Origin of the sequence: Shewanella sp. Isolate7, assembly GCF_022398425.1 — a bacterium.
In the GTDB taxonomy this organism is placed as follows: Bacteria; Pseudomonadota; Gammaproteobacteria; order Enterobacterales; family Shewanellaceae; genus Shewanella.
The window spans coordinates 1-41,907 of the sequence record NZ_JAKEVJ010000041.1; the positions used below are offsets into that span (position 1 = coordinate 1).

Below are 41,907 nucleotides of genomic sequence, written 5' to 3' on the forward strand. Positions count from 1 at the left end.
GAACATCGTTTCCAGTGGATAGGGACGACGACCATTGCCCGCTTTTGGATAAAAGGGCTCAATCACTTCCAGCAGTTGAGTCCATGGTAACAGGTTGTCCATCCGAGATAAGAAAATCTCTTTACGGGTCTGGCGGCGCTTGCTGGAAAACTCACTATCGGCAAAAGTTAACTGTTGGCTCATGGGCGGTAATGGCTGTGATTTACTATGTAGCTATGATCTCACATCTGGGACTTATTCGCATCTTCCTTAGGGGAATTATTTCCCTGCCAATTCAAAGGCTATTCTTCTAGTATTAATTCCTCAACAGAGGAATTTCTATGGCAGAAGCAAAGAGTCGTGTCGGCCGTCCCAGTGGCGACACTCAAAATCGCGATAAGCTGATCCTGGCGGCGAGAAATCTGTTTATCGAACGCCCCTATGCCCAGGTATCGATTCGGGAGATCGCCAGCATGGCGGGGACAGATCCGGGCCTGATCCGCTACTACTTCGGCTCCAAGGAGCGCCTGTTCTCTGCCATGATCCACGAGACGGCGATGCCCGTGATGGCCCAGCTCCACAAGGCGAGGAGAGAGGTGCGCCAGGAGAGTCCGGCGGACTTGCTGCAGACCTACTACAGCGTCATGAGCAAGCATCCGCACTTTCCCCGCCTGATGCTACGCCTCGCCGGGCTGGATCAGAGCCTGCCGGAAAATGCCGAGGTGACAAAGGCCTTATACGAGGTGGTTAACTTCGAGAATGTCGCCATATTTCAACGATTAAAAGAGAAGGGCATGTTGAAGGACGATGTGGATGCACAGTGCGCCCAGCTGAGTTTCTTCGCCATGATGGTGTTTCCCTTTATCGTGCCCGAAAACCTACTTCAAAGAGTCGGTATTGAGATCACGCCGACGTTTTTACAGCGGCTTGCCGAGCAAAATACCCGTCTGTTGCAGCGTGGCCTGATGGAAGTGAAGGATGAGAGTGATGAATAATAAGAAACGCTATCTATTGGTCGGTGTGGGCGTTGGTGTGCTGGCCATCTTGCTCGCGGTATTGCTGAAACCCTCACCCTCCTTAGTCGCGGGCTATGATAAGGCCAGGGCGGTTGAGGTGACGCCCTTAACCCAGCAGGCGATCGCCCCCAGGGTGACAGGCTTTGGCCGGGTCGAGCCCAAGCATGTGTGGCAGGCGGTGGCCGAGGTGGGTGGCAAGGTGTTATACCGTCATCCCCAGCTGGAAACCGGGCGCATGCTGCCAAAGGGTACGCTGGTGCTAGAGATCGATCCCCTGGAGTACCAACTCAAGGTCGCCCAGGCCCAGGCCAGCATGCACGCCACCCAGGCGCAGCTGACCCGCCTGGATCAACAGGAGAAAAACCTCAACACCAGCCTGAAGATAGAGCAGCAGAAGCTGGTGCTTGCCGAGCAGGAGTATCAGCGCAAGCTGACCCTGAAGAAGCGCAATCTGGTGTCGAGTTCCGAGCTGGAAAACCAGAAGCAGTCGCTGCTGGCCCAGACCAAGCTGGTGGAAGATCTGCAGAGTTCACTCAAGCTGCTCCCGGACGATCGCAAGGTGAGCGAGGCGCAGCTGAGTGTCGATATGGCGCAGCTACAAGACGCCGAACGCCGCCTGAATCAGACCAAGGTGGTGCTGCCTTTCGATGCGCGGGTGTCGGACATCAATATCGAGCAAGATCAGGTGGTGGCCGCCGGCGCCGTGATGCTGGTGGCCCACAGGCTGGGCACCGCCGAGATCAAGGCGGAGTTATCCTTGCAGGACATGCGCGCCCTGGTCAGCAGCCTGGTACAGGCATCACAGCCTAGAAGCATGCCCTCTATCGATGAGTTTGGCTTGCAGGCAGAGGTTAGTTTTCAGGCGGGTAATCATAGCTTTAGCTGGCCAGCCAAGGTGACCCGTGTCGCCGAGACCGTCAATCCTAATCAGGCCACCATAGGCGTCTATCTGGAGGTGGAGCAGGACTTTAATCAGATGGATCTCCTGCTGCGTCCGCCGCTGACCAAGGGGATGTTTGTCAGCGCGGTGATCAGCGGTAAGCCCAGAGAACATTTCGTGATCCCAGAGCGGGCACTGCGAGGCGATCAGATTTATTTGATGGACGCCGAGCACAAGCTAATGATCAAGCCGGTCGAGGTGCTATTCCGTCACGAGCAGCAGGTGGCCATCACCGGTGATCTGAAGGCGGGCGAGACGCTAGTGCTTAACGACCTGATCCCGGCTATCCCCGGCATGTCCCTTAAGCCCGTGGTCGCAGAGGGAGGGGCGCCGCTGTGATCGCTTATATCACCCGACATCCCACCTTGGCTAACCTGCTGATGTTGGCCTTTCTGCTGCTGGGTGTCGTCAACATGGGCAGCATCAAGCGTGAAACCTTCCCCGAGTTTGCCCCGCCCTATGTGATGGCCACTGTGGTCTATCCGGGCGCCTCGCCGGTCGAGGTGGAAGAGAGCATCTGCCTGCGGATGGAGGATGCGGTCGATGGCCTGGCCAATATCGAAGAGGTCAAGTGTGACGCCCAGGAGGGGATCGCCTCCATGCGTCTCAAGCTGGAACCTAAGGCCGATCTGGGACGCATGCTGGTGGATGTGCAGACTCAGATCAACGCGATTAACAACTTTCCTGCGCAGATCGAGCCGCCCATCGTCAAGGAGCTGGATTGGGCTGAGCCCGTGGTGGATATCGCCATCGTTGCCGATACCAGTTGGCCACATCTGAAAAGCTACGCCGAAGATCTAAAGCGCCGCCTCAAGATTGACGCAGGTGTGAGCCTGGTATCCATCGCCGGCTTCTCGGACCATCAGCTGCGTATCGAGCTTAATCAGGCGGATATGCGCAGGCTGGGGCTGACCGCCGCCGAGATCGCCGATAAGGTCGGCAGGCAGAATGTGAAGATGCCGGCGGGAAATATCGAGCTTAAGGATAAGAATATCCTGCTCAGGTTCGACGAGCGTAAGGTTACCCCGGCCTCGTTGGCAGAGATCATCGTCGCCTCCAATCCCGATGGCAGTGTAGTGCGTCTGGGCAATATCGCCACCATCAGCGACAGATTCGAGCTGGATGAGGAGCATATTCAGTTCAATGGCAGCAACGCGGCGCTGCTCAAGGTGCAGAAGAACAAGGCTGATGATGCGCTGCGGATCAAGGCCAGGGTAAGCGAGTTTATCGAGCGGGAACAGGCCCGTGCTCCGGATGGCGTGCGCTTGACCATGACCAATGATCTCTCCTCCGTGCTGCAAGACAGGCTGAAGATGATGATCACCAACGGCTGGCAGGGGATCATCCTGGTCTTTCTCAGCATGTGGCTGTTTTTCTCCCTGCGCTACTCCTTCTGGGTATCGGCCGGCCTGCCGGTCGCCTTCCTCGGTGGACTCTACCTGATGAGCCTGTTCGGCGTGTCCATTAACCTCATGAGCCTGGTGGGGCTGCTGATGGCGATCGGTATTATGATGGATGACGCCATAGTGATTGCCGAGTCGATCGCCTCCCATATCGATAGAGGCATGACGCCCCATGAGGCGGTGGTCAAGGGCGTACAGAAGGTCGCCCCCGGCGTGGTTTCCTCCTTCCTGACGACAGTGTTGATCTTCAGCGCGCTCTTGGGGCTGGATGGCCAGATGGGCGCCGTGTTGTCGGCCATCCCGACCGTGCTGATCATGGTGCTGACCATCAGCCTGTTCGAGGCGTTTTTGATTTTGCCCAATCACCTGAATCATTCGCTTACCCATGCTAAACCCGAAGGTAAGCCTAATCGCATCGGTGAGTTTAAGGCGAAGTTTCTAACCCGCTTCGAGGCATTTCGTAACGATCACCTCGTCAGGCTGGTGACCTTTATGGTGCGCTGGCGCTATGTGAGTGTCGGCGCCACCATAGGCCTGCTGCTGGTCTCTGTCTCCTTGGTGGTGGGCGGCGCGCTCAAGTTTGTGCCTTTCCCCGACCTGGATGGTGATATCGCTGAGGCGCGCATCATACTGCCGCCGGGCAGCTCCCTGAGTCAGACCCAGAAGGTGGTCGAGACCCTAATCGCCAGTGCCAAACGGGTCGGCGACAGATACAACCACGAGGTGGAGGATGAGCATGAGCTGATCCGGGATATCACGGCCCAATACAACTTTAACGCCGACGCCGGCGAGAGTGGCCCCCATGTGGCGACCGTCAGGCTGGATCTCTTGTCGGCGGAGACCCGCAACACCCTCATCGAGGCGTTTATTCGCGATTGGCGCCTGGAGACCGGGGAGCTGGCCATGCCGCTCTCTATGGTGTTCAAGCAGCCAACCATGGGGCCGGCCGGGCGGGATATCGAGATTCGCCTGCAAGGCGACGACCTGGACATGCTCAAGCAGGCCTCTGTCTCTTTGCAGAGCTATCTGGGGCAGTTTGACGGCATTAGCGGCATACTCGACGACATGCGCCCGGGCAAGGAGGAGATTAAGGTGAGTCTGCGTCCCGGCGCCGAGAGTTTCGGTATCGATGGCCAACTGGTGGCGGCTCAGCTGCGCAGCGCCTACTTTGGCCAGCTGGCCGATGAGGTGCAGGTGGGACCTGAGAATATCGAGATCGAGGTGCGGTTGAACAAGTTGCAGGCCGGGGATCTGCAGGCCTTGGCCAACTTCCCCGTCATGCTGGCTGATGGCAGTCAGCTGCCGCTTTCGTCCATCGCCCTTTTGCAAGATCAGCGCTCCTATGTACGCATTCAGCGAATCGATGGCCTGCGCAGCGTAACTGTGATGGCCGATGTGGACAATCAGCGCGCCAATGCCAACGAGACCATAGCCGCGATCAGCCGGGAGTGGCTACCCCAGATGCAGCAGCGCTACCCTGGGGTGAGGGTGGACTTCGAGGGCTCGGCCAAAGAGACGGCCAAGACCGGTAGCTCCATGGGGAAAGGCTTCCTTATCGGCCTGTTTGGCCTGTTTGCCATCCCGAGTTTTCAGTTCAGGAGTTATCTGGAACCCGCGGTGGTGATGCTGGCGATTCCGCTGGCGCTGATCGGCGTGCTCTGGGGTCATCTGCTGCTGGGCTATAACCTCTCCATGCCCTCCATCATGGGCTTTATCTCGCTGGCGGGCATAGTGGTGAACGACTCTATCCTGTTGATGCAGTACATACGCCACCATGTGGATGAGGGAGACAGTGTGCATCAGGCGGTGGTGAGTGCCAGTCGCGAGCGTTTCAGGGCGGTATTCCTCACCTCGCTGACCACGGCGGCAGGCCTATTGCCTCTGCTGCTGGAAACCAGCTTGCAGGCCCAGGTGGTGCAGCCCCTGGTGGTGTCTATTGTGTTTGGTATCTTCGCCTCGACCCTGCTGGTGCTGTTTATCATCCCCTGTGCCTACGCCATCCTGGCCGACTTTGACAGGGTAAGCCCCATACCCAGCTGTAGGCTTTACTGACACCAATAGAAAGGGTGCCCTCTGTGAATCATAAGGGCGCCCTTTTTTATGCGACTGGATATGTGCGCAGTTTTCCTTTTAGAGGGTGGCGGCCTCGCCCAGGTAACTCAGGCGAGCCATCTGGCCCTGATCTTTAAGCTCCAGCGCCTTGATGGCGTAGGGCGCACCCAGGCCAGAGGCCTTGAGCTGCTCGGCATCGAAGCTCAGGGTGACCTGACCATCGGCGTCTAGCCATTGGGCCGTCTCGGCGCGCAGGATATTGGTCTGCTTACCCTGAGCATCTGTGCCCACTAACACGGCAGAGATCTGGTAGCGTCCCGGGCTGGCAACCTGCAGGTCGAACACCGCCTGGGTAGGCTTGCTATCCTGCCAGTAGATGCTGGCCTCGTCCGCCAGCTTGGCGGCGGGAACATACTGCTTGAAGGCGGTCTTGACGGTGCGGATCAGCGGCAGGTTATTGACCCGGGTCTCTATGTTGACCTGGATCTCGCTCAGGCCTAAGTTGCTGCTGGGCATGGCCAGTTCGTCCGGCACCTGTGCCTGCCAGGTATCGCCCTGTTTGACCACGGCTAACCTGTGATAGCGGCCATCGCTCTGCTTGAGGGTCGCGGTGGGGCTGAGGTCGATGTCGCTGTTGCTCAGCTTAAGATCGAAGGCCAGCTGCGGTGCCTGACTGCTGAGACGCTTAGGGGCCGACAGCGCCAGCTGGTAGGGGCTGCCCTTCTCCTTGACGTTGATCAGATAGCTGTCGTTGGCACTGAGGGGCTGAACAACTTGCAGCTGATAGATGCCTGGCGTCGCCTGTTGTGACAGCTTCAGGGCGCTGGAGTCGTCGACGATACCCGCGGTCGCCATCGCCTGAGGATCACTCATGGATTGGATCAGCGAGGCCGACTTATCTACCGTCTGCTTGTTGACCTTGTAGAGGCGCAGCTGATCCGGTGAGATGGCCGGGCTGTGGCGCAGGGCGCCCGAGCTGGCATCGCCCCGGGGCGCCACGCGGATCACGCTGTCGCTCTGGCTCACGGCGAGGTTAATCCCCTTGTTGAGCTCGGCGCCCGAGACGGTGCGCCAATACTGGTCGCTGCTGCTCTGCTCCAGCTGGGAGGGTGCCACTAGTTGCGCCGCGCTGGTGATGGGGGCGCTGAAGCTGACGCCGCCGCGATTACCATTTACCGGTGGCAGCTCGGTGGCCGCCAGGGTGTCTATGGTGAGATCCCCCGAGGTGGGTGCCAGCAGAGTCACCTGGGTAACTGTCATGGCGCTGGCCTCTGGGGCATTGTCTGCTGTGGTTTCATCGTTTTGACAGGCACTCAGCAGGGCGGAAAGGGCGAACACACTCGCCATTTTGATTGATGGTTTCATCTTATGGCTCCTAGATATGGTCGCGGATCAGGGTGTCGAGATTAAAGCAGGCGCGGCGGCTCTGCTGATGGCTCAGGGGCTCCTTGCCGGCGGTGCGCTGGATATCTTTAAACCAGACGCTGCCCGCCGCCGATTGTGACTGGCACTCCAGGAAGCCGTCCGAGCAGTCGTCCAGCCAGTTCTGAGTGGTCTCCAGTGCGACCTGATACTGATAGCCGGCGCAGTAGCTGTCGCTGTCCCAGAAGGCTGAGTCGACATCTGAACCCACCACGACCTCGAAGGGTGAGGGCAGCGCCGGGCGACCCGAGGTGCCATAGAGCCAGCTGTTGTTATAGCTACTCATCCAGCTGACCTGCTGCTGTTTCACCGCATCGCTGCCGTAGCCCAGCAGCCAACCCAGTGAGGTCTCGAACACATTGCCCTGGGTGACGGCATCGGCCAGTGGCGTGCCGCCGCTGGAAGGTGCCAGGGCGATCACCCTGGAGGTGGCGTTGATGATCTTGGGATAGCGACTGTCCCAGGTGGGGTTGGAGAGGATCCAGCGCACCACGTTGCCACCGTTGGAGTGGGTCAGTAGGGTGAGGTCGTTAATGTTTTTACTGTCGATAAACTGGGTGAGTTGCCCGGCCAGACAGCCCGCGGCGGCGTCATCCCACATGTATTGGTCGAAGTCGCAGTTGATCACCAGATAGTTATCGGGCGAGGCTGCCCCCTGGCGCACCGAGTCGACAAATTCCCGCGTCCAATAGTCCGACAGCGCATCTGTCTGATGCCCGGTGCCATGGATAAACACGAGTCCGGAGGCGGCATAAGTCAATGGGCTGACAGCAAACAGACCCAGCATCATGAGCTTTTGGTAGATCTTCATTGGCTTATTTCTCTTATCTTGTTGATGTTGTTTTAGGTTTTACTACTCAGGTTTTTCTACTTAGCTTTTACTACTGAGTTTTAATTACTCAGCTGCAGAGGTCAGACGTCTGACGTCAGACCTCTTAAGGGAAGCTAACGGCTGCAAAGTGAGGCGGCAAGGCTTTTTAACGGTACTTTAGTACCAGTTAAACTAAGCTTAGGTGGTTGATTGTTTTAAACAAAATGGCGTGCTTACTCTGACAGTACATCTGGGGCAGAGACGGGCGTTTGAATCCTCGCTGAAAAAAATTGCACCTTTGTTGTGCAAGAGGGACCCGCCAGCACGATTGCCAGTGATTCTATCTGTCCGTGGCCCAGTTATCAGTGTTAGGGAAGGTGCGAATAAGTCCCGTGCTTGCTCTGCGTGTGCTTAAAGTGGATAGATGCAAGGCACAGTTTGCAGCGAATGGCCCTAGTCCTTCGCAAGAACTGTAACGCAGCAAATACCGCTGTAAGCCTCGCCCTGCGGGGCTTTGATAGCAACACCATTTCGGCATTATTCAACTTCCGCAGGCCTCGGCATGCCCTCAGTTGAATGCCTTGAACTGTCGCTGCTATCAAAGCCAGAGCTGTGCGCAACAGTGCCTGGGCCGCCGGTGTCAGGGGCAAGTCTTTACGCCAGATCAGCGCTAGGTCCCAGGTGAGATTGGGGCGAATAGGCTTGAAGACCAGCTCGCTGCCCTGCAACTTGTGGCAGATAGGCTCGGGCAGTATGGCGACCCCCATCTGGGCCTCCACCATGGTCGCCAGAAAGTCCCACTGGCCGCTGCGAAAGGCGATGTTGAGCTGCACGCCAGCCTTATGGCTCAGGCGGGTGATCAGCTTGGCCAGGGAGAAGTCCTCGTTGTAGAGGATGAAGGGGTAGGCCTCGAAGTCCTGCCAGGTCACGGCCTCTTGCTGAGCTAGGGCATGATCCTTGGGCAGGCAGGCCAGCAGCGGATAGCGGGTGAGGGCGCGGTTGGCCAGCTCGACATCGTGTGTGGTGGGCAGGGCGGTAAAGGCGATATCCAGGCTGTTGTTGAGCAGCGCCTGCTCACAGCCGAAGCCGCCATATTCGTACATCTGTAGCTCTATTCCCGGGTATTGTTGGCGAAAGGCGGTGAGCAGGTCGATGATCAGGCTGCTCATCATGGGGCAGACCCCAAGACGCAGGTGGCCAGACTTGAGGCCGCTCAGGTTGGTGAGGTCTTCCTGCAGCCTGTGCCACTGGCCCAGGATCTCCCGCGCGCTGTGCTCCAGCAGGATACCCGCCTGGGTCAGCTCTATCTTCTGGTTATTCCTGTGCAGCAGCTGCTGGCCCAGATTATCCTCCAGGCGCTGAATGATCTTGCTCAGGGTGGGCTGGGTGATTAAGGACTTTTCCGCTGCCCGGGTAAAGTTTCCCGTCTCAACCAGGGTGAGAAAATAATGTAAGGTTTTGATTGGTATGTTCATTCTAATATGGCATTCACGGGATACTATTTATTCATTTTACTAATAGTCGCTATAAGATTACTTTGATCCAGTTGGCAAAATGAAGCAAAGGTAAATGAAAGCGAATCAAAGTTTATGGGTAGGGGCTTTATGGCAGGCGGCTATGCCTCGCGAAGTCATCGAATCCGAGTGTCAGTCTGAGAGTGTTGTTAGCGCAAACAATACGCCTTCGGAAGAGGCGTCAAAGCACCCAGCATAAGGCTGGGTGCTTTCACTCAATCCATCTCGAGTTCTTTCAGCTTACGCGTCAGGGTATTACGACCCCAGCCCAGGCGCTTAGCTGCTTCCTGTTTGTGTCCCTTGGTGTGTTTCAGCGCCGTCTCTAGCAATATCTTCTCAAACGCAGGCTGTATCTGAGTCAGTAGATCGCTCTCTCCCTCACTCAGGCGTTGATCTATCCATTGGGTCAGCGCCTCCTGCCAGCCTTGCGACGCGCTGTCTTGGCTGGTGCTCGGGGTCAGCAGCTCGGGGGGCAGATCCTGGGGCAGAATCTCCTGGCCCGAGGCCATCACCATCAGCCAGCGACAGGTGTTTTCCAGCTGACGCACGTTACCTGGCCAGGGCAGGCTGGCCAGGGTGTCGGCGGTGGCCTTGGTCAGTATCTTAGGCTCGACGCTGATCTCCTTGGCGGCTGTGGCCAGGAAGTGGCGTGCGAGCTGGGGAATATCCTCCCGACGTTGGGACAGCGGCGGCAGATGCACCCGGATCACGTTGAGACGGTGGAAGAGATCCTCACGAAAATCGCCCTTGGCCACCAGTGACTCCAGATTTTGGTGGGTCGCGGCTATGATGCGCACATCTACCTGCACCGGCGAGTGGCCGCCGATACGATAGAACTGGCCATCGGCCAGCACCCTCAGCAGCCTGGTCTGCACATCCAGCGGCATGTCGCCGATCTCGTCGAGAAACAGTGTGCCGCCGTCGGCCTGCTCGAAGCGGCCCTGACGCACGTTGGCGGCGCCGGTGAAGGCGCCCTTCTCATGACCGAACAGCTCGGATTCGATCAGCTCCTTGGGGATCGCCGCCATGTTCAGGGCGATGAAGGGCTTGTCCTTGCGTGGGCTGTGTTTATGTAGGGCACCGGCGACCAGCTCCTTACCCGTGCCCGATTGACCGTTGATCAACACGCTGATGGAGGAGCGTGACAGGCGGCCGATGGCGCGAAACACCTCCTGCATGGCCGGCGCCTCGCCGATGATCTCCGGGGCCTTAACCTCGGGCTGGCTGGCGGCCTTGGGCGACTGCTCCTTGGCGTGGCTCAGGGCACGCTCCACCAGGCCGATGGCCTCGTCGATGTCGAACGGCTTAGGTAGATACTCGAAGGCCCCCGCCTGATAGGCGCTGACGGCGCTGTCGAGATCGGAATGAGCCGTCATGATGATCACCGGAATATGGGGATAGTGCAGCTGCAGGCGATCCAGCAAGGTCAGGCCATCTGTGCCCGGCATGCGGATATCTGAGATGATCACCTGAGGTTGAGCCTGTTCCAGTGCCTGCCACAGGGATTCGGCGGCGGCGAAGCTGGCACAGCTTATCTTGGCGCCCTTGAGCGCCCGTTCGACGACCCAACGTATCGAACTATCATCATCGAGAACCCAAACTTTTTCTGTCATACACCTACTCTCTTAAGTTGAATGCTCTAAGGTCACCTACGCTAGGGAAGGTGCGAACAAGTCGTCGCACAGCTCTGGCTTTGATAGCAGCGACAGTTCAAGGCATTCAACTGAGGGCATGCCGAGGCATGCTGAAGTTGAATAACGCCGAAATGGTGTTGCTATCAAAGCCCCGCAGGGCGAGGCTTACAGCGGTATTTGCTGCGTTACAGTTCTTGCGAAGGACTAGGGCCATTCGCTGCAAACTGTGCCTTGCATCTATCCACTTTAAGCACACGCAGAGCAAGCACGGGACTTATTCGCACCTTCCCTAGCTCTTGAGCGGCAGCAATATGGTAAATTCTGTCTTGCCCGGCACCGAGGCGCAGTCGATGCGTCCGCCGTGAAGTCTGGCAAAGTTATGGGCGATGGAGAGCCCAAGTCCGGATCCCTGCTCCCTGCCCGTGACCATAGGGTAGAAGAGGGTATCCATCAGCTCGGGCTTGATCCCCGGGCCGTCGTCTATGATGGAGAGCGCCAGCACCAGTTTATGGCGTGTAGTGCCTATGGTGACTTGGTGCTGAGTGCGGGTCTTGATGCGGATCTCGCCGCCTTCTTCCTCTGTCTCCAGCGCCTGAATGGCGTTCTGTACTATGTTGAGCACCGCCTGTTGCAGCTGCTCCTGATCCATCTCGATATCCGGGATCGAGGGGTCATAGTCCTGGATCAGGTGGATATTGTCCGGCAGGGTGACACTCACCAGCTTGAGCACCTTCTGGATCACCGCATGTATGTTGTGCAGGCTGTGCTCCGTGGGTTTCTGCGGGCCGAGCAGCCGGTCGACCAGATTTCGCAGCCGATCGGCCTGCTCTATGATGAGGTCGGTAAATTCGCGCTGGTCGGCGTCTTCCAGCTCACGTGACAGCAGCTGCGCCGCGCCTCTGAGACCGCCCAGGGGGTTCTTGATCTCATGGGCCAGATTGCGCACCAGATACTGGGCCGCCTGCTGTTGGGCATCTAGGGTGAGCTGCTGGTGTATCCTTCGCTGCTGATCCACCTGACGCAGCTCTAGTACGCCCTGCTCGGGTTGATCCGGCTCGACCTCCAGCGGGGTCAGGGTCATGTCGACCGTGTGATGCTGTCCGTCAAGGGTGATCAGGTTGGTGGTGTTGACCGTGAGCCCTTGGTGTTCGCGAATGGCGCTGCGTAGCAGCTGATGATCTATGCTGAGCAGCTGGCAGCAGTCTTGTAGGCTGTGCTCCGTGAGGCGGTGACTGCCTAACCCAAGCAGTTGCTCGGCCGCGCTATTGGCATAGCACAGCTTGAGATCATCTGAGACGACGAGTACGGCCGTCACCAGGTGATTGAGCAGAGGGTCTGTGTTCATTTACGGCTCCCGGAAAGTAGGTTGCACCATAATGGTGCACCAATTTGGTGCACGCTGCAAGCTGTCTTCACCGGGGGGATTTTGGGGTGTTATTTCCTAAGTTGTTAAACATTATGGTATAAATTTTTAACCGCCCCCGCGAGGGGTTGCCCTAGGAATCGCATATACACTGGCCCGGTGAAGAAATACGGTTCTAGGAGGGGTCGATGCAAGTTGTTTGCCGTTTTGTGCCAAGGCCCTGATTTCAAACTTATGCTCACCGCGATCCACATTCTCCAGGTTAAATACCGGGCTGGCCTGAGGCTGGCTGACGACCTTACCATCCATTACCAGCACCAGCCCATGCCCGGGGGCAAGATCTGGGGTGATGGCACCGATCACAGTGATATTGCCGTTATTGTCGCGAAGGGTCTCCTCTTCGCTGGGGCTGGAGATGGTCAGCTTATACAGCTCCTTAGGCTCGGCCTTGGCGGGCGCCGAGGACTCACGTACCACGGGAGGCGGCAGCTTGATCTGGTTTTCGGTATTTTCCTTAAACTCGACCTGGGTGGAGTTTTCTACCGGGGTATCCGAGTAGTGAACCTTGCCATCCTTGTCGACCCATTTGTAGATGGCTGCCTGAGCCCCAAGGGTCAGTAACAGCAGGGTAAACAGCAATATCGGGCGCATTTGCATTCCTTTTATACCTAGTGTTTGCTACAGATTAGTCGCTTTCGCTATAAAAATCACCAGTCTCATACGACTGGCAGTTGATGGCGGGAGAAGGTTTGTTTCAGCACCACGGTCGACTCTATGCTGGCGATACACTTGAGGCCGCCGAGGGAGTGTTTGACGAAGCCTTCATATTCCAGCAGATCGTGGGCGACTATCTTCAGCAGATAGTCGTGGGCGCCGGTGATCACCGAACACTCCTGCACCTGGGGAAGGCGGCTCATCTCCTGCTCGAACTGCTCGCCATAGGCGGCGGAGTTCTCGGTGAGGCGCACGAAGGCGTAGACGATAACATTGAGTGACAGCGACTTAGGGTCGAGCCTGGCGCTATAGCCTTGAATAAAGCCCGCCTGTTCCAGCTTCTTGATGCGTCTGAGGCAGGGGGTGTCTGAGAGGTTGAGTCGATTGGCTAGCTCGGCTACGGGCAGTCGCCCCTCCTCCTGCAGTATGCTTAAGATCTGCTTGTCTTTACTGTCCAGTTTCATCTGTGTGCTCTCTTGTCGCTGCCGCTCGATAGGTATTGAGGTAATTTGTCGGATAACATTATTAAAGTGATTATTTTTGTCGGAATCCACCAAAAAAATCTCTTTTTGTGTAGGTGATATTGCAGGTTTGCCCTAATGGCTTAGTGGTAGCTTATTGAGTCATAATTAAAATAACCAAGAGATAGTCACCCTATGAGTCAAGATGTCGCGGCCTTCGATCACTGGATCAGGCAGGAGTTTGTCGAGATTAACTCGGCGCTGGAGCGCCTCTATATGCAGCAGAGCGATCCCGCCAACGTAGAGGGGATAGGCGATGAGCTAAAGACGCGGCTGGAGGCCGAGGGCCGAAGCTTGATCAAGGCGCTGCTGGACGAGGGCAATACCGACGAGGGCTTCGATGCTGCCTTCGATCTGTTGGGCAACGTGGGCCTCTACATGGCCGCCTGCCGCCGCCATGAGATCACCGAGCCCAGCCGCGAGACCAGTTCGCCCCTGCTTGAGGCCTCGGCGCTGGCGATGCACATAGGTGCCTCCATCGGCGTGACGCCGCGCTTTGCCACGGCGCATCTGACCACCCACAACCGTGCGGTTAACGGCCTCTACAAACGCTTTACCGATCTGGACGACGAGAAGCTGTTTGTCGATTACAACACCAAGGGGATCCTCGCCTACAAGCGCGCCGCCGATGCCTTGTTGAAGATTAAGCCGCTGGGGATCTCCCATCCCATGACCGCCGAACTGCTGGAGGTGGCTCGCGTGGCGCTGGAGCAGGTAATCGCCTCCAATCAGATCCTGTTCGATCGCCTCGATACCCAGGCGTTTTTCAACAGCGTGCGTCCCTATTACAAGCCCTATCGCGTCGGCCAGCAGGTCTATCGGGGGGCCAACGCCGGTGACTTTGCCGGTATCAATGTGATCGACCTGCAGCTCGGGCTCTGCTTCGCCAACGAGTCGGCCTACTCTCAGCTGTTGGTAGACAAGTTCCTCTACATGATGCCGGAAGATCAGCGCATCCTGCGCGACTGCATGCGCCGCACCAGCCTGATGGATGATTTTCTCGGTGCGATGGATATGCGGGATCAGCCCTGGTATCGGGAGAATCTGGCGCAGTTCCTGCGGGTGTGTGAGGCCCACGGTCAAGGGGCGATACAACATCATGATCAGCTGGTAGAGAAATATATCGCCCAGCCCGCCAAGCAGATGGAGAGTCAGCATATCGATGAGGTTACCGCCAGCGGCCCGCCGCTGCCTGTGTTATTGGGGGCGCTGGAGAAGCTCAGAGACAGACGCGCCGCCGCCAAGCGAGATGACATTCGTACCCGTTTCGACGATATCGCCAGGCTGCGCGCCAGCCTAGAGGGGTAGAGCATGTATCAGAATGATTTTGAGATGCCCAAGTCGGTCTACCTGTTAAATCACTCGGTGGGCAGGCCGCTTAAGAGCCTGCGTCAGGCGTTCGATGAGCGCTTCTTCCTGCCCTGGCAGGGTTCGGGGCGCGAGCCTTGGGGGGATTGGCTGTCTGTGGTAGAGGATTTCCGTGCCCAGTTGGCCAGGCTGTTTAACAGTGAGGCCAGGCTGTTTTGTCCTCAGGTTAACCTCTCCAGCGGCTTGACCAAGCTGGTGCAGTCCCTGCCTAGGTTGAGACATCCTGGCGCCGTGATCCTGATGAGCGAGAACGACTTTCCCAGCATGGGATTTGCCCTGCAACAGGCGCTGCCCGAGGCGCAGATACGTTTCATTCCGGCGGAGCTGGATGTGAGTCTGCCCGAGGTGTGGCAGGCCTATCTGACCGACGATATCGATCTGGTGTTTATCAGCCATGCCTATTCTAATACTGGGCAGCAGGTGCCGCTGGATTATCTGGTGCCTAAGGTGCGCCAGCTGGGGGCCTTGTCTGTGGTGGATGTGGCTCAGGCCGCCGGGGTATTACCTCTGGATCTTAGTGTGCTTGAGCCAGACTTCATGCTGGGTTCGAGCGTTAAGTGGCTCTGCGGCGGGCCGGGGGCGGCCTATCTCTGGGTCAATGCCGAGCAGCTGGCGCATTGCTCGCCCCAGGACGTGGGCTGGTTTAGCCATGAGAACCCTTTCGAGTTCGATATTCATCACTTTCGCTATCACGATTCGGCGCTCAAGTTTTGGGGCGGCACGCCTTCGGTGGCGCCCTATGCCATCGCGGCCCACAGCATTGGCTATTTCGACGAGCTGGGGGCGAACAAGGTGCGCCAGCATAACCTGATGCAGCTGCAGCGTATCTGGAATCAAGTGGGTGAGGCCCTGGTGTCGCCCTCAGACTCTGCTCGTTGCAGCGGCACCGCCATCTTGAATTTTGGTGCGGCGCAACAACAGGTGGTCGAGGCGCTGACTCAGGCCGATATCAGCCTGGATGTGCGTAAGCAGGGGATGCGTATCTCGCCGCATATTTACAATGGTGAGCAGGACATGCAGCGGCTATTGGAGGCCCTAGTCCCCTTCTGTCGTTAGTGGAAAGCCTATGCTCGCTGATAAGAAGCCAGGACTAGTGCCTGGCTTTTTTGTGGGCGTCAGATCTTAGCGCCTAGCCTAATTCTTCTCTCAGGTTCCTAGCGCCTCGCCAGACTCAACTCGACGAAGCGTTTGATGATGGCGGCATTGGCCAGGATGCGCTGGTCGAAACTCTGTTGGCCAGGGGTTTCGCTACACACGCCGACGCTGGCGCCCAGTCGTACCAGGAAGGCTTCGAAGGAGAGGTCGAAGTGGTTGAAGATAATGCCATCTTTGACCGGGCAGTCGTCGATCAAGCCATCCTGGGGGATAGGGAAATAGTGCCCCAGGGCGTCACGTAGCTCGCGGCTGAATTGGCCGGGGTGCTGGTTGGCCTCGAAGGAGTAGATGTAGGTGTCTGTTAGCAGCACATCTTCGTGGCAGGTGAGGATGCCATCTTTACTGGCGGCGGCCAGCAGCTGAGAGTGGGCCAGTAGGATCTCGCCCTCACTCGAGGTGTCTTGATTGCTGACGCCGCGGCCGTTTTCTAACACGAAGCCGCGATTAGGGTTCTGTCCCAGCTTGTTGAACCTGTGGCCGCGCTTGAAACCGGTAGGATTTACCAGAGGCAGCAGGCTGAGGTTGATCTGGCTAAATAGTTCAGGCTCCAGTTCGTTGAGGAAGTAGAGCAGTCCCCAGGGGCCGGCGGCCTCCTCGCCATGGAAACCTGCGCTGATTAGGATAGAGGGCTGATCTGCCTTCTGCGCCGGTGATTGATACAGCTCCAGCGGATGTGGCCCAGCATCGCCCAGCTTGCGTGCCTGTAGCCCAAGGCGACTCGCCTGCTCGGCCAGGCGGGCAGAGAAGCTGCTGATATCATTGCTCTGACAGCTAAAAATATCGCTGTGCCAGGTGTAAGACTGGAAGGGATCGCGGCTAGACATAATGGGATTCTAAGGTAAGTGATTCGGCGTGATCATGATAGCAGTTTGGCCATAAAGATAAATCAATTTTATGCCCGTCGTCAGGCGCTTAAATTAGGCTTAGCTCTCTGATTAACAGACATAAAAAAGCCGCCTAAGCGGCGGCTTCTTCAAGCTATAAGCGGACTTACAGGCAAGGATTACAGGCTGTAGTAAAGCTCGAACTCAGCTGGGTGAGTGGTGCGAGAAACGGTTTCAGCTTCTGCTGTCTTCAGGGCGATATAAGAATCGATGAAGTCATCAGAGAATACGCCGCCCTTAGTCAGGAACTCACGGTCTGCATCCAGGTTCTCCAGCGCATTTTCCAGCGAAGTCGCAACCTGTGGGATCTCGGCCGCTTCTTCGGCTGGCAGATCGTATAGATCCTTGTCCATGGCTTCGCCTGGGTGGATCTTGTTCTGGATACCGTCAAGACCAGCCATCAGCAGTGCAGCGAACGCCAGGTATGGGTTAGCCGTTGGATCTGGGAAGCGAGTCTCGATACGACGAGCCTTAGGGCTTGGTACTACTGGGATACGGATAGACGCAGAGCGGTTACGTGCCGAGTAGGCCAGCATCACTGGCGCTTCGAAGTGAGGCACAAGACGCTTGTATGAGTTGGTGCTTGGGTTCGTGAAGGCGTTCAGCGCGCGAGCGTGCTTGATGATACCGCCGATGTAGTAAAGTGCAGTTTCACTCAGACCCGCATACTTGTCACCAGAGAAGAGGTTAACACCGTCTTTAGCCAGTGATTGGTGAACGTGCATGCCGCTACCGTTGTCGCCAACGATTGGCTTAGGCATGAAGGTCGCAGTCTTACCGTAAGCGTGGGCCATGTTGTGAACCACATACTTAAGGATTTGGATTTCGTCGGCTTTTTCAGTCAGCTTGTTGAAGCGAGTCGCGATCTCGTTCTGACCGGCAGTCGCCACCTCGTGGTGGTGAGCCTCAACTACCTGACCCATCTCTTCCAGTACTAGACACATGGCGCTACGGAGATCTTGTGAAGAGTCAACCGGTGCTACTGGGAAGTAACCGCCTTTCACGAATGGACGGTGACCTGTGTTGCCGTCTTCGTAGTGAGTGCCTGAGTTCCAAGCCGCTTCTTTGGCGTCTAGCTTAACGAAACAGCCAGACATGTCGGTGCCGAACTTAACGTCGTCAAACAGGAAGAACTCTGGCTCAGGGCCAATGAGTACGGTATCGGCGATGCCGGTAGAGATCAGGTACTCTTCGGCTTTCTTAGCGATAGAGCGTGGGTCGCGGTCGTAACCAGTCATAGTGCCTGGCTCAAGAATGTCACAGCGGATCAGGGCAGTGGTTTCTTCGGTGAATGGATCAAGAACGAAGGTTGTTGGGTCAGGCATCAGTACCATGTCTGACTCGTTAATGCCCTTCCAACCAGCAATAGATGAACCGTCGAACATTTTACCGTCTTCAAAGAAATCGGCATCAACCTGATGAGTAGGAATAGATACGTGCTGCTCTTTACCTTTAGTATCGGTAAAACGCAAATCAACAAACTTAACTTCAAGTTCTTCTAGTTGTTGTAAAACTGATTCAACTGACATTCTAAAGTCTCCGAGTAGAGTAGAGGGGATGCCCTTCTTATATCATTCAGCGTTGCGACCAACGCGGTTCTGGCATGAGTAAAGCGAGACTCATGCCAAAAGTTTAAGGTATTGATTTTTATGGGAACGATAAAGCAGGCGGGTGGCGGGAATCTCGGCATTGCACCATAAAGGTGCATTGGTTGCCTCTTAATGGTGCGCTCACCAAGATGGTGCGCACCAATATAAACATGACTATTCATAGCTGACTAAAAAATAATCCTGTGCGAGAGCCCCTCGCTAGAGTAGAATGGCACGTTTTTTATTGCAACAGCTATTATTAGGGCTGTTATCAATACCCTATTTTTTCGATGGTAAGAGGTTTATCCGTGTTAGAGAATTTACGTAACATCGCCATTATTGCACACGTTGACCATGGTAAGACGACCCTGGTTGATAAGCTGCTGGCACAGTCTGGAACCCTTGAGACTCGAGGAGAGGCCGCTGAGCGGGTGATGGATTCCAACGATCTTGAAAAGGAACGTGGAATCACGATTCTGGCGAAGAATACTGCCATCAAGTGGAACGACTACCGTATCAACATCGTTGATACCCCTGGCCACGCCGACTTCGGTGGCGAGGTTGAGCGTGTACTTTCTATGGTTGACTGTGTGCTACTGCTAGTTGATGCGGTCGATGGTCCAATGCCACAGACACGTTTCGTGACTAAGAAAGCCTTCGCTCAGGGCCTTAAGCCTATCGTAGTGATCAATAAGATCGACCGTCCAGGCGCTCGCCCTGATTGGGTTATCGATCAGGTATTCGATCTGTTCGACAACCTGGGTGCTACCGACGAGCAACTGGACTTCCCAATCGTTTATGCCTCTGCACTGAACGGCTTTGCTACCCTAGATCCTGAAGAGACTGGCACCGACATGACGCCACTGTTCGAGACTATCGTCGAGAAGGTGTCTTCACCTGATGCCGATGCCGAAGGTGCTTTCCAGATGCAGATCTCTCAGCTGGACTACAACTCTTACGTGGGCGTTATCGGTGTAGGCCGTATCAAGCGCGGTAGCGTTAAGGTTAACCAGCAGGTTACCGTAGTGGCGGCCGATGGTACTACACGTAATGGCAAGATCGGCCAGGTACTCGGCTACATGGGTCTGGACCGTCACGAAGTTGAGGAGGCAAATGCCGGCGACATCGTGGCCATTACCGGTCTGGGCGAGCTGAAGATCTCTGACACCATCTGTGCCGTGGGCAACGCCGAAGCCTTGCCACCTCTGTCTGTTGACGAGCCAACACTGACCATGACCTTCCAGGTAAACACCTCTCCGTTCGCGGGTAAAGAAGGTAAGTATGTGACCTCGCGTAACATCCTTGAGCGTCTGCAACAGGAGCTGGTGCACAACGTAGCACTGCGCGTCGAAGAGACCGAGAGCCCAGACCGTTTCCGCGTATCAGGCCGTGGTGAGCTTCACCTGTCTATCCTGATCGAAAACATGCGTCGTGAAGGCTACGAGCTGGCCGTATCACGTCCAGAAGTTATCGTTAAAGAGATCGACGGCGAGAAGTGCGAGCCATACGAAACTCTAACCGTAGACGTTGAAGAAGAGCATCAAGGTGCGGTTATCGAGAAGCTTGGTACCCGTAAAGCTGACATGCGTGACATGCAGCCAGATGGCAAGGGTCGTATCCGTATCGACTTCATCATTCCTAGTCGTGGCCTGATCGGTTTCCAAACCGAATTCATGACAGCCACCTCAGGTACGGGTCTTATCTACCACTCATTCGACCATTATGGTCCAGTGAAGGGCGGTGAGATCGGTCAGCGTCAAAACGGTGTGTTGATCTCTAACGCTACCGGTAAGGCATTGACCTTCGCCCTGTTCGGTCTGCAAGACCGTGGTCGTCTGATGATCGGTCACGCCGCCGAGGTTTATGAAGGCCAGGTAGTGGGTATCCACTCTCGCGCTAACGACCTAACGGTTAACTGTCTGAAAGGTAAGCAGCTGACTAACATGCGTGCCTCGGGTACCGACGAAGCTCAGGTACTGACACCGCACATTCAGATGACCCTTGAGCAGGCGCTCGAGTTCATCGATGACGACGAATTGGTAGAAGTGACTCCGCTGAGCATCCGCGTGCGTAAGCGTCACCTGACCGAGAACGATCGTAAGCGTGCCAGCCGCGCCTCGAAAGACGCTTAATTTGGCCCGCACCTTTTAGGTGCAGCCGATTAGCCCGAAACCCCGACCATGCAGATGGCCGGGTTTTTTTGTATCTGGCATTAGCAGATTCAAAGTTATCGATTGCCTACCGCGGCTGCCGCCCATGGATGCGAGAATGTCCTTAACTCTTCACCACCGTAGGCAATGGGTTACGATGAAGCTAAGGCCTTCAAATACACCCCATAAATTCAATTAAAAGCTAAAAGCCAACCCTCAACTTCAATACCACTCCCCCTAAAAACAGTCTGAATCTGCGAGCAAGGATTCCACCTTGCTTCCTACCTAGCTTTGTAGGGCGAGATCCTGCAAATGGGATTAATGCAGATCCTGTTAGTTGATTAAACTGTCGCCAATAGAGAGTGCCCTGCCTGTCAATGAATGGCAATAGGGGCAATCAACTAGCGTGGCGAACTTGGTCTGTCTGTTCGTCGTTAACCGGAATAATCCAAACAAGATTGTGAAGAGGAGTGCGTCATGAGGCGTCTACCCATTACTGTATTTTTGACTCTGTTTCTCGCGGCGTGCAGCTCAACGCATACGCTGGAAACTCGCGTCACTAAAGAAAACTATCGTACCGTGACCCTGGCGGCCGAGACTCAGCATCAGGCCGACGAACCCTATCGGGTTTGGGGGGATGATGCCTCGGACTTTCTCTTTAATGCCCAGGATGGATCTACCCCCCTTAAGGTCCAGGGTGACAGGTTGAATATTCTCGCGCTGTCGGGTGGCGGTGCTAATGGGGCTTTCGGAGCCGGCATTATCAATGGTCTGTACGACAGCCAGCAGTTGCAGGATTACACAGTGATCACAGGGATCAGTGCCGGTTCGCTCATCGCGCCCTTTGTATTTGTTGGCGGTGACGAGATCCCGCGTCTCAAAGAGGTGATGCTTGGCATTAACGACAAGATGATCCTGGGTAAGCGCAACCTGCTTAATACTCTGATTAAGGATGCCTTTACCAATGGTGAGCAGATGTTTGAGTTCATCGAACAGGTATACACCCCAGAGATGATTGAGCAGATAGCCCTGCAACATCAGGCCGGTCGTCGCCTATTTATCGGCACCACGCATTTCGATTCGGAAGAGCTGGTGGTGTGGAACCTGGGGCGTATTGCCGAGAGTGATCTACCGAACAAGGTTACTCTTATTCATCAAATTCTGGCAGCTAGTTCATCAATACCCGGGGTGTTTCCGCCACAATTTATTGAGGTTAACCAAGGTGACAAGACCCTAGAAGAGCTTCATGTTGATGGCGGACTTACGGTGCAAATGTTTTTCGAAGTAGTCAATGTGGATTACGGCAAGATCAATGAGGCTTTGGGTTTAACGACGACCCCACAGGTACATATTATTCGCAATGGCATGTTAAAAGTTCCCTATCAGGCAACTGAAGATAAGGGCGTTGAGTTATTAAGCAGAAGCCTTGGCAGTATGACGATTCAACAAGCTAAAGGTGACCTGTATAGAATGCTTTATTTCAGTAAGAATAGTGGCTTAGAACTTTCATTTACTTATATGGATGATGAGTTTAACGCACCTAAAGCGACAAAAGATATGTTCGACTTACAGTATATGAAAGCCTTGTACCAACATGGCTATAGCAAAGCTAAATCCACTGAGCTTTGGTCAACTGAAGTTCCCTAGGAAGGCGTCCAGTTAAGGGGCCCTTAGGTATACAAGCTATTACTAATTAATTTTTTAACACTAAGGTATGAATATGAAAAAAGCACTCTTGTCATTGGCGTTGGCCGCAATAAGTACCAGCGCTATGGCTCAGAACGTCGATCGTCTTGAGACCAAACAGCTAGCCCATGAGATGGAGCAGCTTGTATCGGTTACTGAAGAGGCGGAGTTCTCTATTACCATCGATGAAGATGCCAGCTTTGAGCTAATTGAATATAAAGGTTTCATTAAAGAAATGTTCAGTGAAATCTATGTGACGAAGGATCAGGCGAAAGCACATCAACTTGAAAAAACACGCAAGTTTTATGTATATGGTGAGAAAGATATCGATAAGCTCGGACATAAGATAGCCGAGCGTATCGAGCAGGATAAGCCGCTCTTTTTCTCAGTCGATCTCTATCGTGACTACCATGGAGATTCAGGCGAATTTAACTATGTTGCCAGCGTTACAGAATTTAAATAGTCACAGAATATAAATATTCTTAGGAGATCAGTACTCATTACTGTTTAAGCCCGCCGTTGTGTGGGCTTTTTGTTTGTCTTTCTATTTCTTCAAAGGATTACCTTTTCCCCGTCAGTGTCATGCAGCTATGCGGCTTAGTCGCCTGGCGCGGGGCTATCGCCTTCTTTTTCTATATTGCCTTCATTGATGATGGAAGTTTAGTCTTGTGTCTGAAAGGCCATGTCTTCGAGTTGTAACCCCGTGAATGTCTCGACTCACTGCCTTGCTATTTCATGCCTTTCTATTGACTGGTGTCCGATTTAGAGGCTATGCCGTGCAGTTCGAGGGCGGCGGTTCATGAGGGAGGCAAGCAGTGTGGGATTTAGTCCTGAGCTGTAATCGCAAAGTACTCAGCTTAAAGCTTAAAGCCCCAAAGCCCCAAGCACCAGGTGTCACTCGGCTATTGCTGATTGCTAGCGGATAATTGCTAATTGCTAAGTGCTAGTCGTCAGGGACAGAAAAAGGCACCAGTGGTTACTCGCAGCTGACGGGAGACTCATGTAAGGAAGCCTGGGGCGTATGTGAAGATCCTGGAGTTAGGATCTAAGCGTTAAGAGGTTGACACTAAGGGTCTGGAATTAAGAATCTGGAACTAAGCGCTAGGCGTTAGCCTTGAACACAGGCTACCAGTGCATTGCTTGACGCGTGCACTAGGATGGGCGGAGCAGGCTTGCCGGAGACGATCTCAGTGGAGCGTCCCCGGCAAGTGTGAGGTGGAAAGGGCTAGAGCTCAAATTCGCCATCGAGTTGTCTGATAATCCAGTCGGGCAGCTTGTGCCAGCCACCATAGTTTGGTGAGGCGTCATGGGACTCCTCACCAGAGCGCCAGCTAATCGTGCCGTCTTCAGCTAGAGATACATGCCAAAAGAGCTGTTCCTTCTTGCCCAGCAGATAGTCTGTTAACTTGGCTGCGAAGGCTGGGCTATCGATTACTACGCCAAATTCAATATTAAGAAAATTCGAACGTGGATCGAAATTTGATGACCCTATGTAAGAGAGCTTGTCGTCAAATATAAATGTTTTATTGTGATAATAAGTAGCACCATGATAGAGATGATCATCATTGATGGCGTTATCCTTAAATTCATACAGCTCGACTCCCATCTCCAACAACTCGGGACGATATTGCTCAAAATAGGCTGGGACGAAGGCTGAGTCGTTCGATGCCGATGAGTTGGTGATCAGTGTCACCGCCGCATTATGTTGCGTCAGAGTCTCAATAATCTTGTACTTACTTTGACCTGGAATTAAGTAAGGACTTGAAATGACCGCCTTATTTGCATTATTTATCGGTTCCTCCATTAGGCGCTCTACTCGAGTTCTGAAATAAGGTTTATTGTCTTTTACCTTATCTAGCGAGTCGAAAACAGGTGTCACCTCAGCATCGATAAAACTCATCGCAGACAGAGAGGTTAGCGAGCTCGCAATTGCCTCGGCTACTTGAGAATGTTTCGTTTGGGCACGCTCTAATGCTTGATTAAATTGGCGGTAAGTACCAGCTTCTTTTGTCTTAATCAGCGCTGTAACCGGTGTCAGCAGATCACTGTTCCACAACTGCTGATAATTATCCGTAAATGCTTGAATAATATCGCCTTTAAATACCACATCTAAGTCGAAAAAGTTAGCGTCTTGACTGTAACCAAAATAGTCATCACCAATATTGCGTCCACCTAAGATCATCAACTGACCATCGACATTGAAATACTTTTCATGGAGTCGATTGTCCAGCTGCGCCCTATGGCGTTCAAAGTCGATACTGCGACCTAGCCAACCTGTCTTACGGGAGTTGAAGGGATTAAAGATGCGGATCTCCATCTTCTCATGTTGGCCTAATTCAGCCAGCCAGGTTTCGTTGAAAACCAGGAGATCATCTAAGACGATGTGTACCTGAACGCCTCTATCCGCCGCCAGTTTCAACTCATTGAGCAGCATCAGGCCGGAGAGATCTTTATTCCAAGAGAAGTAGGTGATGTCGATACTCTGCTGGGCGTGGCGAATCGCCTCTATGCGACGCGCCAACGCCTCGCTCGCGCTGGGGATCAGATATACCTGTGCCTGATGGGGCTGAGCTTGCCAATTCGATTCAAAGCCGGGTTCGACCTCAGGGTAGCTGCCGGCACACCCGGTGAGCACCAAGCTGTAAAGGCATAGCAGTAACGCCATCAATTGGCGGCTTAGGGGAAATCTACTCATAGGTTGAGTACCTCGTTGAGAAAAAGGCCGGCTAGCGGTTAACCAGTCGGCCTTGGGACAGGGGGTTCAAGGCTTACTTATCGAAGTAACTCATGATCAGGCCTAAGTCTTCCAGACCGCTCAGACGACCGCCTCTTAGTTCGGGATCTTGAGCGTTATTTTGCTGAGCATCCCAGTCGGTGATAGGGGTGATTTGAGCGTCGACCTTGATAGTTAGTACCTTGTCAGTGGCTGTATCGTATTGATAGTCGGCGAATAGCTCGTCGCTGAACCAGATGCGTGACAGAGTGTTCATCAGTTGTTGATCTTTGCTGCTTGGCTTTACGTGGCTCCCAGCTAGGTTGTATGGCTTATTGAAGATGAATGGCAACTCTGCACCACTGCATATCTTGCCCATACAGCTTACGGACTTAAATAGATCCCCTGGGTAGATGCTTTCCCCTTCGTTGTACACGGTCCAACTATTGAAACTTGGCTTATAGTCAAATTGATATAGGGTGGCCGCAACCAAGCCGTTATCACTGGTTTGTTTTGCCTTAACGTGTGCTGGACCACTGAATAGCATGTCATTGGCTAACTGCCTAAATTGCGCCATGTTGGCGGTGGCGCCTGAGAGTTCACTCTCGTCGTTAGGGGCGTAATCGGTCAGTACAAGTAACTGGTTGGCCAGCTCACCATTACCTAAGCCAAAGAAGAATTTCACTATGGCCTCGTAGGCGCTACCTGGCAGCATATCGCCAAGGTCCATCTGCGCGGTAACTTGTTCAGGTGTTAGCTGCAACAGGCGCTGCCCAAGTTGATCCAAGTTGTCTTGAGAAGCCAACCAGGTTTGAATAGCCTGTGCTGATGGCTCGATCCCCTCTGGTGCTTCATTCGTCTCTTTGATTAACTCAATGATGGTTGGGATTAAAGAGGTTAGGCCAGGCAAAAAGCTGGTGGTGGCACCATCGTCACTGTTAAAACCGACTACCGTAGGTACAGTGTACTCGGTTTGCGCGGGCTGAGTGGTCAGGTGGTAGCCGCTAATTTCAGGTTTTAGGAACGCCTTGGCACGGTACTCTATGTACGGCGCAAATGGTTTTAGGTGGTGCTGTGGTGTCTTCTCGCTGTCTAGCTTATTGGCGAAACACAGGCCACTGCCAACTAGATTATCGGTATCGATGCAGTCTATACCTGACCAGGTGGCGACCGTTGACACAAGTCCAGTTGCTTTAGCTTGAACAGCCAGCAGTTCAGTTAGACTGAGTTCCGCTAGGCTCTCTGTTTGGTGCAGTTCTGTGCTGTATTTGGCCAACTTGTCGTTAAAGGTTTGTGCCTGGCCATAGGATTTATAATCAAATCCATAAGGGTTGCTTTGCATGATAGCGCGCTGGAAAAAATCGCCAGCGATAGTCTCTTGAGTTTGGCTCTGTTGCAATATCCCCACTGACATGGCACCCGCCTCCTGACCAATCAAAGTCACATTGTTAGGGTTACCGCCAAACAGATCGATGTTCTCATTCACCCATTGCAGTGCGCGTTTTTGATCGCCCAAGCCAAAGTTTCCTCCTTCAGGTATCTTGCTTCCATCAAGCCAATAGCTACCCAAAATACCGAGGCGATAGTTAATGGTCACCGCGATAAATGGCTTGCCATCGAGTGCGCCTTGAGCGACAACATTATCACCTTGCACTAAAGGATCTGAACCTGAACCCACTTCAAAATCACCACCATGAACAAATACATACACGGGAAGTGACTCAGATGCAGTGGTATTTTCAGGACGCCAAATATTGAGGTTGAGGCAATCTTCCGACTGAGCCTGAATAGTTGTTCTGTTCTGCGGGCAAGCATCGCCGAACTCGGTGGCATCAGTCACCGTGTCCAGGCTATTGATCTGGCTATGTTCAAAGCGAGCGGCACTGGCATAGGAAATGCCCTTGAAGGCTTCGAGCTCGACGCGCGCTGCCTCTCCCTGAAGATCGTCAACCACAACAGATTCTTTCATCGCGGTGATCTGCTGCTCACCAATCTGCACATTTATCTGTTGGGCTGGCAGTGGCTCGACAGGTGTCGGCTTTTCGGGGAGCGGCGGGTTGCCATCAGATTGGTCATCACCACCACAGGCGGCTAATGATAGTGATACCAATACGGCTATGGTCGAGCGAGAAAATATGGTCATTTTTGACTCCATCTATCGGTGTTTGGGTGAGCTGGGCTCATTTGATGGGGCTATGTTAGTTTGATTTTTGACCATTCAACAATCGGCTATGAAGGATCGAATCCTCACTTGATTTGAGGGGAGTGATAGTATGCCAAATCAAGAGTTTGCGTCGTTCTTGCGAGTCGGGGGAGGCTCGCTTGGTTGGAGAGTCATGACACTGGGATGCCGCCAAATTCTAAGCATAAAAAAACGACCCAATCTATTCGATTGAGTCGTTTTTGGGGCGATGTAGATTAGAAGCGGTAACCCAGGTTGAGTGTGAGGGCACTTCTGGTTTCGCCTTTGTTGTACAGGGCGGTAAAGTTGAGGTGTTTACCTATCTGCTTGTTGAAACCTACCAAGTAGGCCCATTTGTTTAGTTCGACACCGACATCGTAGGTAAATTCGCGCCCTAGGGCGTCGATATAACCTAAGTTACCTTCCATTGATGGCTTGATACCCTGGTACTCTGCACCGATAAATACTTGAGCACGGTAGTCGAGGAACTGGTAACCCAGCATCGGCTGAATAGTTAAGATACCGTCGCCCCACTGGTCGTTGCCTTCCAGGCGTGTCTGACTGTAACTTGCGGTGACCGAGGCAAAGAACTCTTTATAGCCTACCGACAGAGTGGTACCCACGCCAACTAAGTCATATTCAAGGTGCAGAGGGACATTCACCTCACCAGGTGAACAGACATCTACCCCTTGGCTAGCCACCGCAGCACAAGCCAGCTTGCCACCGACTACGCCTAGCTTGTCTTCGAATACATCTTTCATTTTGCCGGTATATTGTGCATCAACCACTGCATCGACATTGACCTTGCCAATGTAGCCGAACACGTTCCAGAAGGGCAGTATGTTAATGTCGGCGCGCAGTGAATAGCTTTCAGCATTTACTGTACCGATCGAACTTTCCGGATCAAAAAACTCGTTCAGATTTAATCCCATGATGTTGAAGTCGCTAAAACCAACATCCATATCTTGGTTGCGGTAGGCTACCGAGAAACCAAAAGGTAAGGGGACATCAATGCCTTGCTGGCGCACTAGATCACCCAGTATTGGAAACAGTCTGTCCAGATCAACCTTCTCTTCACGAATGCGCGGATCTGAGACTGTGCTCAGTAGCTCTTGGTCCATTACCTGCACCCCTAGCATGTCGTCGTAGAAGGCGACTGGTTTTAGCTTGACCATGTAATTCATTGGTTTTTTGCCTTTATTTCCCTTGGCCTGAATCGTCTTTTCCTTCACGACGGTTTTGCCATTGAGCAGGGTGTCGAAGGTGATGTTCTGCACATAGTCGGTCACGCGATAGTCGTCATACTCGAAAGACTTACCGTGATTGCTAATCTCCATAGTGCTCGGCTTGCCGTCGATCAGGGTCAGGGTGACATGCATAAAACGGAAATAGGCGATATCCTGCGGTAAACCATACTTTGAGTAGTTAAAGCTAATCTCGACATGATTTGGGCTGATTTCATTAACCTTTAATGATGATTTGTCATAGCTGTCGATGTAACCTTTTAGGCGATACTCAACCTTAGTGATCGCCTCTATCTTAGCAATCACGTCTTCTTCTTCGTCGAGCTTATCCTGGTCATATTTGATGCGCAGATCTATGTTGCCGCGGTTATCTGTGCTTTGCACCAGAAAGACCTCTGACTCATGGTTTTCGCCATCGACCTCGATGGAACGTTTAACGTGCTCAACCAGCTGATCGCCGTAGGTGAGAGAGCTGAGGCCTAACTTGAGTAGCTCGTCTGTGATGCCATAACGCTCTAGTATCGACTGTGACGCATCGACTGCTGCGGTTTGCGCCGCCTTTGGGGCTTCGGCATCGGCGTAGGCCGAGTTGCCGAAAGAGAGGGCCAGCGCTAAAGGAATCGCTTTAAGCATGGCTGTCTTGCCCGAAGTCATCTTTATGGTACGAAATTGAAGCTTTTGCATTCTGTAACCCTTGTCGTTTGCCCAGTGTTTGCTTAACTGGCCGAACCCTGAATTAGGATTCTTTGTTAATTGTTGAAGTGGTTCGACACAGGGTTGATCTGCTCAATCTGTTGTCGGTTTCTTCATTCGATGAGGGTATTTTATGAGCAGATGTGACAATAAAGTAATCGCCTTTGAAGGATGAAATCCATCAAAATCAGTAAGCGTGAAAAATGAAGCTTATTTCGTGTAAGGTTAAGTTTTATAATGGTTTATTGGTTTTTTACTGGTGTCATTTATGCTATTACTTCGCGTTGAGCAATATCATGGCTCGCTCGTATGGGATAAAATTTTTCAATAAAATGTGACAGCGATGACTGTCCGCTTTATAACGGTTTATCTTTAAGCAGGCGTAAATAAAATCGGACGACTGCTAAGATGATCAACATGTTTACCAGCATTAACAATGGCGTGACGATCTCAAACTGGGGAGTGCCATGGAGTGCATTCATGGTCATGACCAGTAGGAGGTTTCCGCCAAGCATGCGAATGATTGCATGTGACGGTTTGTTAAAGTACATATAAATTATTAGCGTATTCAAGCTATAAAAGGCGACGAGTTGCCACAGCTGGCTGAGATGAGTTAATACCAGGGAATACTCAACCAGAAACAGTGTACCCCAGCCAAGGCAGACGATTTGAGTCCGTCCAATGATGTTGCCGGTCATCTGCATTGAAACGATTGCCAAGGAGGCTCCTATTATTGGAAATAGAGGCCCTCCAGGAATGGCGAAATATATCCAAAGACTAAAACAGGTTAAAGAGATAGCAACGGCGGTAACGGCGTTAGTTAAACGCTGTCGTTGCAATTTTGTCTTTGCGACGGCTGCTATTTCTGTTTTAGTTGTATCAACCTTGGGATCGTTTTTTGCCCAAGGCTGAATCAACTCGGCGTCTTTGGATTGTTCATTAGCGATGCTCGCATTGAGTAACCTAAGCTCATGACCTAGTTGTGTGAGGCCATTGTCGAGCTCTTCAGAGGCTATGTCATGTTGTATTCCTTCAGCGAGCTTAACTATGCGTGCCTGGATGTCTTTACAAGCTTTGGCAACCTTCTGCCATTTGGCCTTTTCATGGCGTAATCGATAGCTGCTCGCTAAAGGGAGTGCCAAGAGTTCTTGTAGTTTATCAATATGTTGTTGATTGGCTAAGAGGTCAGATTCAGCATCTAACTTCTGCTTATCGGTCTTGGCTTCAACTAAGGCTTTTCTGGCGAGCGTAAATTGTTTCGTCACTGTCTTAAGTGTATCGTAAAACAGTGATTCTGTTGTGACAGGCCAAATGAAACGATAGACAGTAGAATACACCACGACACCTAGCATGGTTTCTTGAATTCTTAAGATCGCAGTGTTAAATGATGCCGTGCCATTGGAGCCTCCACCTAATGAGACAATAGCAAAGACGATAAATGCCATGTTAAAGACATACCCGTAGTGCTTATCACTGCTAAGGAAGACGCACACACCTAAAAATAGGTGAAAACATGCTATGAACAACATGCGGTCTTGGGAAAACAGGCTAATTAGCAGCAGAGCAAAGAGGATACCTGTCACAGTACCCACGATGCGCTTTTTGCCCTGCAATATGCCGTGACCGAAGGATTCGTTGGCTGAAATCGCTAGCACTGTGATAGCAGACCAATAGGGTTTTTCCCATTGAAAATACAGCGCTAGCCCTATAGTGAGGCCGATAGCGAGTGAAATCTTAATCGCCTCTTTTATGGATGAGCTGAGCATTTCTGTCCACCTTAATGTTTGTGGAGTTTAACCGATGCAGTCATTCCTACCCTAAGCTGGATGTCCTCGGGAAGATGATCGAGTTTAATCTTGACCGGAATGCGCTGTGCAAGACGGATCCATTGGAAACTGGGATTCACGTTGGGTAATAGTGCGTTGCCGGTGCTTCCGTCAGCTTTCGCTATTCCAAAGCCAATACTCTGTATTTTGCCTTGCAGCACGTGGTTCTTGTGCATCATCAGGGTGACTTCTGCCTTGTTATTGACGTCGACATCGTTAAGATCTGTTTCTTTAAAGAAGCCTTCAATCCAAAAACTGGATTCATCGATCAAGGCTACCACAGGGTTGTTGGCAATAACCTGTGAGCCGACGCGATAGTTAAGGTTGGTAATATAGCCGTCTGCAGGCGCAGTTACCTTGGTGTACTGAAGATTTAATCGGGCTTCTTCTACCTGTGCCTTGGCCATTAATAGATTGGCCTTGGCCGTGTCGATGGCATTTTGCAGGTTATTGAGCGTCAATTCAGATTGTGCGCCTGGAGTGAGCTTCTCAAGGTTCACTGCACGATGGGCCTCGTTGTTTGCCTTATCGAGCAATGTTGCCGCCTGTTTCTCATTGGCGATAGCCTTGTTCAAACTGGTTTGATAGAGACTAGGATCAATTTCGAACAAGAGAGCGCCGCGTTTGACCTGGGCGTTGTCTTCGACCTGCATCTTGATGATTTGTCCTGTGACCCTGGGGGTCACTTGAATGACATGGGCACGGATTTGTCCATCTCTGGTCCAAGGGTTTTCTATATATGTCTGATACTGGCTATACAGAGTCGCACTCGCGGCTGTCACGATTAGCAGTGTGAGCAAGTATTTTTTTAACATCTTGATACCTATTTAGAAAATGGAAATAAACTGGCTAATCACGCCAACTAAAATGATGGTGATGGCTAGCTCTGTAAGCGCTGGCGCCACAATATATTTGTGCCAGCCGAGCTTGACACCAATCGTTGTAAAAACGCTGGTAAGGACGTAAGCCATTACGCCAACAAGCAATAAGGGCGGGAAATAGACATCACCTAATGCTATTTCGTGGGGCATGATGTTCATCTGTAGTTAGCCTTATGTAGTGACAGCGATGTTTTACCTTGAGTTAAAGGTAAGCTTTCTTCTCTAGGCTAGAGATGTTAGTGCGGTGGCGGGTGGAGCGGTAATCGTGTTTGATGGATTAAACCCATCAAATTAGATCAACAAACCTGATGGGATATGCTAGCTTAGCGCAATGATCAGGCCTTTTCAGGCCATAGGTGTCGGGTATTTTAAGGGAGTAGATGATGAACTTCAGCTTAGAACAACTTCTTGCCTTTGTTACAGTTTATGAGTTTAAGTCTTTTAGTAAGGCCGCAGTAAAGCTGGATAAACATCGCACCACCATTGGCCAGGTGATCACTAACCTCGAAGACCAACTGGCGATCACACTGTTTGAGCGGATTGGTCGATCAGTTGAGCCGACTCAGGACGCCACCTTGCTGTATCACTACGCAAAACAAGCCATAGAACAGACCCGCACTTTCGATCGTATGGCCTTAAGCTTAAGTTACGGTGGTTTGGAGTCTATCACCATTGCCTACGCGAGCTTTATTCCTCAGCATGTGCTTACAGTGATACGCAGGGCGCTGATGCAAGATTTTCCTTATATGAGGGTAAATCTATTGGTTCGCTCGAAAGCTGAGATCAAGAAAGGCATTCAAGATGGTTCGATTCATTTCGGTCTGGTGAATGTGTTCGAGAGCAAGGTGGTTAACAGTATTGATGCATCATTGCTACGCAGCATCCCCTTTGTGCCTTATGCCAGTAAAACTAGTGAGCTCGCTGGTTTGCCACCAAGTGAAACTTATATAGCATTGAAATCCACTCGCCAGTTTGTGCTTAAGTCTATGATTGATGACGATATGTCAAAGCGGATCCTTTTATCATCATATTATGAAGTAGTTGATCAGCAGCAATTAATTATTAGGATGGTACAAGAAGAGTTAGGCTGGGCATTGTTGCCGCGAAATATTACCAATGTTGAATATGATTCTGGTGATATTGTTGAGATTGAGCTCGATCAGTCAAAAGATGCCATTCAAGTTCCTGTATCATTATGGTGTCAACATTCGAAGCAGGTGATGCAAGTGAAAAAAACTATTTATAGTTGCCTTATGGATTACCTTAAAGCGGTTGATAACCTGTACTAGTTAGCCTTAATCGACAAATTCTGGCAGGTCATTGGTTTGCCTTTAGCCTGCCTTCCTCCCCAGCTAAGCAAAAACCGACATTTCCTACTGTTTGTTTAGACTGCTTAAACCGCGTCTTGTGCTTTATGAAGGGTTTCATCCTTCATAGGTGATTATCTGTCTCTAATCGTCGCGCATAAAATCTATCGGTAATCGAGGTGCTTCCCCTATGCACCTTGCACACCTTATCGATTTAGAAGTGACCAGACGATGGAAGCATTACAAGACATTTTGAATATATCTGCCTATTTAACCATTTTGATCACCCTGATCTTGGGTTATCTGGTGGGTAAGATAAGGCTGGGCCGGTTTCGTCTGGGCAGCATAGCCGGCACCTTGCTGGTGGGCATGCTCATTGGTCAGGCGGAGGGCGAGGTCGCGCCGTCCATCAGATGGGTCTTCTTCGGGATCTTCATGTATCTGGTGGGGTACCAGGGGGGATACCGTCTCATCAACACGCTTAAGCTGCGCCGAAGATCGATATTGGTGGCTAGTATGTCGATGAGCCTGATCGCCATAGTGACCTTGGCCCTTGCCAGCTGGTTGTTTGACCTGAATCTATTCATGGCCATTGGCATGACGGCTGGAAGTTTTGTCCACCCGGAAATTCTCAGTGAGGCCAGCGAAGTGATCGGTCAACTGCCGGGATTGACGGAAACGGCTAAGCAGCTTGCCCAGCACCAGGTGCATTTAGGCTATATAGCCACTGTCATATTTGGTGTGTTGGGACCTGTGTTGATGATCGCCTGGCTGCTGCCGGCCGCCACGGCGCGAGCGTTGGGGGACACGGCCACACGTCATGCTATTGATACCAGAAGTAATATCGTCAGACGTGTCTTTCAGGTCAATGCCGACAGTACCGTCGTGGGTAAGACTCTGGCGCAGCTCAATGAGCCCTCTATCGATACTCTCTTTGCGCTAACGCGAGCCACCACAGGTGCTAAGTCGGCCGAGGATGCGCCCATTGTTGCAGGCGATAGGCTTACGATTACCGGATGCCACAATGCCTTGTTTTACTTCGATGACAACCTCTTAGGCACTGAGCTGCCCTGCGATCTTGAACCTGATCGCAGCGAAGAAAACCATTTGATCTTGATGCATGGACAGCTTGTCGGCCAGTCGCTGCACCAAATTAAAACGGCGATCAACCGAGGTGGCCAGAGAGCCGTATGTATCACGGCCGTGTTCAGAGACGAGCAGGCCCTGGAGATCACCCCAGAGCTAGTGGTAAACCGCGATGATATCTTGCAGATCACTGGGTGCTCCGACGACATACAGGCCATAAAACAAGATGTTGGCCAGGATCTCCCCCATCACGGGGGAAACCAGGCGCTCTTCGGGCTGGGCCTGGTGGTGGCCTATCTCATCAGCCTCTGGCATCTCGATATCGGCGGCCTGTATCTCTATTTCAGCATGGGGCTGAGTAGCCTTGTCTCGGGTATCGCTGTGGGCTGGGCCTGCCACAGGGTCAACCCGCTGGAGCTGCTGCCCGAGAATACCAGCAGTTATCTGCGTAACCTGTTGCTACTGGCGTTTACCGCGGTCACCGGCCTCTATTACGGGCCGCACATGCTTGATGCCATACGGGTGAGCGGCATCCAGGTCTCCCTGATTGGCTTCTGCGTGGTGCTGATCTCCCAGCTGTTGTCATTTTGGCTAGCCTTTTGGATTTTCAACCTAGACCAGCCAGCCAAGCTGATGGGGCGGGTCGCCGCTCATCGGCATTGGGGGGCAGAGATGGCTGCGGGTTATCGACAGCGAGCCCTCGACGATACCTTTTATGCACTGACTCTTTCCTACATCACATCAAGCATGTTGATGATGATTGTCGTCTCGGCGGTGCTGCATCTGTTTTGAGCATAGTATTTATTACTTAGTACTTAGTGCCACATCCGTGTGGTGAATAGCAGAGTTCTTTTTCAAATAATTTAGTGAGTTACAACCATGATAAGAAAACTACTTTACTGTGCCTTGCTCATGGCATCGTCACAGGCCGTCGCCGATAGCAGCTACTTCTTCGATGAGCAGGATGGTCAGCTGGACCTTGGTCGTCATCTTGCCGAGAACGCCTACGGCTTTCTGCCTATTCCTGTGGTGATCACCGAACCCGCCATCGGCGTGGGGGGAGGATTGGTGGGCCTGTTTCTCCATGAAACCGAGGAGGAGAAGGCACTACGCATGCAAAAGGCCCGCGAATCGATAGAGGGCGGTGCCCAGCTGGTTCCGGCCGCCATGACACTGGTCGGTGCTGCGGGTACCGAAAATGGTACCTGGCTGGCGTTTGCCGGTCATCGTCACTCCTGGTTGAAAGACAGTATTCGCTATACCGGCATTGCGGGTGTTGCCAATGCCAACCTGGATATCTACACACGTCTTGGTGGGCTTCTGCCGCCTGAGCATGCGATTCAGTTCGATACCCAGACCAAGGCGGTATTCGCGCTACAGAAGGCGCAGTTTAGGGTGGCCAATACGCCCTTGATGCTTGGGGTTAAGCAGATTTGGAGTGAGTCGAGCGTTTCCTCCTCCGATCCCATCGTCGATTGGATCTTGCAAAACCGCCTCGGAGACACGAGTACCACCTCAGGCCTGGGGCTGGTGGCCGAATACGATACCCGGGACAACATGTTCTTCCCTAAGAAAGGTTATCAGCTGACGAGCGAGTACATGGTGTTCGATGAGGCTATAGGATCTGATGTTAATTACCAGACATTGAATGTGAGTGGTGAGGTTTATGTGCCGATCACTGAACATTGGACCTTCGCCGCCGCGGCAAGCTTTGATGCCCTCTATGGTGATGACAATGAGTTGACGCCTACGGCTAAGCCATTTGTGGACCTGCGCGGCGTGTCGGCGTTTCGGTATCAGGGCGATAAAGTGGCGACCGTGCAGTCTCAAGTTATGTATCACTTCGATCACAGGTGGACTGTGTCTGGCTTCTACGGCTATGGCCAAACCGCTAACGACTCCGGCCACGACAACCAAGATTCGGTCAACGCCTACGGCGTAGGCTTTCGTTATCAGATTGCCCGCCGCTACGGTATCCACATGGGCGTCGACCTGGCGAGAAGCGGCGATGACAATGCCATCTACTTCAAGCTAGGTTCAGGCTTTTAGGCCTTTGCCCCAGATGCCCAGGCCGAGCAGCAGGGCGGTGATCACTAGCGGGCCACCCAGTTGTTCGCTCTGGCTCACCAGTGCCAGACCGAGTGCGATCATTAGGTAATAGAGCAGGCCGAATAGGGCGCCTGCGGCCCCGGCCTGAGCCCGATAATCGACCAAGGCCTGGCTGAGGATGTTGGGAATGGCGATACCGAAGGCGGTCACTATCAGCGGGGTGACGTTTGCAGGTAACACCCTATGAAGCTCATTGAGAAACTGATTATGAGCAGTTTGMGTTCCTTGCAGCGCTAAGGGAAATGTTCGCTCATAAAGGGTGATTGAACGCCCCTTAATGGCGATAGAGGCCCTCAGGGCAATGAGTTCGCGCCCTTCACGCATATCAGACCAATCCACCAAAACAATGGGCATGGTGTGCTGTGTCAGTAACCACTTAGCATGCCATTGGTAGACCGCTAGTCTCTCGTGATGAAGATGATGGTTGCCGAGCAACCTGTCGATACGCTTAATCGAATGTTTGGTTTGCGCATGAGTTCCATCAATATGACGACCTAAAGCGGTCAATGTAAGACGGTCTGAATCAATGAGAGCCCGGCAGGCAACCATGAGGGTATTTAGACGCTTTTGGTGAATTTCTGGGCAATGTTGATAGAGGGATTGATGTAAGATAGTTAAYGCTTGCACCTTGGAAGTCCGTGATTGGTTTTTATTTATCAGATCACATTCCAAGGTGCAAGTTCACTCTAATCTCATGATTTATCTCAAAGTTATCAGGGGATTCCTCAGCGCTCCACGGCGATGTCCTGTCGCCGAGGGCCAAAAGCGTGCTTACACTAGATATCCATCGTCTCTTCGATTTAGCGGTTTTTGTTGCCGTTGCGGATTAAGTTTTACTGGTTTCGGTAGAGGGAGAGCAGTGTGAAGGTTTGTGGCGGTTGTGCTTGCAAAGGGGGGAGGCAGGAGTAAACTGGTGGGCCATCTGCATGGGGCTGGGTGATAACCCTTATTTCACTTGCTAAGGATTGCGTCTCTCCTATGATGACTGAATTGACTACCACTCGCACCCACATAAGGCTTCTATCTCACGACGAAGCCGAACTGCTGCTGCGTTATTATCTTCAAAACCGTGAACATCTGGCTCCCTGGGAGCCGGCAAGAGAAGATGATTACTTTACGCTAGCTAGTGCCCAGTCTGTTGTGGTTGCAAATGCCCGTCTGGCTGAGGCCGGACTGGCCTTCAAATTCGCCATTTTCAACCGAGAGCAAACCGACATCATAGGGCTGTGTAACATCACCAACCTGGTCATGGGTGTATTCAAGGCGGCTAATCTTGGTTACTCGGTAGCCGAGCGTTATCAGGGCCAGGGCTATATGACCGAGGCTCTGAGCGCGTTACTCGACTGGGTGTTTGACGAGGTGGGGCTGAATCGCGTGATGGCCAACTATATGCCGCACAATCTAAGCAGCGCCCGCTTGCTTGAGAGATTGGGATTTGAGCGTGAAGGTTATGCTAAGGCCTATCTTAAAATCGCCGGTCAGTGGCAGGATCATGTTTTGACCGCCAAGTTGAATCCGAAGCGGGATAGTGTCTAGGCGGCTTCACCTCAGCAGTCCCATCCGCTGGAATTGTCATTCCTCCATCTTCTGGTTTGCCTTCGACCTATTACCTATTTATCGCCTTAAGTAGATCGCCTAGCCTTGATAGGCTCAAAGGTGTTTCAGGGGAGATTCGTGATGGAAAACAGGGCCAGACTGCAGGACTTTATTCACTCCTTCACCCAATTGATTGAACGAGTCGGCAGCGATGAGGCGAGTATCTTTACCGACGGCAAAGCGCTGCTGTCCACGCTGATTGGCCATGATGATTGGTTACCCCATGAGTTTGCTCGGCCCAGTCCTGATAGCTATCGGCAGTATCGGCTCTACTGTGATCCTTTGAAGCGCTTTTCTGTGGTGAGTTTTGTGTGGGCGCCGGGGCAGACCACGCCAGTGCATGACCACACAGTGTGGGGCATGGTCGGCGTGCTGCGCGGCGCCGAACGCTGCGAGGAATATGAGTTAGACCCGGAAAATGCCTGTCTGCGGGCAACCGGTAGCCATGAGTTACCCGTTGGTGCTGTTGATCTGGTGTCACCCCGCATCGGGGATATCCATAGGGTATCGAATGCCCTCGAGGACGGCGTGTCGATCAGTATTCATGTCTATGGCGGGAATATTGGCGCGGTGCAGCGCCATGTCTATGATGTCGATACCGGGGTTAAGAAGCCGTTTGTTTCGGGATATTCGAATTAAGGGGGGGGCGTCGGTAGTTAGATATTGTTGCATCCGAATGAGTTGGCATTTGGTGGGGATTTGAAGGTCGAACCTTCATGGTAACCTATCACCTGCGGTGAGCTGATATGCAGATACTGCTGTGACACGCTGTAAAGCCATCCTTGGCCGCTCTACGGTTTCATCCCTGAAACCGAAGGTCACAGCCGTATCTGCACTCGATATCTAACGTCTCTTCGATTTGACGGTATTGAGTGTGATGGAGGAGCTAAAAGCTGCCCCAAACTGAGTTAACCAGTCGTCGGTGGATCAGTATCTAACAGACTTTCTGGCCTAGCAATTTTCATCGTTACGCCCGTGTGATGTAATTCGCTATTCCCATAAAAAACTGGATAACTATACAGTCATATTAAAATCATAAGGATTTTGAATGATTTTTCTCCTGTATTTGTGCGCATTTTCTCATTCCGGCATAAATAAATGCCCTTAAAATTAACCACTTAAAATATTCATTAAGTAGATAATAGGTTTGGAAAACGCGCATGCGCGTTTTTCCAGATGGTATATTGGGAAAAATGCTGATAAGTTCATTATATACAGATAGTTAGCTGTGCGCGTTTTCACTGGTCCAACGAGGTAAACGCGCATGCGCACTAATAAAATGTTAAATTTTTGCCCAGTCATCGAGACCAGTCTAAGGATACAAGATGTTAATATATGTAAATCAAATTAAGGTTAATGGATCTAATGCTCTTGATAGTACCTTAAAAACTGTTGCAGGGTGGTTAAAGGAACTAACGAAAAGACACTTTACGCCTGAAGAGCTGAAGATTTCAGAAGATTATATTATTGGTCGGCAAAAAGTTAGAACCTACAACGCTTCCCAAGCGGAACCCTTTCTTTATTCCATATTGTTTTCTAAGGAAGGTGCGAACAAGTCGTCGCACAGCTCTGGCTTTGATAGCAGCGACAGTTCAAGGCATTCAACTGAGGGCATGCCGAGGCCTGCTGAAGTTGAATAACGCCGAAATGGTGTTGCTATCAAAGCCCCGCAGGGCGAGGCTTACAGCGGTATTTGCTGCGTTACAGTTCTTGCGAAGGACTAGGGCCATTCGCTGCAAACTGTGCCTTGCATCTATCCACTTTAAGCACACGCAGAGCAAGCACNGCACAGCTCTGGCTTTGATAGCAGCGACAGTTCAAGGCATTCAACTGAGGGCATGCCGAGGCCTGCTGAAGTTGAATAACGCCGAAATGGTGTTGCTATCAAAGCCCCGCAGGGCGAGGCTTACAGCGGTATTTGCTGCGTTACAGTTCTTGCGAAGGACTAGGGCCATTCGCTGCAAACTGTGCCTTGCATCTATCCACTTTAAGCACACGCAGAGCAAGCACGGGACTTATTCGCACCTTCCCTAACCCAGACTCCGATGTTCATGGTCGCCAATGGATTACAGAAATTGGTATCAGGGTGGAATCCGATGGGGTGCTTTTTACAACTCTTCTAGAAACTAGCGATATTAGTACACAGGTTACTGATATTCCTCAATCATCAAGACCTAAAGTCGTCAAATACCTCCAGAACAACTGCAATATTTCAAAAGATACTATCGGTCTAGGCCTCAAAAATATTAGCAACGATGAAGAGGTGTTTAGAGCCCTTCTTGCTGAACTAGAAAGGCCTGAGCGGAAACACCCGGTTGTGCTTGTTAGTTGTGATTCAAGTGGTAAACCATTGCTCAATCCACGAAGTTTACAAGAGCAGCTTATAGGATTAGCGCAGGTTGTTGTATGTGATCAGTCTGTTGATAGTTGGGAAATGGAAAGAGCCTTGGGTAGGCGTTATTCTGCTTGGGGTGGCGCTATTAATGTCATTTTTCCAATAAGAAATAGGTCCGTTTGCCCGAGAAGGCTACTATTAGTCGAACACCTAGAAGAGCTAAAAAGTAATGATAAATATCTAATTGGTGAGCTTTTATCTATTATTACTCACACTACAAATGGGTATAGAAAAAGGCTCCACTTTAGCCCAACAGATGTCCGAGCAAAACGGCAAAAAGACCACAGAGAGTTTCTCAAACAAAAGTATAGTGAGCTTCAGCAATCTGGTGATTATGAAGAGCTTTTGAATGAGGCGTTTGAGCAAATAGATTCGTATGACAGTACGATTGAAGCGCTCAAGGACGAGCATCAACAGATAGTCGACTCGTTCGAAATGGAAAAGATGGAGCTTGAAGACACAAATGAGGCATTAACCGAAGAAATCAGGTCAAATAGCTACACTATTTCAGAATTAAAAAGACAACTAGGGAGTACTAATTCTGGAGATCAGGTATTAGATGCCGAGTTAATTCAGATTCTATCTGAAACATTAACTTATGACCCCAACCCGGAACAATGTTTGATGTTAGTTGAGGCCATGTATCCATCTAGAATTGTAGTGCTTGATAGTGCTTTAACATCAGCAAGGGATTCAATTTCATTCAAACAAGGCCGCAAGCTTATTGGTCTTTTGTTTAAGTTAGCAACAGAATATATTGATATTTTGTCGCAAGGAGGTGACTCGAAAGCAAAAGATATCTTTGGAAAATCTTATTCAGCCAATGAGTCAGAAACAGTAGAAAAAAGCCCAGAACTAAGTAAGTTCAGACAGTTTACTTACAATGGTGTAGATACATATATGTTTAAACATTTAAGAATCGGCGTTGCGGACAATATCGCAGAGACTATCCGGGTGCACTTTCATTGGGATAGTGAAAAATCAACTATTGTCATAGGCTATTGTGGTCCTCACCTACCTATCGGGTCTAAATCACATTAAATTTAACAAGCGCATGTTGTCGGACTGGTTTTCCGCTGCGCTACAAACCAGCCGTAAATGCGGGCGTTATGTAATCTGAAAATCGGAGGGTAGATGGATAGCAGAGGGTTGTTAGGTATCTATATTGGTTTCGCAGCGATTTCGTCTGCGGTACTTAGAATTCCGTTAAAGAGTGACTCTGTTGCTGCGAACATACTTGTCACGTTATTGGTGTTTACGACTGCTTTATTTGCTTGGTTGTTTCATAAAGAAAAACGCAGCAGCCGTGCAGATTATGATTTAGATTGAATAGGTTTGATTATAGCGCCTAGCAGGTATGCTTCTAGTTGCTTAAGTTCGCCCCGGCCACCAAAAGTGTGTCCTCTGTCGGACTGCCTACGCTTCGCTCTGTAGGATCCCCTCATAATTCATACCCCCAGCAGCCGTAAATGAGTGATAACTCAGCCAGCTTCCTGGCAGCATGGAGTAGGTCATCGGCTGACATTGGGTATCTGTCTCGTCGTCGCATCAGCTCTTTTCCCATCCGCACTATCGATAACACATTACGTTTCTTCACCGTATTGGCCTGGAAATGTCGTTGCAATTGCTTCGCTTCACCAAAGAGTCCCACCCACCAAAATGCCAATTGCACCA

General features: G+C 52.0%; 30 protein-coding genes and 4 pseudogenes. 16 read left to right on the forward strand and 18 right to left on the reverse strand.

Features of this window, described 5'->3' with window-relative positions:
- A pseudogene (locus tag L1D47_RS11755) lies at positions 1-183 on the reverse strand (IS5/IS1182 family transposase); the annotation flags it as partial.
- 137 nt (positions 184-320) lie between these two features.
- On the opposite strand from L1D47_RS11755, the gene L1D47_RS11760 reads away from it, so the two are divergent.
- Genes L1D47_RS11760 through L1D47_RS11770 form a run of 3 tightly spaced genes read left to right on the forward strand, consistent with a single transcriptional unit; the run spans position 321 to position 5,390 of the window.
- Positions 321-974, forward strand: a complete 654-nt coding sequence (locus L1D47_RS11760; protein ID WP_239885038.1) for a TetR/AcrR family transcriptional regulator — start codon at positions 321-323, stop codon at positions 972-974.
- Positions 967-2,274, forward strand: a complete 1,308-nt coding sequence (locus tag L1D47_RS11765) for an HlyD family efflux transporter periplasmic adaptor subunit (protein ID WP_239885040.1) — start codon at positions 967-969, stop codon at positions 2,272-2,274. The genes L1D47_RS11760 and L1D47_RS11765 overlap by 8 nt, the downstream gene beginning before the upstream one ends.
- A complete protein-coding gene (locus L1D47_RS11770) occupies positions 2,271-5,390 on the forward strand; it encodes an efflux RND transporter permease subunit (protein WP_239885043.1) in 3,120 nt (1,039 codons plus the stop codon). Before L1D47_RS11765 ends, L1D47_RS11770 begins: the two co-directional genes overlap by 4 nt.
- A gap of 78 nt (positions 5,391-5,468) precedes the next feature.
- Here L1D47_RS11770 and L1D47_RS11775 read toward each other — a convergent pair whose 3' ends face one another.
- From L1D47_RS11775 to L1D47_RS11805, 7 genes and pseudogenes are all read right to left on the reverse strand, one after another.
- Complete coding sequence (locus tag L1D47_RS11775) at positions 5,469-6,755, reverse strand: DUF4785 family protein (protein ID WP_239885045.1); 1,287 nt, start codon at positions 6,753-6,755, stop codon at positions 5,469-5,471.
- Positions 6,756-6,765: 10 nt separating this feature from the next.
- On the reverse strand, positions 6,766-7,623 hold the full coding sequence (locus L1D47_RS11780; RefSeq protein ID WP_239885047.1) for a hypothetical protein: 858 nt from the start codon (positions 7,621-7,623) through the stop codon (positions 6,766-6,768).
- 617 nt (positions 7,624-8,240) lie between these two features.
- Positions 8,241-9,098 (reverse strand): annotated as a pseudogene (locus tag L1D47_RS11785) (LysR family transcriptional regulator); the annotation flags it as partial.
- Between the two features lie 254 nt (positions 9,099-9,352).
- Positions 9,353-10,750, reverse strand: a complete 1,398-nt coding sequence (gene glnG, locus L1D47_RS11790) for a nitrogen regulation protein NR(I) (protein WP_239885049.1) — start codon at positions 10,748-10,750, stop codon at positions 9,353-9,355.
- A gap of 310 nt (positions 10,751-11,060) precedes the next feature.
- Positions 11,061-12,116 (reverse strand): nitrogen regulation protein NR(II), encoded by a 1,056-nt coding sequence (glnL, locus tag L1D47_RS11795; RefSeq protein WP_041508879.1) that lies wholly within the window; start codon positions 12,114-12,116, stop codon positions 11,061-11,063.
- Positions 12,117-12,242: 126 nt separating this feature from the next.
- Positions 12,243-12,785, reverse strand: coding sequence for a DUF4124 domain-containing protein (locus tag L1D47_RS11800; protein WP_239853452.1), 543 nt, complete (start codon positions 12,783-12,785; stop codon positions 12,243-12,245).
- Between the two features lie 65 nt (positions 12,786-12,850).
- Positions 12,851-13,312 (reverse strand): Lrp/AsnC family transcriptional regulator, encoded by a 462-nt coding sequence (locus tag L1D47_RS11805; RefSeq protein ID WP_041508881.1) that lies wholly within the window; start codon positions 13,310-13,312, stop codon positions 12,851-12,853.
- Positions 13,313-13,504: 192 nt separating this feature from the next.
- On the opposite strand from L1D47_RS11805, the gene L1D47_RS11810 reads away from it, so the two are divergent.
- Positions 13,505-14,677 (forward strand): monodechloroaminopyrrolnitrin synthase PrnB family protein, encoded by a 1,173-nt coding sequence (locus L1D47_RS11810; protein ID WP_239885050.1) that lies wholly within the window; start codon positions 13,505-13,507, stop codon positions 14,675-14,677.
- 3 nt (positions 14,678-14,680) lie between these two features.
- The gene (locus tag L1D47_RS11815; protein ID WP_239885052.1) at positions 14,681-15,793 is read left to right on the forward strand and encodes an aminotransferase class V-fold PLP-dependent enzyme; all 1,113 of its coding nucleotides are present in this window, start codon (positions 14,681-14,683) and stop codon (positions 15,791-15,793) included.
- A 98-nt stretch (positions 15,794-15,891) separates the two neighbouring features.
- Here L1D47_RS11815 and L1D47_RS11820 read toward each other — a convergent pair whose 3' ends face one another.
- Together L1D47_RS11820 and glnA are read right to left on the reverse strand one after the other, a co-directional pair.
- Complete coding sequence (locus L1D47_RS11820; protein ID WP_239885054.1) at positions 15,892-16,716, reverse strand: M14 family metallocarboxypeptidase; 825 nt, start codon at positions 16,714-16,716, stop codon at positions 15,892-15,894.
- Positions 16,717-16,895: 179 nt separating this feature from the next.
- Positions 16,896-18,305, reverse strand: coding sequence for a glutamate--ammonia ligase (gene glnA, locus L1D47_RS11825; RefSeq protein WP_239853439.1), 1,410 nt, complete (start codon positions 18,303-18,305; stop codon positions 16,896-16,898).
- 368 nt (positions 18,306-18,673) lie between these two features.
- On the opposite strand from glnA, the gene typA reads away from it, so the two are divergent.
- The 3 genes from typA to L1D47_RS11840 all read left to right on the forward strand — a co-directional run bounded on the left by typA (position 18,674) and on the right by L1D47_RS11840 (position 22,664).
- The gene (typA, locus tag L1D47_RS11830) at positions 18,674-20,497 is read left to right on the forward strand and encodes a translational GTPase TypA (protein WP_239885056.1); all 1,824 of its coding nucleotides are present in this window, start codon (positions 18,674-18,676) and stop codon (positions 20,495-20,497) included.
- 495 nt (positions 20,498-20,992) lie between these two features.
- On the forward strand, positions 20,993-22,162 hold the full coding sequence (locus L1D47_RS11835; RefSeq protein WP_239885058.1) for a patatin-like phospholipase family protein: 1,170 nt from the start codon (positions 20,993-20,995) through the stop codon (positions 22,160-22,162).
- Positions 22,163-22,235: 73 nt separating this feature from the next.
- On the forward strand, positions 22,236-22,664 hold the full coding sequence (locus L1D47_RS11840; protein ID WP_028763120.1) for a hypothetical protein: 429 nt from the start codon (positions 22,236-22,238) through the stop codon (positions 22,662-22,664).
- Positions 22,665-23,426: 762 nt separating this feature from the next.
- Here the strand turns inward: L1D47_RS11840 and L1D47_RS11845 are convergent.
- The 6 genes from L1D47_RS11845 to L1D47_RS11870 all read right to left on the reverse strand — a co-directional run bounded on the left by L1D47_RS11845 (position 23,427) and on the right by L1D47_RS11870 (position 31,899).
- A complete protein-coding gene (locus tag L1D47_RS11845) occupies positions 23,427-24,896 on the reverse strand; it encodes a phospholipase D family protein (protein WP_239885060.1) in 1,470 nt (489 codons plus the stop codon).
- Positions 24,897-24,969: 73 nt separating this feature from the next.
- Complete coding sequence (locus L1D47_RS11850; RefSeq protein ID WP_239885062.1) at positions 24,970-27,057, reverse strand: carboxylesterase family protein; 2,088 nt, start codon at positions 27,055-27,057, stop codon at positions 24,970-24,972.
- Between the two features lie 275 nt (positions 27,058-27,332).
- The gene (locus tag L1D47_RS11855; RefSeq protein ID WP_239885064.1) at positions 27,333-29,024 is read right to left on the reverse strand and encodes a hypothetical protein; all 1,692 of its coding nucleotides are present in this window, start codon (positions 29,022-29,024) and stop codon (positions 27,333-27,335) included.
- Positions 29,025-29,389: 365 nt separating this feature from the next.
- Complete coding sequence (locus L1D47_RS11860) at positions 29,390-30,799, reverse strand: FUSC family protein (RefSeq protein ID WP_239885065.1); 1,410 nt, start codon at positions 30,797-30,799, stop codon at positions 29,390-29,392.
- An 11-nt stretch (positions 30,800-30,810) separates the two neighbouring features.
- Complete coding sequence (locus L1D47_RS11865; RefSeq protein ID WP_239885067.1) at positions 30,811-31,674, reverse strand: HlyD family secretion protein; 864 nt, start codon at positions 31,672-31,674, stop codon at positions 30,811-30,813.
- Between the two features lie 12 nt (positions 31,675-31,686).
- Positions 31,687-31,899 carry a DUF1656 domain-containing protein gene (locus L1D47_RS11870; protein WP_239885069.1) on the reverse strand — a complete coding sequence of 71 codons (213 nt, stop codon included), beginning with the start codon at positions 31,897-31,899 and terminating at the stop codon, positions 31,687-31,689.
- A gap of 221 nt (positions 31,900-32,120) precedes the next feature.
- Between L1D47_RS11870 and L1D47_RS11875 the strand changes: the two genes are divergently transcribed.
- The 3 genes from L1D47_RS11875 to L1D47_RS11885 all read left to right on the forward strand — a co-directional run bounded on the left by L1D47_RS11875 (position 32,121) and on the right by L1D47_RS11885 (position 36,182).
- Complete coding sequence (locus L1D47_RS11875; protein WP_239885071.1) at positions 32,121-33,029, forward strand: LysR family transcriptional regulator; 909 nt, start codon at positions 32,121-32,123, stop codon at positions 33,027-33,029.
- Between the two features lie 249 nt (positions 33,030-33,278).
- Positions 33,279-34,925, forward strand: coding sequence for a hypothetical protein (locus tag L1D47_RS11880; protein WP_239885074.1), 1,647 nt, complete (start codon positions 33,279-33,281; stop codon positions 34,923-34,925).
- Between the two features lie 87 nt (positions 34,926-35,012).
- Positions 35,013-36,182 (forward strand): BamA/TamA family outer membrane protein, encoded by a 1,170-nt coding sequence (locus L1D47_RS11885; protein WP_239885076.1) that lies wholly within the window; start codon positions 35,013-35,015, stop codon positions 36,180-36,182.
- Between the two features lie 204 nt (positions 36,183-36,386).
- Here L1D47_RS11885 and L1D47_RS11895 read toward each other — a convergent pair.
- Positions 36,387-36,869: pseudogene (locus L1D47_RS11895) on the reverse strand (IS4 family transposase); the annotation flags it as partial.
- A gap of 351 nt (positions 36,870-37,220) precedes the next feature.
- On the opposite strand from L1D47_RS11895, the gene L1D47_RS11900 reads away from it, so the two are divergent.
- From L1D47_RS11900 to L1D47_RS11920, 5 genes are all read left to right on the forward strand, one after another.
- Positions 37,221-37,778: a GNAT family N-acetyltransferase gene (locus tag L1D47_RS11900; RefSeq protein ID WP_239885078.1), complete on the forward strand. Its 558-nt coding sequence runs from the start codon at positions 37,221-37,223 to the stop codon at positions 37,776-37,778.
- 141 nt (positions 37,779-37,919) lie between these two features.
- Entirely contained in the window at positions 37,920-38,477 is a 558-nt protein-coding gene (locus L1D47_RS11905) for a cysteine dioxygenase (protein ID WP_239885080.1), read from the forward strand.
- 686 nt (positions 38,478-39,163) lie between these two features.
- Positions 39,164-39,478, forward strand: a complete 315-nt coding sequence (locus L1D47_RS11910) for a hypothetical protein (protein WP_239885082.1) — start codon at positions 39,164-39,166, stop codon at positions 39,476-39,478.
- A gap of 278 nt (positions 39,479-39,756) precedes the next feature.
- Complete coding sequence (locus L1D47_RS11915; protein ID WP_239885084.1) at positions 39,757-41,274, forward strand: hypothetical protein; 1,518 nt, start codon at positions 39,757-39,759, stop codon at positions 41,272-41,274.
- A 93-nt stretch (positions 41,275-41,367) separates the two neighbouring features.
- Complete coding sequence (locus tag L1D47_RS11920; protein ID WP_239885086.1) at positions 41,368-41,562, forward strand: hypothetical protein; 195 nt, start codon at positions 41,368-41,370, stop codon at positions 41,560-41,562.
- A 112-nt stretch (positions 41,563-41,674) separates the two neighbouring features.
- Here L1D47_RS11920 and L1D47_RS11925 read toward each other — a convergent pair.
- Positions 41,675-41,907: pseudogene (locus tag L1D47_RS11925) on the reverse strand (IS4 family transposase); the annotation flags it as partial.

Excerpts from the sequence above, each read along its gene's own strand:
- L1D47_RS11760 (WP_239885038.1), top strand. The coding sequence starts at position 321 with ATGGCAGAAGCAAAGAGTCGTGTCGGCCGTCCCAGTGGCGACACTCAA.
- L1D47_RS11765 (WP_239885040.1), top strand. The coding sequence starts at position 967 with ATGAATAATAAGAAACGCTATCTATTGGTCGGTGTGGGCGTTGGTGTG.
- L1D47_RS11775 (WP_239885045.1), bottom strand. The coding sequence starts at position 6,755 with ATGAAACCATCAATCAAAATGGCGAGTGTGTTCGCCCTTTCCGCCCTG.
- L1D47_RS11780 (WP_239885047.1), bottom strand. The coding sequence starts at position 7,623 with ATGAAGATCTACCAAAAGCTCATGATGCTGGGTCTGTTTGCTGTCAGC.
- glnG (WP_239885049.1), bottom strand. The coding sequence starts at position 10,750 with ATGACAGAAAAAGTTTGGGTTCTCGATGATGATAGTTCGATACGTTGG.
- glnL (WP_041508879.1), bottom strand. The coding sequence starts at position 12,116 with ATGAACACAGACCCTCTGCTCAATCACCTGGTGACGGCCGTACTCGTC.
- L1D47_RS11800 (WP_239853452.1), bottom strand. The coding sequence starts at position 12,785 with ATGCGCCCGATATTGCTGTTTACCCTGCTGTTACTGACCCTTGGGGCT.
- L1D47_RS11805 (WP_041508881.1), bottom strand. The coding sequence starts at position 13,312 with ATGAAACTGGACAGTAAAGACAAGCAGATCTTAAGCATACTGCAGGAG.
- L1D47_RS11810 (WP_239885050.1), top strand. The coding sequence starts at position 13,505 with ATGAGTCAAGATGTCGCGGCCTTCGATCACTGGATCAGGCAGGAGTTT.
- L1D47_RS11815 (WP_239885052.1), top strand. The coding sequence starts at position 14,681 with ATGTATCAGAATGATTTTGAGATGCCCAAGTCGGTCTACCTGTTAAAT.
- L1D47_RS11820 (WP_239885054.1), bottom strand. The coding sequence starts at position 16,716 with ATGTCTAGCCGCGATCCCTTCCAGTCTTACACCTGGCACAGCGATATT.
- glnA (WP_239853439.1), bottom strand. The coding sequence starts at position 18,305 with ATGTCAGTTGAATCAGTTTTACAACAACTAGAAGAACTTGAAGTTAAG.
- L1D47_RS11835 (WP_239885058.1), top strand. The coding sequence starts at position 20,993 with ATGAGGCGTCTACCCATTACTGTATTTTTGACTCTGTTTCTCGCGGCG.
- L1D47_RS11840 (WP_028763120.1), top strand. The coding sequence starts at position 22,236 with ATGAAAAAAGCACTCTTGTCATTGGCGTTGGCCGCAATAAGTACCAGC.
- L1D47_RS11845 (WP_239885060.1), bottom strand. The coding sequence starts at position 24,896 with ATGAGTAGATTTCCCCTAAGCCGCCAATTGATGGCGTTACTGCTATGC.
- L1D47_RS11850 (WP_239885062.1), bottom strand. The coding sequence starts at position 27,057 with ATGACCATATTTTCTCGCTCGACCATAGCCGTATTGGTATCACTATCA.
- L1D47_RS11855 (WP_239885064.1), bottom strand. The coding sequence starts at position 29,024 with ATGCAAAAGCTTCAATTTCGTACCATAAAGATGACTTCGGGCAAGACA.
- L1D47_RS11860 (WP_239885065.1), bottom strand. The coding sequence starts at position 30,799 with ATGCTCAGCTCATCCATAAAAGAGGCGATTAAGATTTCACTCGCTATC.
- L1D47_RS11865 (WP_239885067.1), bottom strand. The coding sequence starts at position 31,674 with ATGTTAAAAAAATACTTGCTCACACTGCTAATCGTGACAGCCGCGAGT.
- L1D47_RS11870 (WP_239885069.1), bottom strand. The coding sequence starts at position 31,899 with ATGAACATCATGCCCCACGAAATAGCATTAGGTGATGTCTATTTCCCG.
- L1D47_RS11875 (WP_239885071.1), top strand. The coding sequence starts at position 32,121 with ATGATGAACTTCAGCTTAGAACAACTTCTTGCCTTTGTTACAGTTTAT.
- L1D47_RS11880 (WP_239885074.1), top strand. The coding sequence starts at position 33,279 with ATGGAAGCATTACAAGACATTTTGAATATATCTGCCTATTTAACCATT.
- L1D47_RS11885 (WP_239885076.1), top strand. The coding sequence starts at position 35,013 with ATGATAAGAAAACTACTTTACTGTGCCTTGCTCATGGCATCGTCACAG.
- L1D47_RS11900 (WP_239885078.1), top strand. The coding sequence starts at position 37,221 with ATGATGACTGAATTGACTACCACTCGCACCCACATAAGGCTTCTATCT.
- L1D47_RS11905 (WP_239885080.1), top strand. The coding sequence starts at position 37,920 with ATGGAAAACAGGGCCAGACTGCAGGACTTTATTCACTCCTTCACCCAA.
- L1D47_RS11910 (WP_239885082.1), top strand. The coding sequence starts at position 39,164 with ATGTTAATATATGTAAATCAAATTAAGGTTAATGGATCTAATGCTCTT.
- L1D47_RS11920 (WP_239885086.1), top strand. The coding sequence starts at position 41,368 with ATGGATAGCAGAGGGTTGTTAGGTATCTATATTGGTTTCGCAGCGATT.